Below are 57,671 nucleotides of genomic sequence, written 5' to 3'. Positions count from 1 at the left end.
GGGGTCACGGACCTGACTTGCCGTCACATCAGGATTGGCCCAGGGTCAGGTCAGGGGTACCCCCGATGGCCCAACTTTCCTTCGGGGCAGGGACGTTGACCCGTACCGGCCACCTGAATCCCCGGAGCCGCAATGTCTGGCAAACCCACCCGTCGCGCCGCCCTCACCGGTGCCCTCGCCACAGCGGCCACAGCGGCCCTCACCCCGGCCCGCCCCTTCGCCGTTACTTCCGGTACGGGCGCTGCTCCGGCCGTGCCGCCCGTCAACCCGGCCGCTCTGCGGGCCGCCATCGCGGGCCTCCCCGACGCCGAGGCCTCCGGGGCACTTGTGCGCGTCACCGGCTCCGCCGGCTCGTTCAGCGGCGTCCTGCAACTCGCCGCCGGGAGCAGGATCGGCCTCGACGACTCCGTACAGCGTCACCTGCCCGGTCTGCTGCCCGCCGACCACCCGGCGATCACCGTCCGCCGGCTGCCCCTCCGGCCCGCTCCGGCGCGAACCGCACCGGCAGCGTCCGCAGCCCCCGCATGATCAGGCCGCCGCGCCACCGCAGCTCCTCCGGCCCGGCGGCCAACCCCAGGTCCGGCAGCCTCGTCAGCAGCGTCCCCAGCGCGCACTGCGCCTCCAGCCGGGCCAGCGGCGCCCCCAGGCAGTAATGGATGCCATGCCCGTAGCCCAGGTGCTGGTTGTCCCGCCGCGCCAGGTCCAGCGTGTCCGGCCCCCCGAACCTGGCCGGGTCCCGGTCGGCCGCGGCAAGCACCACGAGGACCGGGTCGCCGGTCGCGATCTCCTGGCCCCCGATCACCAACGGCCCGGTCGCGAACCGCCAGGTCGCCAGCTCCACGGGACCGTCGTAGCGCAACAGCTCCTCCACAGCGGTCGCCAGGAGCGCCGTCTCGCCCCTGGCGAGGGACTCCTGGAGCTGTGCGCGCTGCTCCGGGTGGTGCAGCAGCGTGTGCGTGCCGTTGCCAATGAGGTTCACGGTCGTCTCAAAACCGGCGAACAGCAGGATGAAGGCCATCGCGGCGGCCTCGTTCTCCGTGAGGTGCTCGCCGTGGTCGCTCGCCCGGATCAGCCCCGAGATCAGGTCGTCGCCGAGCTCCCCGCGCTTGCGGTGGATCAGCTCCAGCAGATAGGTCCGCATCTTCTTCACCGCCCTGGCCACCCCGCCGCGCGGCCCGCCCCCGTGCCGGATCATCATCCCCGCCCAGTCCCGGAAGTCGTCCTGGTCCTCGGGCGGCACGCCCAGCAGATCGCAGATCGCATAGATAGGGAGCGGAAACGCGAACTCGTGGATCAGGTCCGCCTCGCCCTTCGCGGCGAAGCCGTCGATGAGGTGGTCGGTCAGCTGCTGCACACGCGGGGCGAACTCCGCGACACGCCGGGGCGTGAACGCTTTCGACACCAGGCGGCGAAGCCGGGTGTGGTCGGGCGGGTCAATGTTCAGCAGGTGCGTCATCAGGTCCGCACTACGCTCGCCCGGGATGCCCACCTTGCCCTTCGCGTGGGCGCCCTCGGAATGGTGCACGGGGTTCTTGCTGAGCCGCCCCTCCGCCAGCGCCTGCCGGGCATCCGCGTACCGGGTCACCAGCCACGCCTCGACCCCGCTGGGCAGCGTCGTACGGCGCACAGGCGCGTGCTCGCGCAGCCAGGCGTACGCCGGGTAGGGGTCTGCGGCGAACTCCCAGGTGAACAGTTCGGGCATCAGCGGGGCGGGCAGCTGGTCATTCACCCACCGACCGTATCCGGCCGCGGGTCAGTCCTGGATGGCCGGGTTGGCCGCCAGGATCGCTTCGGTGACCTCGGCGAGGCGGGGCAGGAAGGCGTGGACGTGCCGGGCGCGCTGCTGGAGGCCGGCGGGCGAGGTGATGCCCAGATCGGCGAGGAGTTCTCCGAAGCCGGGGGTGAAAAGCGCCTGGGTGGCCGCAGGGGCGTCGTGGGCGAGGATCTTGAGGCAGCGGGCGTAGGTGGCGACGATCCAGAAGACGGACTCGCGGTGGTGGCCGCGCTGGATGAGGTCGTGGCCGCCGTCGATGGCTATGGGTCGCGCGGCCGGTGTGATGTCGGAGGCGAAGAAGAACGGCGTTCTGGCCAGGTGGGCGGTCGCGTCGAAGACCTCGGTCAGGGCGCGGAGATGGTGCTCGACGCGTTCGCGTGTGAGGTGGGCGCAGCCGAGGAGGCCGAGCAGCTCCTCGTGGAACTCTGGACGGCCGTACTCGGTGAGGAGGTCCCGGGCAGCCAGGTAACGCAGCCGGACGGTCGGATTGCGCAGGCCCGCGGTCAGCAGGACATGGGTGGTCACGCCGGCCGGGAACATGCATGCCGTCACCTGGTCGTGGAACGGCTGCGAGGGGTCGAGGCGCGCCAGCCCGTCCGTGATCCTGCGTTCGGCGCTCTCGCAGCGCAGGCGGACCCATGGGCGCTTGGCGTATTCCTCCGCTACGGCGGAATGAAGCGCGGTCAGCCGCCCGGTGGGGTCGGCGATGACGCTATTGGCGTTCCGCCGGAAGCTCCCGGCCAGGTAGTAGGTGGCCAGCACCGCCTCGGCGGAGGGGATCTCGTCCCAGGACAGGTAGGAGGCCTCCAGGAGGACGCCGTCCTGGAGGAACTTGCCCAGTTTTGCCGGGGCCTGCGCGTCGGTTGTGACGATCATGATGTCGACGTCCGAAGAGGCGGGAAGTTCGGCGTCGCCGGGCAGCCAGGCGGACGACCCGCTGAGGAAGGCGCCGGCGAAGTCGGGGGCCCGGGCGGCGTGGTGGATTACCCACCGGGTGGCTACCGCCCGCGCGTCGCGGACCCTCATCAGGACGGGTCGAAGAGGGCGCTGACCGACTCGCCGTTGTGGATGCGCCGGACGGCCTCGGCCAGTGCCGGGGCGATCGAGAGGATCCGGAGCTTGCCGGTACGGTCCCCGGAAGGGATCGGCACGGTGTTGGTGCAGACGATCTCCAGCACATCGGGCTGGTCGGACAGCCGCTTGAGCGCGCCGGCCGCGAACAGCCCATGGGTGCAGGCGACCCGGATAGAGCGGGTTCCGAGCTCGCGCAGCCGCTCCAGGAGTTCCAGGACGGTGCTGCCCTTGGCGATCTCGTCATCGAGGACGATGACATCTCGGCCGGCGACATCGCCGATCACGGTGCTGATGGTGACCTGGTCGTCGGCGAAACGCTGCTTCGCCCCGGCGGCCACCTGGACGCCCAGCAGGCGGGCGAAGGCAGCGGCCTCCTTCGCGTTGCCGAGGTCGGGCGAGACGACGGTGGTGTTGGACAGGTCGTAGCCGCGGAAGTGCTCGGCCAGTTCGCGCAGGGCGTGCAGGTGGTCGACCGGGACGCTGAAGAATCCGTGGACCTGCGGGGAGTGCAGGGTCATGGCCAGCACTCGGCCGGCGCCCGCGGCCACCAGAAGGTCGGCGACCAGGCGGCCCCCGATCGAGATCCGCGGGGCGTCCTTCTTGTCGGAGCGGGCGTAGGCGTAATGCGGCATGACCACGGTGATACGGCCCGCCGACGCGCCACGGGCGGCGTCGCACATGAGCAGCAGCTCGACGAGATTCTCCTGCACGGGCGTCACGAGCGGCTGGATGAGGAACACGTCGCGTTCCCGGCAGTTGGCCTGCAGCTGCACTTCGAGGCAGTCGTTGGCGAACCGGTTGACCCGCACGGGGCTGAGCACGACTCCCAGGTGCGCACAGACCTCGGCCGCCAATTCGGGGTGAGCGCTGCCGCTGAACACGGCGATGTCTCGCACGAACCGCTCCTCGCCTGGTGGACTCGGCATGCCACCCGTATCCTATGGGGCCGGGGCTTGCGAGCTTCGCGAGATGTACCGGCCGGACACTCCCCGAACGCAAACAGATCCACAGGGTTGCGAATAGTTCCCAGAATACTGCTGCAGGCGTAGGGAACCCAGTACCGTACGGGCAAGGCGGCCTTCGGATATCTGTTCGGGGATCCCGAGCCGCCTCGATGCGCGGCGCTGCCCGCAGATGGGGCCGGAGATGTTCGCCGAGTACGACGCCAGGATCCGCAACGGACATGCGCTCTTCGGCCGAACGGCGCCGACGGGCAGCACACCCGCATCCACCATTGCCCGCGCCGCCTAGACCGCGTCCGGCCCGGCGACGAACCGTCCCGCCCGCCATGACGAGTGAACACCCCCACCCATCCCCCATCACCCCCTGGAATCCCCGGTGCCAACCACCCGGCTCACCGCCACCTTTCCTGACGTCCTGGGCAGTGAGCAGGAGTGTGTCCTGGCCCACCGGCACGTCCCGAACGGTCTTGGACGCACTGGTCCTCCGCCTGGTCTCACCGGTGGAGCGGGGGCCCCGCGCACCGACACCACACCTGGGGGCACCTCCCAGCCGCCAGGCTGGGGGAGCGTCCCAGATCGCACACAACACACTGCCTGCGCCCCACCGAACGTACTCACCCATCACCGGACTTATGCATACATGACACAAGACGGCGCGCCGACGTTGCGGCGAAGAACCAACGCCGACCGGCGGCGCTTACCGGGCGGGACGGGCTGATGCGGGGAGACGGACGGCCCCGGGCGCGGCCGGGCCGCGGTGAATTCCGGGTGGTGACCCACCCTGCCGGCTTTGACGACCAGCTGCGCGTGGCGCTGGAGGACTTACGCGCCGGCCGCTGGGTCGCGATGCGTGAGGTACTGCTCCGCACCGGTTCGGACTGGACGCTGCGGACATGGCGAACGCAGGTACTGGCGGCTGCCGCTGCCAGGTCGACGGTGGTGGAGACCTGGCGGGCCGAGGAACCGCGCAGCCTCGACGCACTGGTGATGTACGCCAGGGTCACGACAGAGCGGGCGCTCCGCGCCCATCGCGAGCGGCACCAGGGAGCCGAGGAGCTGGCAGGGGACGCCCGGCTGGCATGCCATACGGCCGCCGAGTCCGCGCAGTCGGATCCCGTTCCTTGGATCTGCCTCGTGGCACTGGCCGAGGCGGACGCGGGGCAGCGTTTCCCCGAGCACTGGACGCACTCCCCCGAGCGCATGCTCCCGGCCGGCCCCTGGGGCCTGCTGGACCAGGCCGGCCAGCGGGACCCGTACAACCGCGAAGCATGGCACCGCATGCTCCAGGTCCTGCGTTCACGTGGGGACGACACTCTCGGCTACGCCCGCTGGGTGGCGTCATGGGCGCCCCACGGATCGGCCCTGCTGATGCTGCCGCTGTACGTCCATGCCGAGACCTACCGGTCCCGGCGGGCGCAGGGCGCCACGGACGGGCTGTTCCTGTACTGGAGCAGCCAGCCTGTCACCTACTGCTCCGAGCGGGCCCTGCGTGGCTGGTTCGACGCCTCGGAGCCGGACACCCGCTCGCTCCTGGACCTCAACCACCTGGCCCACGCGCTGTACGCAGGCGGGTTCAAGGACGAGGCGGTGGAGGTGTTCCACGCGGTGGGGCCGTTCGCCACCCCGGCCCCCTGGAAATACGTCTCCGACAATCCCGAGCGGTGGCAGCAGCAGTTCCTGGAGGCCCGCGAGTCCTGCCTCCCGGGCGGCGCTCCCGGCGAGCCGCCGCCCGCCGGACCACACCGGTGACCGGCCGCGCCCCGGCCTGCCGGGCGCCCCCGCCGGCCACCAGCGCCCCGTCCCGCCCACGCCCCGCTCCCCTGCTCCGGAGGAACCCCCTGTGTCCAAGACCGCAAGACCCAGCCACAGTCCGAACCCGCACGACGACGAGAAGCTGAAGTCATTCGGCATCACGCCCCAGCTCGTTCGCCGAATGGGCCCGTTCGGCAACTTCGGGATCTCCTTCTCGGTGATCTCGGTCCTGTCCGGCTGCATGACCCTCTACGCCTTCGGCCTGAGCACCGGCGGCCCCGCCGTCATCATGTGGGGCTGGGCCGGGGTCGGGCTCATGGTCCTGTTCGTCGGCATGGCGCTGGCCGAGGTGACCTCCGCGTACCCGACCTCCGGCGCCCTGTACTTCATGGCCGACCGGCTCGGCGGCACCCGGTGGGGCTGGTACACCGGGTGGCTCAATCTGCTGGGGCTGCTCGGTGCCATCGCCGGTATCGACTACGGGGCAGCCCTGTTCACGGGCGCGTTCATGAGCCTGCAGTGGAGCTTCCACCCCACCCCCGGCTCGATCATGGTCATCTACGTCTGCATCCTCCTGTTGCACGCGCTGCTCAATCTGTTCGGGGTGCGATTGGTGAACACCCTGAACTCGATCAGCGTGGTGTGGCACGTGGCGGGTGTCGCCGCGATCGTCGCAGCGCTGGTCATCGTCCCCTCCCACCACCAGTCGGCGTCCTTCGTGTTCGGGCACTTCGCCAACGGAACCGGCTGGTCCAGCCCGGTCTACGTGGCGGTCATCGGGCTGCTGCTGGCGCAGTACACCTTCTCCGGGTACGACGCCTCCGCGCACCTCAGCGAGGAGACGACCGAGCCGGACCTGAACGCCGCCCGCGGCATCGTGCACTCGATCGTCTGGTCCTGGATCGCCGGATTCGTCCTGCTGGCCGGGCTCACCTTCGCCATCCAGGACTACGCCGGCACGCTGGCCACCTCCACCGGGGTGGCACCGGCCCAGATCTTCCTCGACGCCCTCGGCCTGACCGGCGCCAAGATCCTGCTTTTGGTCGTGATCGGCGCACAGTTGTTCTGCGGCAACGCCGAGGTCGCGGCGGCGTCCAGGATGGTGTTCGCGTTCTCGCGCGACGGCGCCCTGCCGGGCTGGAAGCAGTGGCGGCGGGTGAGCGACCGCACCGGCAACCCCAGCCGGGCCGTGTGGCTGTCGGTCGCGGCCGCGCTCGTGCTCGCCCTGCCGTCCCTGTACTCGGTGACGGCCTACACGGCGGTGACCGCCATCAACGTGATCGGCATCACCCCGGCCTACGCCATCCCGATCTACCTCCGGCTGCGGGCCGGCCACCGGTTCCCCGTGGGCCGTTGGAACCTGGGCCGCTGGAGCCGCCCGGTCGGCTGGGTGGCCGTGGTGTGGGTGGCGTGCATCAGCGTGGTGTTCTGCCTGCCCCAGGCCAGCCCGGTCACCGTCAGCAACTTCAACTACGCCCCGGTGGCCCTGGTCGTGATGCTGCTATTGGCCAGAATCTGGTGGGGGGTCGCACGCCGCTCGTACAACACCCCCACCTACAACAACGCCCCCCAGATGGCAGAGTTCGAGGGCGACGTCGTCTGAGGATCAGTCCTCGCGGTCCTCGCGCTCGGCCGCGATGATCGCGTCGCGGTAGCGGCGGGCGGCGGCGCGCAGAGCGGACTCCGGGTCCTGGCCGTCGCCGGCCGCCTTGACCGCCAGCGCCAGGAGTACCTCGCCGAGCTCGTCGGCAGCGTCGGGCAGCGGGACGTCAAGACCGGCGGAGCGGGCGCGGCCGGCGAGTTTGGCGGCCAGGGCCAGGGCGGGCTGGCCCAGCGGGATGCCTTCCGTGACGGAATCGCGCCGCTTCTCCACGGCCTTCGTCCGCTGCCAGTGGGCCTGGACGTCCTCGGGGGTCTCGGCGGTCTCGGTCCCGAAGACATGCGGATGGCGGTGGATGAGCTTGTCGACGATGCCGCCGGCGACATCGTCGATGGAGAACGGCTCGTCCTCGTCGTCCTGGGCGATACGGGCATGGAATACCACCTGGAGCAGGACATCGCCGAGTTCCTCACGCAGAGCGTCCCGGTCGCCGTCCTCGATCGCCTCGACGAGTTCGTAGACCTCCTCGACGCCGTACTTGGCGAGGGCCTCGCTGGTCTGCTCGCTGCTCCAGGGGCACTCGGCCCGGATCCGGTCCATGACCTGGACGAGATCCAGCAGGCGGGCCCCCGGCAGGTCGTAGGAGCCCGGGAGCAGCTCCAGATCCGGCATCCGCACCCGGCCGGAGCCCGCGAGGCGGGCCAGCTCGTCCGTCAGTGCCGGGTCATTGTCGGCGCCCGGGATGTAGACGACGGTGCGACCGCCTGCCGCGAGGTCGACCAGTTCCCGGCCGGTGGGAGCGGCGTGCCCCACGCTGACCCCCGCCTCCCGCAGATACGGAAGCTGCGGGTGCCCCGGGTCGGGGCAGATGACCTGCTCGGCGGCGCGCAGGGCCGACCAGGCGGCCCAGGAGAGCAGGCCGGGGGCGACCCGGTGGGTCGTGGTGAGGATGACGATACGGCCGGGCGAGGGGGCGTTCGTCGGATCGGTGGCGTCCACCCGACGAACGTACCTCGTCAGGCGGTGGTGCTGGTTTTGGTCACCTGTGTGATCCACGGCTCCTTGGTGCTGTCCAGGGTCAGCTTCTTGGCGTTCCAGCTCCCGTACCGCGGATTGACATCGACGCCGAGCTTGTCGGAGGTCTTCCGAAGCACATCAAGGATCTCGGCCTGGCCCGCGGCGGTCTGGACGTCGGCGCCGTAGTACTGCTCGACCTTGCGGAGGGTGAGGTCGGAGCGGATGCTCTCCTCGATGTCGGCGGGGACCATCGCATACGTCTGCAGCAGCTGTGTCCGCAGCTGGGCGGCGCCCCCCGCCTGCTGCTCGGCAGAGGCACGCGCCTGCTGGACCTCGCGCGGGCTGACGCTGACGCCGGCATCCTTGGCCGCCTGCTCGATGACCTGGTCCTGGATGAGGCTGTGCACGGTGTTGCGCTGCAGATCACTACTGGCCGCGATGAGCTGCGCGGCCTGGGGGTTCCCGTGCTGCGCGGCGCGTACGGCGTCGACCCTGGCCTGCACAGTGGATACGGTGATCTGCTTCCCGCCGACCACCGCGGCGGCCCCCGGGTGCGGCGTCCCGCACGAGGTCAGCAATGGTGTGGCGGCGAGTACGGCGGCGGCGGTGAAGGAGAGCGCAGTCCTGCGGCGGAGCATTTTGCCTCCCGGCAAGGGATCGAGCGACGGTGCACGACCTGGCGGTGATCGACGATACGGGCGGGGGCACCCCCAGATCCAGCACTCTGCGGAACGATCCTCTGCGGCGCCAGGTATCGGGGCCCCCGTTCTGCCCCCCTGCCCTGGTTGCTGCTCCTCCCCCCAGCCACCGCTGGGGGGAGGAGCAGCAACCAGGGCAGACAGAGCGGGAGGCATCCCCGGCGCGCCCGGTGCCGACAAAGCGCGCCGCAAACGGCGCAGGGCGCCAACCCCGGACCGCGGTCAGCTGTCGCAGGCCACGCCGTTACCGTCGCGGTCCAGCTTGCCGGAGTACCCGGGGTCACCCCGGTGGAGCGGGGCGGCTCCCGCCTTGCGAGCGGCGGCACAGTTCGCGTAAGCGGAGGCAGACGCAGACGCAGAGCCCGCGCCGGAGGCGGAAGGCACAACCCCCGAACCCCCGCCGGAGGCGACCGGCTTGCCGGCGGACGGCAGCTTCTCGTTGGGGCAGGTCTGCAGGACGTCCCGGATGGCGGTCTGTTCGGCGGCGGTGACCCAGAGGCCGTACTTCTTCTTGACGGCGACCTGCCGGGCCACATACGCGCAGCGGAAACCCTTGTTCGGCGGCAGCCAGGTCGCCGCGTCGGCGTCACCCTTGATGCGGTTGGCGGAGTAGTCGACGGCGAGGAGGTTGAGCGGGTCGTTGGCGAGGGACTCGCGCTTGTCCTTCGTCCACTGCTGGGCGCCCTTCTGCCAGGCGTCGGAGAGGGCGACGACATGGTCGATGTCGACGGTGCTCTTGCCACGGGTGAAGCTGATGGTGGTGCCGGTGTAGGGGTCGGCGAGCTTGCCGGAGGTGACGACGCAGTTGCCGCCGCTGTCGGCGCGGAAGGATTCCGACGTCATGTCACGTTTGAGTATGTCGTCGCGCGTGTCGCAGCTGTTGTGGTCGGTGTCGACCCATGATTTGCCGAACTGGGCGCGAGAATAGCCCGTTTTGGGCGCCCGGCCCTTTACGGTGAGGTTTTTGACGGCGGCGAGCGCGCTGCCGCTGGGTGCGTTCTTGTCGCTCGTACTGCCGGTCGTGGTGTTGGGGTTGCAGCCGGTGAGGCCTGCGGTGCCGAGGAGTACGGCGACGACCAGTGCTGTGCCCGTCCTTGATATGCCCACGTAAACACATTAGCGCTGGACTTGGCCGAGCCAGGACAGCGTGCGACGGAGCTCTTGGGGGAAGGGGTGGTGCGGGCCGTACACGCGGTCCGCGTCGTACAACAGGCGCGAGAGCACGTCGTGCGCCGAAGCGCGGTCGCCGGTGGAGAGCAGCAAGTGGCCCATGCGGCGGCGGATGTCGAGGGGGAGGGCGGGATCGGTGGCGCGGTACTGCTCGAAGTACGGGAGGAGAACGCGGTACTCGGCGAGTGCGGCGGCGGCTTCGCCGAGCTGTTCGAGGCATTGGGCGGCCTCGTAGCGGTACTGGAGGGCGGGGCGGCCGACGGGGCCGGATTCGGCGGCGTGTTCGTCGGCGAGGCGGCGGAGTTCGGGGAGGGCGCGGCGGTACTGGCCGTCTTCCATGAGGGTGGCGGCGTACTGCTTGCGGAGCATGCGTATGACGGGTGAGTGCTCGCCGTGCTTTTCGGCGGCTGCGGGGAGGACGCCGCCGAGGATGTCGACGGCCTGGGTGATGCGGCCGGCGTCGAGGAGGCGCTTGACCTCGTCGACGGCCTCGGCGATGCCGGGGGCGCCGGAGGACGCGGCGCCGGGGGCAGGGGTGGGCTGCGCGGCGCCGGGGGCTGCCGGGCGGTCGGGCCAGGGGGCGTGGGGGCGTACGAAGGGGCGGGTGGGGTCCATGGGGCCGGAGACCCGCTGGTACGCACCCGGGGCCGGGAGCAGCGCGGCGAGTTCGCGGTAGGTCTGCTGGGCGTCGGCGGGGCGGTGCTGGGGGTCCTTGGCGAGGAGCCGGAGGACGAGGGATTCGAGGGGCTCGGGGACTTCGGGGCGCACCTGGCGGAGCGGCATCGGGGCTTCGTAGAGGTGGCGGTGGAGGACGCCGAGGGCGGTGGAGCCGGCGAAGGGGACATTGCCGCTGAGGAGTTCGTGGAGGAGCACGCCGAGGGCGTAGAGGTCGGTGCGGGGGCCGACGGCGCCGCCCATGGCCTGTTCGGGGGCCATGTAGGCGGGGGTGCCTATGGGGGTGCCGGTGTGGGTGAGTCTGGTCGTATCCGTGTCGAGGACGGACGCGACGCCGAGGTCGAGGACGGTGAGGGTGCCGTCGGGGCGGACCATCACATTGCGCGGCTTGAGGTCGCGGTGGACGATGGGCACCGCGTGGACGGCGGAGAGCACGGCGCAGAGCTGGGCGGCGACGGCGGCCGCCCAGGGCCAGGGGTAGGGGTCGTGCTCGGCGAGATGGTCGGCGAGGTCGGCGCCCTCGACGTACTGCATGACGAGGTAGAGCTCGTCGGCGTCGTTGCCCGCGTCATGGACGGTGACCAGGCCCGGGTGGTCGACCTGGGCGGTGACGCGGCATTCACGGTCGAAGCGCCGGCGCAGTTCGTCGACGTTCTCGCCGCCGGCGACGCGGTCGGGGCGGAGCAGCTTGACGGCGACGCGCCGGTCCAGGCGGCGGTCGTAGGCCGTCCAGACCTGGCCCATGCCGCCCTGGCCGATGACGGTGGCCAGCTCGTAACGCCCGGCGACGAGACGTCCGTTCAATGCTCGCCCTCCTGCTTGCGGAGGAGGGCGCTGAGTTCGTCGAGCTCGGCGCGGACCTGGTCGATGCGGGGGTGGGCGGGCGGGGGCGCGGGGACCGGTGCGGGCGCGTCGCGGTAGGGGTTGTAGGCGTACGGGGAGGCCGGCTGCAAGGGCTGCGCGTACGGGTACGGGGCCGTGAGCGGGGCGGGCGGCGGCCCGGGGCGGTTCCTGGTCCCGTGGATGTCCATCACCAGGAAGTAGACGGGGGTGACCAGCCAGAAGAACACGACGCCGGCGATACCGGTGTTGGACTGCCAGCCGTTGTCGTTCTCGTCCCCGCTGATCATGGAGAAGAACCCGACGGTCAGGCCGAGCACCAGCGCGAACAGCACCCAGTGCAGCACCCGGCGGCGGACGAGCGCCAGCTGAAGCATGGAGACCCATGCCAGGAAGCCCATGCTGAGCAGCGGGATCGCCACGAAGAGCACCCGCAGGGCGATCACGCCCCTGGCGCCGCGCGGCTTCGGGCCGGGCGGCGGCGGTGGGACGAGACCGGGGGCGCTCATGACTGCTCCTGGACAGATATGCGGCTGACACCGTGAGGGTATAGGCCGCATCGGACAGTCGCTCACCCGTTCACAGACTATTCCGGCTGTACGGTCCCGTCCGTCAGCCCGTCGTACAGCCCCTGCACGAGTTGCTCGCCGAGCTGCCCGGCGAGCCGGAGGGCGTCCTCGAAGGCGGCGAGGGTGCGGAACCGCTCGCCGTAGCGGCGCTGGTCGGCGAGCGGGAGACGGGGGAGCTGGAGGCGGCGGACGTCGAGCCGGGTGGCGGTGGAGGCGTAGCTGCTGGCCTGGCGGTTGTTGGCGGTGCCGCGCAGGAAACCGGCCAGGAACCAGGGGTCGAGGGTGGCCGGGTCGGGGCGCAGGAGGTAGAGGTTGCGGCCGAGGGCGGCGCCCGCGGTGGCCTCGTCGATGACCCGGGCGGCGGAGCCGCGGCCGAGGACGGGGACGACGACGTCGCCCGCCTCGGTGAGCACGGGCTCCTCCGCGGGGCCTTCCGCGGGACCCGGGGGGAGGGCGCCGGTGGGGGCGGTGCCGACGGCGATGTCGTGTTCGGTGAGGACTGCGGTGCCGGTGCCGGTGCCGGCTGCCGTGCTGCCGGGGCCGCCCGCGCGGAGCACGAGGGCGCCGGCGCGGGCGAGTTCGCCGATGGTGGTGCTGGGCCAGCGGGCGGCCGCACCGGCCGTGGCGGTCGGCGCGAGTTCCGACGTACGGCGCAGGGTGGCGGCGAGCCGGTCCCGTACGTCGGCGAGTTGCGCGGCGCCGCCGGTGGCGGGGGGCGGGAGGTGGCGGGCGGGGGTGAGGTCCACGTCGTCGTCGAGCAGCTCGATGACGGGGAGGGCGCGGCTGACGCCGGGCCGCTCCTGCGTCGTACCGTGCTGGTCGAAGGCGCGGTAGGCGTCCAGGACGGCGGTGCGGACCGTCTGCCAGGGGGCCTTCTCGCCGCCGGGGGCCGCCAGTTCGGCGGTGTCCACCAGCAGTAGGTGCGGCGCGGGCGGCTGGGCGCTGCCGCCGCCGGGCCTGCGCAGCACCCACAGGTGCAGCGGGATGCCGTACGGGGGCGCTACGCCGGCGGGCAGCGCGATGACGGCGCGCAGCGCGCCCCGGCGCAGCAGGTCGGCACGGATGCGGCGGCCGGAGCGGCGGGAGGCGGCGGCGGGGGGCATGAGGAGGACTACGGTGCCGCCGTCGCGGACGTGCGCCAGGCAGTGCTGGACCCAGGCGAGCTCGGATTCGGTGCGGGCGGGGAAGCCGTACTCCCAGCGGGGGTCGTAGGCGAGTTCTTCATGGCCCCAGTTGCGTTCGTTGAACGGGGGGTGGGACAGCACGGCGTCGGCGCGCAGTCCCGGGAAGGCGTCGGCGCGCAGGCTGTCGCCGGGGCGGACGCGGACCTCGGTGGTGCCGTCGCTGTGCAGGGCCAGGCGCAGTGCGGTGAGCGCGGCGAGGTCGGGGTCGGTGTCCTGGCCGTACAGGGCGCCGGGGGTTTCGGCGGCCCGCAGCAGGGTGCCGGTGCCGCAGGCGGGGTCGAGGACGGTGCGTACGGGGCCGGCGAGGGCGGCCATCAGCTCGGCCGGGGCGGCGGGGGTGAGGGTGTACTGGCGGGGGTTGGCGTCGAGGTGCCGGCCGAGCAGGAATTCGTATGCCTGACGGGTGCCCAGTTCGGCGGCGAGGTCGGCGGTGCCGCGCAGTGATGGGAGCTCGACTGGGGTGTCCAGCGGGAACCGCCCGTCGAAACGGCGGGCGAGCAGCTCCTGGAGGGCGGCGGTGAGCGCGTGCGCGCTCAGGTCCCGCCAGCCGGCCGGCCGGTCCCGTACGAGCAGGAGCAGGGCGCCGGCCTGGCGCAGCGCGACCGCCGTGCCCGCCGGGTGGCCTTCGATCTGCTGCCAGACGCGTTCGCGCAGCGGCACCTCGGCGAGCTTTCCCTGGTCGCGCAGCCACTGTTCGACCTCGCCGAGCGCGAAGGTGGGGCTGGTGTCGGTGCCGCCGACGGGCCTTGGGAAGTCCCCGTGCCTGCGGCGCCAGTTGCTGACGGCGGCGCGGCCGACCCCGGCGAGCCGGGCGATCCCGGCGGCTGTCACTTCTGCTGCGTTGTCGGGCACCTGGCCCCCTCTGTGCGCTGTGACTGTGGTGGTGATCATACCCACGAATGCGACAGAGATCCCTTCACAGCGTGAACTTACCCAATTCATAGGCTCGCGTTGACTCGGTTCACACTCTCTGCTCTCATTGACCCCACCGCACCACTACACCGCCGAACCGTTGGGGCCGAACTGCTATGCGCCATCTGTCCACCGCCACCAAGTTGCTTGCCAGCGCGGCCCTGCCCCTGGCTCTCGTAGCGTGCTCGTCCGGCTCCACTTCCACGAAGGCATCCGCCTCGACGGGAGCCACATCCGCCGCGGCGAAGGACCCGAACGCGGGCCTGCTTACGGGCACACAGCTCAAGAAGGCGCTGGCACCGGCGACATTCTTCGCCGCCGGCTTCGCGAGCGACTCCAGTGCCACACGCGATACCGGGGACACCTACTCCGAGCCGTCCGTCGCCGCGGTATCCAAGCCGGACTGCACCAAGCTCGACGGCACATCGTGGATCGCCCTCACCGGCATCGACGGAGTGTCATTCGCACAAGGCGACTACATCAACAAGAGCACCTCCGCCGAGATCGCCCAGGAGATCGACGTCTATCGCGGAACCACCGCCAAAAAGGTGATCGGCGCGGTGGTCAAGCTCGCCTCCGCGTGCCCCTCCTTCACCGACTCGCAGACCAGCAGCAAAGTAAAGGTTTCCGAGCACTCCGAGGCCGGCCTCGGAGACGAGGCCTACACGATCACGCTGACTGATTCCTCCTGGCAGAGCGGCACCACGTTGACAGCGGCCCGCGTCGGAACGGCCGTAGTGTCAGTGCTCTCCAGCAGCGGCAGCGACAACGGCGCAGCCGCGGCGAAGAAGTTGACCGGGCAGATCGTTTCCGCCCTCAAGGGCAAGGCCTGACCCATCGGGCAGGGCCGCGCGCCTACGCGGCCCTGCGGTAGGGCAAGGCCGTCCGTGCCGTTCCGCACCCCCCTCTTCGAACTCACAGCAAGCTCTCGCATACTTTTTCGGGGGAGGGTGTCAACCGGACGACCGCGTCAGGCGTATCCCCCCTAGAAGAGGCCGACCACGCCAGGGGAGCGTCCTTTGACAGCCGAGAGGTCCGCCAAAAGGTCCTACGCGCACTCAGCCGACACCGACATCACCCCGGTGGTCACCACCTCCACCGCCCCGGCCGTCACCCCGGCCGCCTCCGGCGCGGAGCCGGAGGCTGTCGTCGCGTCCCGTACCGGCGTGCTCACCCGGCCCCGACTGGACCCGTACTGGCTGGCGATACTGCTCTTCGCCGCCTATGCCGCGCTCTCCATATGCCGCTTCCGGCGCATGGCCACCATGTCCTGGGACCTCGGCATATTCGAGCAGGCGGTGCGTGCCTACGCCCACCTCCAGGCGCCGATCGCCGAGATCAGGGGCCCGGGCGTCAATATCCTCGGCGACCACTTCAGCCCCATCACCGCGCTGATCGCCCCCTTCTACCGGGTCTTCCCGACCCCCATCACCCTCCTCACCGCCCAGGCCGCGCTCTTCGCCCTCTCCGCCGTCCCCGTCACCCGCGCCGCCGCCCGTCTGCTCGGCCGCAGGAGCGGGCTCGCGATCGGCATCGCGTACGGGCTGTCCTGGGGCATCCAGCGCGCCGTGGACTTCGACTTCCACGAGATCTGCTTCGCCGTGCCGCTCATCGCCTTCGCCCTCGAAGCGGTGCTGCGCGAGCGCTGGCGGACGGCGCTGCTGTGGGCCGCGCCCCTCGTCCTGGTAAAGGAGGACCTGGGCCTGACGACCGCCGCGATCAGCCTGATCGTGCTGTCGCGGGCCCGCCGCGCCGAGCCGCGCGCGGTACCTTTCGCAGTCGGGATGATCGTATTCGGGGTGGTCGCCTGCGCGATCACCTTCACCGTCGTCATCCCGGCCTTCAACGCCGGCGGCAGCTACGACTACTGGAACAAGCTCGGCGAGAACGGCGGCTCCCCGCTGAGCAGCCTCCTCACCAACCCCAACCTGAAGGTCCGCACCCTGCTGTGGATCCTGCTGCCGACCAGCGGCCTGCTCGCGCTGCGCTCCCCGCTCCTGCTGGCCGCACTCCCCACTCTCGCCTGGCGCTTCGTCTCCAACGACGACCACTACTGGGGCACCGACTGGCACTACAACGCCACCCTCATGCCCATCGCCTTCCTGGCCCTCACCGACGCCATCCCCCGAGCACACGGCCGCCTCCGCTCCTACGCCGGCCACCTCCCGGCCGCCACCCTCGCCGCCGCCCTCGCACTCAGCACAACGCTCCCGCTGGCCGACCTCACCCACACCGCCACCTACCAGCCGGGCCCGCGCGCCGCTGCCGCCGCCCGCGTCCTCGGCCGGATCCCCGACGGCGCGACGGTCGAGGGGAACGTCGGCACCGTCGCCCACCTCACCAACCGCACCCAGGTCTTCTGGGTGGGTGACGCCCCCGGCCTCACACCGTCCTTCATCGCCCTGGACCAGCTGGGCACCTCGCAGTCCGCGCTGCTCGACTACGCGAAGCAGCTGCACCCCCAGGCGACCTACACGATGCTGGCCGCCGAGGACGGGTACTGGGTCATGATGCTGGATGTGAAGAGCACCGGTTAACACACCACCCGCCCCAGCAAACTTCACCAAACCCTCATGCCGTCATCACACCATGAGAACACTCAATGTTCGCCTACCGGCCAACCAACGATGGGCGACAAAGCCACCTTTCGACCATTGAATCTCCCCCGGTGCGACGCCTTTGGCTCGCCCATCCGAGGTGGGGAGAGCAGCGACGATGGCATCTGCAGACGCGGGGTCTGGCAGACCCGGCTCGTACGGGCACGAATCGTACGACGACGACATCCCGCGCCGGCTGGGCACCGCCCGCGCCGCGGGTGACCGGATCTTCCGGTACCAACTGACCACCGCCGGGGCAGCAGTGCTGGCCATCATGGCGGCGGTCGGCCTGTTCCTGCTGCTGAGGGCCGCCCAGGCGCTGCGCGCCACCGGTTTCTCCTTCCTCACCACCGCCCAGTGGCAACCGGACGTACACCACTTCGGCATCGCCGCCGTCCTCACCGGGACCCTGCTGATCGCCGGCGTCGCCGTCGTCATCTCGCTGCCGCTGGCGCTCGGTACCGCGCTGTTCATCTCCGACGTGGCACCGCGCCGGCTGCGTCGCACGCTGATCGCGATGGTGGATCTGATGGCCGCCGTGCCGTCGGTGGTGTACGGGCTGTGGGGGCTGTTCTTCCTGCAGAAGAATGTGATCGGGCTGTCGCGCTGGCTGTCCGACTGGTTCGGCTGGATCCCCTTCCTGAAGGTGGACGGCGCCCAGCCCGGCGACCCGCTGGCCTCCGCCAGCGTCTACACCGCCTCGTCCTTCGTCGCCGGGATCGTGGTGGCGCTGATGGTGGCGCCGATCCAGTGCTCGGTGATGCGCGAGGTCTTCTCGCAGGCCCCGGCGGGCGAGCGGGAGGGCGCGTACGCCCTTGGCGCGACCCGCTGGGGCATGATCCGCGCGGTGGTCCTGCCCTACGGCAAGGGCGGGGTGATCGGCGGCACGATGCTGGGGCTCGGCCGGGCGCTCGGCGAGACCATCGCCGTGTACCTGATCATCTCGCCGGTCTTCACCATCCAGCCGCACATCCTGCAGACCGGCTCCAACTCCGTCTCCTCGCTCATCGCCCTGCACTACGGCGACGCCTCCGACTTCGGGATGTCAGCGCTGATGGCGGCGGGCCTTGCGCTCTTCCTGCTCACCCTGGCGGTCAACTTCACCGCGTCGACGATCGTGGCCCGCTCCCGGTCCGGCGCCCAGAGCGAGGCATGAGATGACGGTCGTCGAAGAGACAACGCAACCGCTCACCGAGCCGACACCCCCCGAGGGGCCTGACACGCCCGAACTCCCCGACCAGCCGCGCCATATCGGCGGCCTGAGCCGCTCCGGCGTGCTCTCCCTCTGCGGCGCCGCCGCGTCCGGGCTGTGCGTGGCGCTGCTGCTCTTCGGCAGGCTTGCCCCGCTCTCCGGGGGGCTGGGCTTCGTGGTCATCGCGTACCTCGCCTTCCTCGCCGCCTACGCGGTGCTGGTCGGCCTGGAGGAGGACGGCCCCGCCGTCCGCGACCGGGTGATGACGGTTGTCCTGTGGTCGGCCGCGTCGCTGCTCTTCGCCGCTCTCGTCCTCGTCGTCGGCTTCACCCTCTACCGGGGCCGCGACGCACTCACGCACCTGAACTTCTTCACCCAGGACATGCAGAAGGCCGGTCCGCTGGACCCGCTCAGCAACGGCGGCATAGCCCACGCGATGCTCGGCACCCTGATCATGATCGTGATCGCACTGGCCATCACCGTCCCGCTCGGGCTGGCCTGCGCGGTCTATCTCAACCAAGTGCCGGGGCGCTTCTCCCGGTTCGTACGGACCATCGTCGAGGCGATGACGGCACTGCCGTCGATCGTGGCCGGGCTGATGGTGTACGCCACCTGGATCCTCGGCCTCGGCCTGCAGAAGTCCGGGCTCGCGGCCGCGTTCGCGATCAGCGTGATGATGCTGCCGATCGTGATCCGGGCGGCCGATGTCGTCCTGCGGCTGGTCCCCGGCACACTCACCGAAGCGGCCGAGGCGCTCGGCGCGCCGCGCTGGCGCACCGTATGGCACGTAGTACTCCCCACCGCCCGCTCGGGACTGGCCACAGCGGTGATCCTCGGCACCGCGCGCGGCATCGGCGAGACCTCCCCGGTGCTGCTCACCGCGGGCTACACCGCCGCGCTCAACACCGACCCGGCGCACGGCCCGATGGTGTCGCTGCCGCTCGCGGTCTTCTCCTTCGTCAAGTCCCCCGAACCCGCCATGATCGCCCGCGGCTTCGGCGCGGCGGCGGTCCTGATGGCCCTGGTCCTCGTGCTCTTCGCGATCGCCCGGGTGATCGGCGGCCGGGGCCCCGGCCAGCAGAACAAGCGCCAGGCGCGGCGCACGCAGCGCGCCTCCCGGCGCGATTCGGAGCGATTCGCGCAGCCGCACGATCCCGAACTGCCCCCGCTCGGGTGGGAACCCGCCCCCGGTAACGGAGAGAACGCCTGATGCCCCGCCGCCTCGCTCCCCGCAGCTTTTCCTCAATCACCGGACGGGCTGGTTCCGTCCTCAATCGCCGGACGCGATCGGAGCAGCCACCGCGACAGCGGGAGGTCCGCCCGCGCCGCCCGGCGGCGTCAAGCCGGCCGCGACCCGGTGCCGTGCCGCTGCGCCGGCGCACCCTCGGCGCCCTCATGGCGCTGCTCACCGTCGTGGCGTCCGTGCTGCTCGGTCCCGACGCGGGCGCCGCCGCCGCTTCCGGCAGCTACACACCGGTCGCCGGGGCCGGGTCGACCTGGGCCGAGAACGCGGTGGACGAGTGGCGGCGCGATGTCACGCAGTACGGCATGCGGATCAGCTACTCCGGTACCGGATCGTCGGACGGCCGCCGCCAGTTCCTGAACGGCACCGTGGACTTCGCGGTCTCCGACATCCCCTTCCAGACGCACCCGACGGACGGCTCGGCGGCCGAGAGCCCGGCGTCGGGCAGTTACGCGTATATGCCGATCGTGGCAGGCGGCACGGTCTTCATGTACCACCTGACGATCGGCGGAAAGAAGGTCACCAATCTCCGGCTGTCCGGGGATGTCGTGACGAAGATCTTCACCCGCGCCATCAGCTACTGGGACGACGCCGCGATCAAGGCCGACAACCCGGGGCTCGCGCTACCGCACCGCACCATCGTGCCGGTGGTCCGCTCCGACGGCTCGGGCTCCACCGCCCAGTTCACGCTGTGGATGGCGAACCAGCACAAGGCGCTGTGGAATGCCTACTGCGGTCGTGTCGGCCGCTCGGGAGCGTGCGGTGAGACGTCGAACTACCCGACCACCTCGGGGATGATCGCGCAGTCCGGTGACCTGGGTGTGGCGGGGTACGTCGCCCAGGGCTACGGCGAGGGCGCGATCGGCTACGTCAACTACTCGTACGCGCGCAATGCGGGATACCCGGCCGCCAAGGTCCTGAACCACGCCGGGTACTACACCGAGCCGACCGCGCAGAATGTCGCGGTCTCGCTGCTCAAGGCGAAGATCAACACCAATGCGAAGTCCGCCGACTACCTCACCCAGCAGCTCGACGGCGTGTACACCGACACCGACCGGCGCAACTACCCGCTGTCCAGCTACTCGTACATGATCCTCCCGCTCAAGGTCCAGGGGACCTTCACCAAGGCCAAGGGCAGGACGCTGGGCGCCTTCTCCTACTACTTCATGTGCCAGGGCCAGCAACAAGCCCCCAAACTCGGCTATTCGCCCCTGCCGATCAACCTGGTCCAGGCCGGCTTCCAACAGATCCGCCGAATACCCGGCGTCGTGACCAAGAACATCAACATCAAGAGCTGCAACAACCCCACCTTCAGCTCCGACGGCACCAACCAACTCGCGAAGACCGCCCCCTACCCGCAGGCCTGTGACAAGCAGGGCGCGACTCCCTGCAGCACCGGAAGCGGCGGCGCCACGAGCTCCAGCAGCAGCTCGGGCGGTTCCTCCGACGGTACGACCGGCGGAACCGCCGGGACGACGGGCGGCACCAGCGGCTCCAGCGCCGGCGGCGCCGCAGGGGGCACATCGGGCGGGGCGGCCTCGGTCAACCCCGACACCGGCCAGACCATCTCCGCCTCGGGCGGGGCGACCGGCACCGGAACAGGCGGCGCCACCGCCGCCGGCACCGTCGCGCTCGCCCAGCCGGTGACCGTGGCCGGGCAGGCCGGCTGGGGCGGCGCGCAGACCCTGATGCTGCTGGCGGTGCTTGCCGTGTTCGCACTGATCCTGCTTCCCTCCGTCGTCTCCCGGGTGCTCCGCGCCCGCGAGGACGCGTCCTCGTGAGGAGCAACGACATGACACCTCGGTATGTGCGCACGGCCCTGGGCACTGTCCGGGAGCGCCTGCGCAGGGGCCCGGACACCTCGGCGTACCCGGGCCGGCCCCACGGCCGCCCGGGGCAGCACCCCGGCGCCCGGCTCCTCCTGCGCCTCACGGCGGGCGCCGCCATAGGCGCTCTGCTGGGCGGCGTGGTGGCCCAGGCCGCGCAGCCCGCGACAGCGGCGAGCGCCGACCAGAGCTCCGCCGTCACCGCCTCAGGCCGCGGCGAGTTCGCCGGCATGAAGTTCACCGTCGGCCAGACCAAGCACCTCACCAGCCAGGGCGTCAGCGTCTCCTGGACCGGCGGCACCTCCACCACCTTCGCCGGCACCCAGTTCAACACCGACTTCGTCCAGATCATGCAGTGCTGGGGTGCCGACGACGGCACTGTCCCGAGCAACCCCGGGCCACCGCGCACCCAGTGCGAGTACGGCGCTTCGCCGACCACCGGACGCAGCACCTGGCCCGGCAACGGCTACGACGACACCCGTGCCGTCATCTACAGTGCCGACCCCGCCAACTACGGCAGGGACAACCGCTACGGGGCCGGCGGTAACTTCGGCCAGGGTGAAGTGCCCTTCAAATCCGTCGACGGCACCGTGATCACCAACAGCACCCAGAACAACGCCCTCTACAGCTACAACACCACCAACGAGGTCGACTTCGCCCGCACCGGTGCCGACGGCACCGGCCAGCAGAACTTCGAGATGCAGACCGCCAACGAGGCCCCGCAGCTGGGCTGCGGCGACGCCGTCAGGACATCCGGTGTCACGAAGCCGCGCTCCTGCTGGCTGGTGATCGTTCCGCAGGGCCACCTGGACCTCGACGGCAAGCCGTACGCGGACCCCACCCAGGTCAATGCCGGCTCCCCGGTCTCCTCCACCAACTGGCAGAACCGCATCGCGATCAAGCTCGACTTCAATCTGGTCGGCAACAGCTGCGCCCTGGGGTCCAACGAACGTGCCACCACCGGCAGTGAGCTCGCCGCGGACGCCATGACCAGCTGGCAGGCGTCGCTGTGCTCCACCGGCACCGTCTTCGGCTACACCCAGCTCGGCGAACCCGACGCCCGGAACGAACTCATCTCCGACGGCAGCGCGGGCATGGTCTTCACCACCCGGGCCCTCGGCTCCGACTACGGCACCAGCGCGCCCACCGGCAAAACCAGCTATGCGCCGGTCGTCGTCGCGGGCGCCGTCATCGGCTTCACCATCGAACGAAGAGCGAAATCCACGGCCCCGGAATCGGTGCAGAAGCAGTCGGGCACCAAGGTCCAGTCCATCGACCTCACCCCGAGGCTCGTCGCCAAACTGCTCACCGAGTCCTACCGCAGCTCCACCTGGGGCTCGGTGACGACCCAGCATTCCGGCGGCACTTCCACTCAAAAAGCCGCCAAGGGCTACGCGTGGACTCTGAACAACCCCGCCGGTCTGGTCAGCGACCCCGAATTCGTGCACTACAACCCGGAGTTCGCCAACCTCGCGGTCGCCGAGAACCCCGGCACCGATACCGACCTGATCACCGCACTCGGCCGCTCCGACACCGCCCGGCAACTGTGGGCCTATGCGGAGTCCGACAAGACGGCCCGGCAGTTCCTCGCCGGTGTCCCCGACGACTGGGGCATGCGGGTCAACCCGTACTACAGCACCAACCCCGACCTGAACCCCACCGGCATCGCCTTCGACACCTCCCTCGACAGCTACCCCAAGAGCGACCCCTGGTGCACCATCCCCGCCAACAGCGGCGCCACGGACAAGCAGTGCATGACCGACTTCCACCCGTACGTGGACGACATGCACTCCGGCGCCCTGCACACGCTCCGCGCCGACACCCTGTGGAAGTCGACCTGGAACCCCCTCGTCAGCCCCCCGTCATGGCAGAGCCCCGGCCCGCAGACGGTCGGCCAGCGCTTCGTGCTCACCATCACCGACGCCGCCTCCGCCGCACGGTACGGCCTGCAGACCGCCCGGCTGCTCAACGCCTCCGGGAAATTCGTCGCACCCACCACTACGGCCCTGACCGTCGCCGCGGCGACGGCGAGCAGCACCGACAGCGGCGTCAGCCCGGTCGATCCGGCCACCCAGAAGGCCAAGAACGCCTATCCGCTCACCGAGCTGGTGTACGCCGCCACACGGCCCGCCGAGCTCAAGGCCGCGGCCCGTCAGGACTACGCGCAGCTCCTGCGGTACGCCGCCGGCGCCGGACAGACCACCGGGTCCAACCCCGGTGAACTGCCCCCCGGCTACGCCCCGCTGTCCAAGGCACTGCGCGCCAAGACCCTCAGCGCCGCCACCGTGCTGGCCGACTGGAAGACGACCTCGGACTCCTCCACCACCAGCAGCAGCGGAACCACCGCCACCGGCGGAACCACGAACACCACCACCGGAAACGGCAGCACCTCCGGAACCACCGGCGCCACCACCCCGAACGCCTCCGCCAACGCAAGCGCCGGCCCCAGCAGCACCGCCAGTTACGGGGGCGGAACGGCGGTCGAGACGACCGCCACCGGCACCACCCCCGCGGACCCGGCCAACGCCCTGCGCTACGCCGTGCCGGTGGGAGCCGCGCTCGGACTGCTCGCCGCGTTCGGCGCACCGCTGGCGGGCGGCGCCGGCCTTCGGTCACTACCGCTGCCGCTACGGCTGAATCTGCCGGGCGGCCGGACCGTCACCGTCCTGCCCCGCCTCACCCTCCCGGGCCGCCTGCGCCGGCTGCGCGTACCGGGCCGCGGTGGCAAGGACGGCACGCCGCTCGGCTGACAGCACCCACAGACGACCGTCCGCCCCGAAAGGCAGTCGGGGCGGACGGCCAGCACCACCATGCCAGACCGCGAACGCCCGAGGCGTCCGCGCGCGCCACCAGCAGTACCTCCAGCACCACCAGCGCCACGACCCGCTTTCACTACCCTTAGCAGGAGACCTTTCATGCGCATGAAGCGCTCCACGGCCGCCGCGACCGCGGCCTTCACGGTCGCCGTCGCGATCGGCAGCCTGACGCTCGCGAGCCCGGCCTCCGCCGACCCGGCGTCCGGTACCTTCCGCACGCTGGTCGGCGTAGGCTCCGACACCACCCAGGACGTGCTGAACGCCCTCGCCGGCGAGACCGTCAACGGCACCAGCTACGCGTCCACCGCCGTGACCGCGAACGGTGCCGGCATCGCCTCGTACGACGCGGTGGACCCCAGCACCGGCTCCACCACCGCCAACATCACGACCCGCCAGAACGGCACGTCGTTCCTGCGCCCCAACGGCTCGGGCCCCGGCCGCGCGGCGCTCAGCTCCTCCCTCACCGGCACCAACTTCCCGGTCAAAGACGGGACCGTCATCCCGGGCCAGGTGGACTTCGCCCGCTCCTCCGGCGGCCCGGGCGTCAGCGGCCCCGGCATCACCGCCCTCACCTATGTCCCGTTCGCCCGGGACGCGGTCGGCATGCTCGTCAAGGGCACCGCGCTCGCGAACCTCACCGCCGCGCAGCTGGCCGAGATCTACACCAGCAGCAAACCCATCACGGTCAACGGGCAGAACGTCACCCCGTACATCCCGCAGGCCGGCTCGGGCACCCGCAAGTTCTTCCTGGCCGCGATCGGTGTCCAGGACGGCAGCCTCGGCTCGATCGTGCAGCCGACGCAGGAGAACCAGGCCAACGGCGTCATCGCCAACGACGGCGACCTGATGCCGTTCTCGGCGGCCAGCTGGATCGCCCAGAACAACGGGATCGCCCCCGACCACAGCACCACCGCCAAGACCGGCGGCGCCTACCTGGCCTCGATCACGTTCTCCGGCGACACCACTGCCACCGCCCCCGTCCAGACCGCGGCGGGCGGCAAGCTCGCCCCGGTCGAGGCCTACTACAACAACGCGACCTTCGGCCGCGACGTGTACAACGTCCTCCCGACCCGTGCGATCGACCCCACCAGCATCTTCTACAACGACTCGCTGTACGACATCTTCGTCACCAGCGGCGCCGCCCACCCGGCGGCCCTGGCCTCCGCCTCCAGCGAAGCCGTCATCGCCGACTTCGGCTTCGTCAACGAGTCGTACAACGGCTCGGTCGACCCGACGAAGCACGCCAAGTTCGGCGGCCTGGAGGACGGCTCCTCCAACGTCCTGCCCGGAACCTCCACCCTCACCGCCGCCCCCGGCGCCGGCAGCCTCAAGATCTCCTGGGCCGCGCCCCTCGACCTCGGCCTCCCGGTCACCGACTACCGCGCGGTGCTGACCGGCCCCGCCGGCACCGTCGTCGCCAACAAGGACGTCACCGCCCCCACCACCTCGTACACCTTCACCGGCCTGGCCGCAGGCAGCTACAGCGTCGCCCTCTACGCCGACAACCTCGCCGGCTCCGGCGCCGCCGCCACCTGGACCGGCACGGTCTCCGCCGTCAAGACCGCCAGCACCACCAAGGCCTCCGCGCCGAACACCGCGTACGGCCAGGTCCCGAAGGTCGCCGTCACCGTTACCGGCGCGAGCGTCCCGACCGGCAAGGTGACCGTCAAGGAGGGCAAGACGACCCTCGGCACCGCCACCCTGGACAAGAACGGCAAGGCGTCGGTCGCCCTGCCCAGGACCCTCAGTGTCGCCACGCACTCCCTCACGGTGTCGTACGCCGGTGACAGCAAGCTCAACGCCTCCTCCGCCACCGCGAAGCTGACGATCACCAAGGCCACCCCGGCCGTCACCAGCACCGCGCCCGCCACCATCAGCCACACCAAGCAGGCCAAGGTCACCGTGACGGTCACCGCCACCGGCACCGTGCCCGGCGGCAAGGTGCGGATCTACGAAGGTACGAAGATCATCGCCACCGGCACCCTCAGCAAGGGCAAGGTCGTCATCACCCTGCCGAAGCTCAAGAAGGGCAAGCACGTGCTGCACGCCTTCTACACGGGCTCGACGACCGTGATCGCGAAGTCCGGCAAGAGCTTCACCATCAAGTCCACCTGATCACCGGTTCCCAACCACCGGGCGGGCTTTGACCAGGTCAAGCCCGCCCGGCCCCGCCGCACCCCACCCGTCCCAAGGAGGCCGGCCGCCGTGACGGTCGCCGTACAGATCCAGATCCCCCGGATCCCCGCCGCGCGGCAGCTCGCCCGGGGCGCGCTGCTCACCCTCGCCGCGCTGCTGCTCGGCCTCACCGCACAGCTCCTGCTGCTCAGCGGCATCCAGCAGCGCGCCGCCCAGCAGTCCGCCCACGACGCGCTGCGCGCCACCCTCGCCGAGGGCACCGCGCCCGTCGCCCAGACCAATCAGCAGGGCCAGCTGCTCGCCCCCGGCACGCCCGTGGCGCTCATCGACATCCCGGCGCTCCACCTCCACCAGGTCGTCCTGGAGGGCACCGACTCCGCCGTCCTCGCCGACGGCCCCGGCCACCGCCGCGACACCCCGCTGCCCGGACAGGCCGGCATCAGTGTGCTGATGGGCCGCGCCGCGGCATACGGCGGCCCCTTCGGCGACCTCGCCCACCTGGCCCCCGGCACCGCCTTCACCGTCACCACCGGCCAGGGCAAGGCCCGCTACCGCGTCCTGGACACCCGCCGGGCCGGTGACCCCGCTCCTGCCGCGCCCGCCGCAGGCAAGGGCCGCCTCGTCCTGGTCACCGCCACCGGCACGCCCTACCTCCCCCGGGGCATCCTGCGGGTCGACGCCGACCTCGTCTCCCCCACCGACCAAACCCCCGCCGCCACCATCCAGTCCGGCACCCTCCCGAACTCCGAGGAGCCCATGGCGAGCGGCTCCAGCGTCCCCTGGCCGCTGGTCATGTGGCTCCAGGCACTCGCCCTCGCCTCGGCCGGCGCCGTCTGGGCCTGGTACCGCTGGGGCCGCCACCAGACCTGGATCGTGTTCGCACCGCTCGTCATGGTCCTCGGCCTCCAGGTCGCAGGCCAGGCCACCCAGCTCCTCCCCAACCTCCTGTAAAGGCCGCCGCCATGACCACCGCCACCACAGCCCCCGCCGCCCCTGCCTCACCCGCCTCACCCGCCTCCCTGGACGCCCGTGCCGTCTCCGCCTGGTTCGGCACCCACAAAGTCCTCGAACGCGTCACCCTCAACATGCCCGCCGGCCAGGTCACCGCCCTCATCGGCCCCTCCGGCTGCGGCAAGTCGACGTTCCTGCGCATCCTCAACCGCATGCACGAGCTCATTCCCGCCGCCCAGCTCGCCGGCGAAGTCCTCTTCGAGGGCGAGGACATCTACGCCCCCGGCCGCCGCCTCACCGACGCCCGCCGCCACATCGGCATGGTCTTCCAGAAGCCCAACCCCTTCCCTGCCATGTCCATCTACGACAACGTCGTCGCCGGACTCCGCCTCACCGGCGTCCGCGCCAACCGCCAGACCAAGGACGACCTCGTCCAGGAGTGCCTCAGCCGCGCCGGCCTCTGGAAAGAAGTCCGCGACCGCCTCCGCCAGCCCGGCGGCGCCCTCTCCGGCGGCCAGCAGCAACGCCTCTGCATCGCCCGCGCCCTCGCCGTCCGCCCCCGCGTCCTGCTCATGGACGAGCCCTGCTCCGCCCTCGACCCCACCTCCACCCGGCGCGTCGAGGAGACCATCCAGGAATTGGCCAGCGAGGTCACCGTCGTGATCGTCACCCACAACATGCAGCAGGCCGCCCGCGTCTCCCAGCAGTGCGCGTTCTTCCTCGCGGAGCAGGGCACCCCCGGCGGCATCGTCGAACACGGCCCGACGACGGACATCTTCGGCGCCCCCAAGGACGACCGCACGGCGGATTACGTGGCGGGGCGCTTCGGCTAAGGCGCGGCGCCTGCGGCGGGCCTTTCCCCTGACCCGCCCCTTCCCGGCTGCGTCCGATTTGCGGCTGGCGCCGCGTGGGGGGCTGTGCCCCCTGGACCCGCCCCCTACGCCCTGCGGGCGTGGGGGGACCCCCAGGTCATGTGCGGGCTGTGGCCGGGATGTGCCCACCCTGCCCCAGCCTTCGGCCGGGAGGTGCCCCCAGGAGGTGCCCCCATCTCGCTTCGCTCGGCCCTGCGGCACGCCCGCCCACAGCCAGGTGGCATTTCCAGCCCGTCCGGCGTTTGAGGACTGGGGGTCCCTCCTACGCCCGCCAGGGCGTAGGAGGCGGGCCCGGGACGGAGCCCCCCACGCGGCGCCAGCCGCAAATCGGACGCAGCCGGGAAGGGGCGGGGAGAGGAAGGGCCCGCCGCAGCCGCCCCGCCACCCGCGCCCGGCGTCAGCCGCCCAGCACCACCGTCAAAAACTCCGCCGTCCACGACAGCAGCTCCCGCCCCACCACCGGCTTGCCGCCGACCCGCGCAGTCGTCGGACGCGGCACCAGCAATTGCTTCGCCGCGTTCTTGATGACCGTACGCGGATACAGCCGCCCCAGCCGCAGCTCCTGCGACTCCCGCAGCTCCACCGGCCCGAACCGCACGTTATTGCCCTGCAACGTGATGTCCGAGACCCCCACCTTCCTGGCCAGCAGCCGCAGCCCGGCCACCATCAGCAGATTCTCCACCGGCTCCGGAAGCTTGCCGTAACGGTCCACCAGCTCCTCCCGCACCGCCGCGATGTCGTCCTCCGAATTCGCCGCCGCGATCGCCCGGTACGCCTGCAGCCGCAGCCGCTCCCCCGGCGCGTAGTCGTGCGGGACATGGGCGTCCACGGGCAGCTCGATCTTGACTTCGAGCAGGGTCTCCTCCGGCTCGCCGCCACCCGTCTCCAGCGAAGCCCGGTAGTCGGCGACGGCCTCGCCGACCATCCGTACGTACAGATCGAAGCCGACCCCCGCGATATGCCCGGACTGCTCGCCGCCGAGCAGATTGCCCGCGCCACGGATCTCCAGGTCCTTCATGGCCACATACATACCTGCGCCCATTTCGGTGTGCTGGGCGATGGTCGCCAGCCGCTCGTGCGCGGTCTCGGTGAGCGGCTTCTCCGGCGGGTAGAGGAAATACGCGTAACCACGCTCACGGCCACGCCCCACACGCCCGCGTAGCTGGTGAAGCTGCGACAGCCCGAAATTGTCGCCCCGCTCGACGATCAGCGTATTCGCGTTCGAGATATCGATACCCGACTCGACGATCGTCGTCGAAACCAGCACATCGAACTTCTTCTCCCAGAAGTCGACCACGACCTGCTCCAGCGCGCTCTCCCCCATCTGCCCGTGCGCGGTGGCGATCCGCGCCTCCGGCACGATCTCCCGCAGCCGCGCCGCCGCCCGGTCGATCGACTCGACCCGGTTGTGGATGTAGAAGACCTGGCCCTCGCGCAGCAGCTCACGGCGGACCGCCGCGCCGATCTGCTTCTCCTCGTACGGGCCGACGAAGGTCAGCACCGGGTGCCGCTCCTCCGGCGGCGTGGTGATCGTCGACATCTCGCGGATGCCGGTGACCGCCATCTCCAGGGTGCGCGGGATCGGGGTGGCCGACATGGTCAGGACATCCACATTGGCACGCAGCTTCTTCAGCTGCTCCTTGTGCTCGACGCCGAAGCGCTGCTCCTCGTCGACGATCACCAGGCCCAGGTCCTTGAACTTCGTCTCCGACGAGAAGAGCCGGTGGGTGCCGATCACAAGATCGACCGACCCCTCGCGCAGCCCCTCCAGCACCGCCTTCGCCTCGCTGTCGCTCTGGAAGCGCGACAGCGCCTTCACCATCACCGGGAACTGCGCGTACCGCTCCGAGAAGGTGGAGAAGTGCTGCTGGACGAGGAGCGTGGTCGGCACCAGGACAGCGACCTGCTTACCGTCCTGCACCGCCTTGAAGGCGGCGCGGACCGCGATCTCGGTCTTGCCGTAGCCGACGTCGCCGCAGATCAGCCGGTCCATCGGGACCGACTTCTCCATGTCCTCCTTCACCTCGGCGATGGTGGTGAGCTGGTCCGGCGTCTCCACGTACGGGAACGCGTCCTCCAGCTCCCGCTGCCAGGGTGTGTCCGGCCCGAAGGTGTAGCCCGGCGCCGCCATCCGCGCCGAATACAGCCGGATGAGGTCGGCGGCGATCTCCTTGACCGCCTTCTTCGCCCGCGCCTTGGTCTTGGTCCAGTCCGCGCCGCCGAGCCGGTGCATCGACGGAGCCTCGCCGCCGACGTACTTGGTGACCTGCTCCAGCTGGTCCGTCGGCACGAACAGCCGGTCTCCGGGCTGGCCCTTCTTCGCCGCCGCGTACTCCACCAGCAGATACTCGCGGGTCGCGCCCTGGACGGTGCGCTGCACCATCTCCACGTAACGGCCGACGCCGTGCTGCTCGTGCACGATGTAGTCGCCGGCCTGCAGGGTGAGCGGGTCGATCGTCTTACGCCGCCGCGACGGCATCCGGCCCATGTCCTTGGTCGCGGACTTCTGCCCGGACAGGTCGGTCTCGGTCAGCACCGCGAGCTTCAGACCGGCGTCGACGAACCCGGTCTCGATCGAACCCGTCGCCACATGCACGACCGACGGCTGGATCTCTGCCGACAGGTCCAGGTCCAGCCGGGCCGCGATGCCCTCATTGCCCAGCACCTCGACGATCCGGGCCGCCGGGCCATGACCCTCCGTGACGTACACCGTGCGCCAGCCCTCGGCCAGCCAGCCCTTCGTGTCGGCCAGGGCCCGCGCGGTGTCGCCCCGGTACACCTCGGGCGCGTGCATCCCGAGCAGCAGCGTGTCCTCGTCCAGCTCCTCCGCCGGCGCGTCGGCTGATGTCGCAGCAGCGGCGAACGAGCTGATCGACCACCACGGCATCCCCAGCTCGCGGGCATGGTCCCGTACGTCGGCGATCGACCACAGCGACGCCGCGCCCAGGTCGATCGGCGCCTCGCCACCCCCGGCCGTCGCCGCCCACGACGCCTCCAGGAACTCCCGGCTCGTCGCCACCAGATCCGCCGCCCTCGTCCGCACCCGCTCCGGGTCACAGGCCACCGCCATGCTGCCGGCCGGCAGCACGTCCATCAGCAGCTCCATGTCATCGACCAGGACCGGGGCCAGCGATTCCATGCCCTCGACCGCGATACCCTCGGCGATCTTGTCCAGCAGCTCATTGAGCTCCGGGTGCCGCAGCGCCAGCTCCGCCGCCCGGCCCCTCACTTCCTCCGTGAGCAGCAGCTCACGGCACGGCGGCGCCCACAGCCCGTGCTCGGCGACTTCAAGGGACCGCTGATCGGCAACCTTGAAGTACCGGATCTCCTCAACGTCGTCCCCCCAGAACTCCACCCGCAGCGGATGCTCCTCCGTCGGCGGGAACACATCCAGGATCCCGCCCCGTACGGCGAACTCGCCGCGCTTCTCCACCAGCTCCACCCGCGCGTACGCGGCCGCCGCCAGCCCGTCCACGATCTCGTTCAGATCCGCGCTCTGCCCGCTGCGCAGGCTCACCGGCACCAGGTCCCCCAGCCCCTTGACCTGCGGCTGCAACACAGACCTGACCGGCGCCACGACCACCCTCACCCGCCCCGCCGTCGGGTCGTCCGCACTTGGGTGCGCCAGCCTCCGCAGCACCGCCAGGCGCCGCCCCACCGTGTCCGACCTCGGCGACAACCGCTCATGCGGCAGCGTCTCCCACGCCGGATACTCCGCGACCGCGTCCGGCGGCAACAGCGACCGGAGGGCCCCCGTCAGGTCCTCCGCCTCCCGCCCGGTCGCGGTCACCGCCAGCACCGTCCGCCCCGTCCGCGCCGCCAGCGCCGCGATCGCGAAGGGCCGCGCCGCCGGCGGCCCCACCAGGTCGATACTCGGGCGGTTGCCGTCACCGGCGGCCTTGACCGCCTCGGCAAGTGCGGGGTCGCTGACGACAACGTCGAGCAGGCCGTTCAAGCTCATGAAGGCTTTCCGTCCCAATACGTGATGCGTGATACGTGATACTGCGTGATTCGTGCGGGCCCGTGGCCGGCGTGACATGACCGAACAACGCGAACCGCCCGACACGTCGAACGGGCCGGGGTGTCCCAGCGTACTTCGCCGCACCGACAGCCGCCGCCGAAGGACGTGGGAATGAGGTGATTACACGATCGAGTACGGTGCGGGTAGTTCCGCGTACGGACGGTAGCCGCCGCCTAGAAACGGTTGCCCGGCAACCCGGGTCCGGGTCCGCACAACGAGTGCGCCATACGTCACGCTCCGCGAACAATCGAACGCAGGCAGTCCATCCGCCTGGGCGAGGAGCAGTTACAGCAACAACGAGGGCGAGTCCTGCGTCGCCGCGACCCCCACCACCGCCGTCCACGTCCGCGACTCCAAGGACCCGGATGGCAGCCCCATACTCACCTTCACGCCGAACGCCTGGGCCGACTTCATAAAGTCGACCCAGGCGTCCTGAGGCTGAGGCCGGGGCCAACCCCCCGCCGCCGCGTTAGCTACTCCGTAGCGATCGCGTTCAGCACATTCAGCCGCCCCGCCCGGAAGGCCGGGAAGAGGGCCGCGGCGAGCCCCACAAAGGCGGAGCCGATGAACACGGTCACGATCGTCGACCAGGGGATCTCCAGCACCCCGAGACCTTGCAGGGCCAGCAGCTTCTGGGCGGTCGCGCCCCAGCCCATGCCGAGCCCCAATCCCAGCACCGCACCGAACAGTGCGATGACGATGGATTCGAGGCGGATCATGCGGCGCAGTTGGCGGCGGGACATCCCAATGGCGCGCATGAGGCCGATCTCGCGGGTGCGTTCGACGACCGAGAGGGCGAGGGTGTTCACGACGCCGAGGATGGCGACGATGATGGCGAGCGCCAGGAGGCCGTAGATCAGGTTCAGCAGCTGGCCGATCTGGTCCTTGAGGACCTGCTTGTAATCGGCCTGGTTGCGGACCGTGATCTGGGGGAAGCGGCTGAGCTGCTGTTTAAGGGACTGGTACGCGGCGTCCTGCTGTCCGCTCTTGGCGGCGGCGAACATCATGTAGTTCATTGGCATCTTGTCGGCGGGGACGTAGCGAGCCGCCGTCGTGATGTTGGTGTACATGGCGCCCTGGTCGAAGACGGTGTCCTTCGAGGTGATGGCGTTGATGGTGAGTTTGGCGGTGGTGCCGCCCTTGAAGGCGACGGTGAGTTGGTCACCGAGCTTGATGTGGTTCTTGGTGGCGTAGCCCTCGCCGACCGACATGGCGCCGGGGTTGTAGGCGTCGGGCAGCTTGCCGGCGATGGTCTTGACCTGGAGGTCCTGGGCGTACGTGGGGTTGGCGGCGGTGATCGACGTGTTCTCCGTCGAGCCGTCCGGGGCGGTGAGCTTGACGTCGAGGAACTTGTTCTCGGTGACGTGGGCCAGGTAGGAGGCGGATTTCACCGCCTTGGCGATCTCGGGGGTGACGGGCTGGCCGCCGGAGGGCTCGATGATGAAGTCGGCGCCGACTGACTTGTCGAGCTGGTCGCTCGCGCTGGCGACCATGGAGGACCCGACCACTGACAGGCCCGCGACCAGGGCGAGGCCGATCATCAGGGCGGCTGCGGTGGCACCGGTACGACGGGGGTTGCGGAGGGCGTTGCGCTCGGCGAGGCGCCCGACGGGGCCGAAGACGCGGAGGAGGCCGGCGCTGATGACCCGTACGACGACCCCGGCGAGCAGCGGGCCGACGACGACGAAGCCGAGCAGCGACAGGACGACACCGAGGCCGAGGAGGCTCGCGCCGGTCGAGGTCTTGGTGGCCTGGCTCGCGCCGACGAGGGCGGCGGCGCCTATCCCCGTGAGCAGGATGCCGATGGCGGCGCGGATCTTGCCGGCGCGGCCGTCGGCGGGGGTGCCGGCGTCGCGGAGGGCGGCCATGGGGGAGACCTTGCCGGCCCGGCGAGCGGGCAGGTAGGCGGCGAGGACGGTGACGATGACGCCGATGGCCAGGCCGATGACGGGGGTGGTGGCCTTGATGGTGAGTTCGGAGGTGTCGAGCTTCATGCCGGTGCTGCCCATGAACTTCATCAGGCCGATGGCGAGGCCGACGCCGCCGCCGATCCCCAGCAGGGAGCCGATGATGCCGAGGAACAGTGCCTCGACGAGCACGGACCGGTTGACCTGGCCGCGGCTGGCGCCGAGGGCGCGCATGAGGCCGATTTCCCGGGTGCGTTGCGCGACGAGCATGGAGAAGGTGTTGACGATGAGGAAGATGCCGACGAGGACGGCGATTCCGGCGAAGCCGAGCATCGCGGTTTTGATGACGCCGAGGAAGGAGTCGATGCCGTTCTTGTTGTCGGCGGTGGACTCGGCCTTCGTCTGAATCTTGTAGCCGGTGCCGGTGCCGAGGTCTGCGGCGACGGCCTTCTTCAGCTGGTCGTTGCTGACGCCCTTGTCGGCGGTGAGCATGATTTTCGAGAAGACGTTGGCCGAGCCGAGGAGCTTGGTCTGGGCGGTCGCGGTGTCGAAGTAGAAGACGGCCGCGCCGGGGTTGGTGGTCTTGAAGGTGGTGATGCCGGTGATCTTCGCCTTGAAGTCGCCGGGGACCGCGATGACCCGCAGTTCGTCGCCGATCTTGAGGTGGTGCTTGTCGGCGGTGTCGGAGTCGACCATCAGCTCGGTGGGGCCGCGCGGGGCGTGGCCGGAGGTGAGTGCCACGGACCGCAGCTCGGTCGGGTCCCAGTTGGTGCCGATGGTGGGGGCGCCGGAGGTGGGGCTGAGGTTCTTGTTGGCGGCGGTGACGACGGTGAGGGACTGGCTGTCGGCCTTGCCGATGGCGGATTTGACGCCGTTGACCTTCTTCAGCTCGCCCACGACGGAGGCGGGCAGGGTGACGGCCTTGGTGGTCGTCTGCTGGTCGGCGCCGCTGGGGGCGCCCTTGGGGCTGACGGTGACGTCGGCGGCCGTGGCGGCGAAGAGCTTGTCGAAGGTCGCCGTCATGGTGTCGGTGAAGACGAGGGTGCCGCAGACGAACCCGACGGACAGCAGCACGGCGATGGCGGAGAGCGCCATACGGCCCTTGTGCGCGAAGAAGTTGCGCATCGAGGTTTTGAGGACGGTCATGACGTCCTCCCGCGCGCGTCGAAGGCGGGGGCCTGGGGGGTTCCCCCAGAAAGATTCAGCATGCGCTCAAGGACGGTGTCTGCGGTGGGGCTGGTCATCTCGTCAACGATCCGGCCGTCGGCCAGGTAGAGGACGCGGTCGGCGTACGAGGCCGCGACCGGGTCATGGGTGACCATGACGATCGTCTGGCCGAGTTCGTCCACGGACTTGCGCAGGAAGCCGAGGACTTCGGCGCCCGCCCGGGAGTCGAGGTTTCCGGTGGGCTCGTCGCCGAAGATGATGTCGGGGCGTGCGGCGAGCGCGCGGGCGACGGCGACGCGTTGCTGCTGGCCGCCGGAGAGCTGGTTGGGGCGGTGCTTGAGCCGGTCGGCGAGGCCGACGGTCCCGATGACCTTGTCCAGCCACTCCCGGTCGGGCTTGCGGCCGGCGATGTCCATGGGCAGCGTGATGTTTTCCGCCGCATTGAGTGTCGGCAGGAGATTGAACGCCTGGAATATGAACCCGATGTGATCCCGGCGCAGTTGGGTGAGCTTCTTGTCCTTCAGCTTGGTGATCTCGGTGCCGCCGACCCAGATCTGCCCGCTGGTGACGGTGTCGAGTCCGGCCAGGCAGTGCATCAGGGTGGACTTGCCGGACCCGGAGGGGCCCATGATGGCGGTGAAGCGGCCACCGGCGATGTCGACATCGACGGCGTCGAGCGCGACGACGCGGGTCTCCCCGGCACCGTACGCCTTGGTGACCTGGCGGCCGCTGGCGGCAACAGCCGTACTTCCTCCGCTGCCCCCGGACTTGGGAATGGTTACTGCCGTTGTCACTGTTTTCTCCCGGATTTTCATGAGCGTTGCGTGCGTCATCAGCTTGTCGCTGCGGTGGGGGGTGGGGCGATGGTGCGAAGCCCCGTATCCCCAGGGGGGCTAGCCCCACCAGAACTCTAGGGAGCCCCGGGGGGCCGCACCTCCTTCGCCGGAACGAATCGGGGGTAGGAGAAAGCACGCCGGATCCCCTAGGGGACTGCGACTTTCGGCGGACCTGGCCCGGCCCGACCTGACCCCGACCTCGCGGTCCGGATTCGCGGTTCGGAGCCGAGTGTGCGGCTTCCAGTGGCGGGAGACTCAAGCCCGGACGACCGGCACGCAACGTGGCCGGCGCGGAAACCCACTACCGGACTCCAGGTTCCACCTGGAAGGGTGTGGCATACACATACCATGGGAGGGCACACCCAATGCCGCAGCATCAGCAGGCCGTACTGGCCGGAACGGGCGCCTCCCCTCCTCGGGGGCGCGGGCCGGTGGTCGCCGCGCTGATGCTCGCGATGGCGCTCGCGGCGATGGACTCCACGATCATCTCGACCGTCGTCCCGCAGATCGTCGGCGATCTCGGCGGCTTCTCGGTCTTCTCGTGGCTCTTCTCCGGCTATCTGCTGGCGGTCACGGTGACTCTGCCGGTGTACGGCAAGCTCGCCGACATGTTCGGCCGCAAGCCGGTGCTCATCTCCGGTATCGCGCTCTTTCTGCTCGGCTCGCTGCTGTGCGCCGGGGCGTGGGACATGGCGAGCCTCATCGCCTTCCGCGTCATCCAGGGCCTGGGCGGCGGCGCGATCCAGGGCACGGTGCAAACGGTCGCGGCGGACCTGTACGCGCTGAGGGAACGGGCGAAGATACAGGCCGCCATCTCCACCGTGTGGGCGGTCTCGGCCATCGCCGGGCCACTGGCGGGCGGCCTTCTCGCCGAGTACGCCGACTGGCGGTGGATCTTTCTGGTCAATGTGCCGATCGGCTTGATGGCGCTGCTGCTCATAGTCCGCCACCTGCGCGAATCGGGGTCCTCCGCCGGTACACAGACCCGGCGCAGTGTCGACTGGCCCGGCGCGCTCGGGCTTTTCGTGTCGGGCGGGGTGGTGCTCTTCGCCCTCGTCCAGGGCGGGGTGGCCTGGGGCTGGCTGTCCTGGCAGTCGCTGATTCTGTTCGGCGCGGGTGCGGCCGGTGCGGTCGTCACCGTATGGATCGAACGGCACGCGGCCGAGCCGATCATCCCCGGGTGGGTGTGGCGGCGGCGCGTCATCGCCTCGGTGAATCTGGCGCTGGGCGCGCTCGGGGTGGTGATCATCGCGCCGACCGTCTTCATGCCGATATACGGGCAGACCGTGCTCGGCCTCGGTCCCGTCCAGGCCGGCTTCGTCCTGTCCGTCATGTCGCTGAGCTGGCCGATGTCGGCCGCCTTCAGCAACCGCGTCTATATGCGGATCGGGTTCCGCGACACCGCGCTCATCGGCATCACCGCCGGTACCGCGATCCTTTTGGCCCTTACGTTGCTGCCCAACGGCGGCCCGGCGTGGCAGCCGGCGCTGGTCATGCTGCTGCTCGGCGGCGCCCTGGGGCTGTTCCAGCTGCCGCTGATCGTCGGGGTGCAGTCGACTGTGCGGTGGGCCGAACGTGGTACGGCGACTTCGTCCATCCTGTTCTGCCGGCAGGTCGGGCAGAGCGTGGGCGCTGCCGTTTTCGGCGCCGTCGCCAATGCGGCGCTTTCCGGTACGCCCGGGGGTGTCGCCGGGCTGCGTGGGCTCAACGGTGCGTCGGAAGCGGTGCGGAGGGCCGTCGGGGCGGCCGTCAATCATGTGTATGTGGGGGCCGTGCTGGCGGCGGGGGTGGCGGTGCTGGTGCTGGTCTTTGTCATGCCGCGCCGCTTTCCCGTCCTCGCGGAGGGGGACGAGGGCTAGGGCCTGTCCGGCCGATCTCCGCGGCGTCGCGTGCCCTGGCACCAGCGCTCGCGGCGTTGTCGTCAGTCGACGACGCTCCGCGTCGCCTCCCTCCTCCGCCTTGCGGCCGCCAGACGCAAACGCCCGCTCAGGCGTCCGGGGTGTCCGGGGCTTCCGGGGCGTCCGGTCTGTCCCGGGGGTCCCGGCCGGAGAGGGTGGCGAGGGATTCGCGGATGTGGGTGAGGTGCGCGCGGATCTCGTCCTGGCGGACCTCTTGTTCGCGGAGCGAACGCTCGGCCTGCCGGCGGATCCGGTCCTCACGGACCCGGGCCTGGGCGAGAAGCTCGGCGGCTTCGGCCTCTGCGGCGTCCTGGCGGCGGCGGGCGGCGTCCTCTTCCGCGTGGAGCACCTGGGAGGCCTCGCGGAGCTGTGCCTCGGCGTAGGCGGCGAGTTCGGAGATGCGGCTTTCGAGGCCGGCGGCACGTTCGGCGAGGTCGTGCTCCAGGGTTTCGAGCTGCTCACGGCGCTCATCGCTCAGCCCGTTGAGGGTGCGGGTGGCATCCTCCCTGACGGCGTTGAGCACCTGTTGGGCCTCGTCCAGGGTGGCGGCGGCCTCGCGCTCGGCCTCGCGGCGCAGCTCGGCGACGTGGGCGCCGGCTCCGTCGAGGACGCGGCGTTCGTGCTCCTCGATGGCGGCGCGGCGGGCCTGGGCAGCGGCGTGGGCCTGGTCGAGGAGGGCCTGGCGGGCGGTCTCGGCGGCGGCGCGGGCATTGCGCGCCTCGACCGAGGCGCGTTCCCGTACGGCCGCGGCCTCGGTCTCGGCGAGGCGGAGGAGTTCTTGCGCACCGGCGCTGAGGGCTGCGTAGGAGGGCGGGCCGAGGGCTTCGACCTGGGCTCGGAGGGCGGCGCATTCGGCCTCCATGTCATTGGCGAGGACGGTGAGCCGGGCGGCGCGCTCCCAGGCCGCGTCGCGGTCCTCGGAGAGCTCCTCCAGAAAGCGGTCGACCTGCTCGGGGTGGTAGCCCCGGACCCGGGCGGCGCTGAAGCCGTAGGGTGATGCGGTGCTGGTCATGGAAGGCCCCTTTCATCCCTCGCCATACAGCAACCACTTTTGTATATTTGCACGAAATGTCCACGTACCGACACACGAAAGAGGCACGCCCCGCCGTTTCTGACGGAGCGCGCCTCTCTTGCGGCTGTTCCCGCGGGTTTCCCGCAGGGCCGGACCTGACGGATCCCTGCTAGGGCCCGTCCGGCCGCTACGGCGGACGGGCCCTAGAGCAGGCCGTCCCACATCTGCTCGATCAGCACCGCCCACCAGTGCTCCGGCGAGGCGATCGCCGCCGGGTCGAGGGCGGCCAGCTGGGCCTGGAAGTCAACCGTCCAGCGACCCGCCTGATCGGGCGTCAGCCCGAGTCGGAGCCGCCACATCCGCCCCAGCAGCGCCAGGCACCGCGCGAACTCCGGCAGGCTCGAATTCACGAACTGCGGCACGCTCGACTCCCCGCCGGGGGCGGCTTCCAGCGGTACGGCGACGACGTGCGCCGTACCGTACTGGACACACATCTGGCGGCCGAAGTCACTGCCCATGACCAGGTAGGAGCCCGCGTCCGGAGCCGGCCGGACCCGGCGCTCCGCCGCCAGCTCGGCCAGTGTGGGCACCGGGCGGCCCGGCTGGGCCTGGGCCCAGAAGAACGGGCCGAAGTCCACCGGCAGGCCGACCCAGGTCAGCGTCTGCGCGACGATGTCCGGCACCCCCTGGCGGGCCGCCGCCCGCTGGTCGAACCGGAAGATTCCCTGCGGTCCGAACGCCTGCACCAGCTCGTGCCCGATCCCCTCGATGGGGATGAACGGCGCCCGCTGCACCTGGTTCGGGTCCGGCATCGGCACCCGCTGCGGCTGCGGACGGGCCGGGCCACCGGCCACCTGGTGCAGCTCGCCCTGGTGCGTCAGCAGATGCTGCACGCCGTGCCGACGGCCCGCGTGGTCCTTCCCGTACGGGGCGGTGTGGCTGACCCGCACCTGCGGCCACGTCTCGCGGACCATACGGGCGCAGTAGCCGCCGGGCAGCTCGCACGACTCCAGCTCGGTGTGCAGCTCCAGCACCTGCTGCGGCGGCACGCCGAGCGCCCGCAGCTCATGCAGGATCTGCCACTCCGGGTGCGGGGTGCCCGGCGCCGAGCGCCGGATGATCTGCTGCTCCGAGCCGTCCGCCGCGCGGTACCGCAGCACGGCCATATAGCCGGGGCCCACCGTCGGCACCCCGGCGGGCGGTGGCGGGGGCACGTACCCTCCGGCGGGTGCGCCGGGCACCGGCGGTGCGGGGGCGGGTGTGGCGTTGAGGTCCACTGCCGGGGCAACCCGCGTCGGGACGTAGCCGCCCCCGGGCACCCCACCGGGCACCCCACCGGGCGCCCTCGGCGGCGGAGGAGGCGGCGGCACGGTCCCGCGCCCGGCCTTCGCCGTCGGCGCCGCCGCGATGTCCCCGGCGCCGGGGGGACGGCCCGGCGGCGCACCCGGGTATCCGTACCCCGGGGCGGCAGGGGGCGGCGGAGGCGCAGCCGGTGCACTCCGCGCAGCCGGGTAGCCGTAACCACTCGCACCCGGGACCGCCGTCGGCGGAGGCGGCGGAGGCGGAGGCGGCACACCCGGACCACCCATGGCCGGGGCCGCGAGGGCGGCCGGCGGGGGCAGTGGAACGGCGGGGCCGGACGGCGGGGGAAGCGGGGCGCCCGGGAAGGGGGGGACATGGGGCCGCTGATCGGGGTCGGCCGTCGGGGGCGCGAAGACCGTGGCAGGCGGCGCGACCGACTCGGCGTCGTCGGCGCTGTTCGCGTTGGTCCACGGTGTGGCCGATACCGGCGGCGGCGTACGTTCCGAGGTGGACCCACTGGCCGAAGCGCCAGAAGCGCCGGAAGCACTGGAAACGGACGGGCGGTGCGCTGCGGACCCCGGGCCCGGGACACCCGCGCCGCCACCGCCACCCGTCGCCCGGCCGGCATCCGTAGCAGCCGCCGGACCGCCACCCAGGACAACCGTTTCGCCGGAATCGGCCCCCTGAAAGGAGCCGGAGCGACGGCGGTCGGGGATGCCCATCTTGTCGGCGGCGTCCTGGAGCCATTGCGGGGGGCTCAGCAGGAACGACGTGGCCTCCAGATCGATCCGCTGGGGCGGCCCGGGGACCGCGTCCGCGAGATGGGCGCCGTATTCCTCCTCATAGCGGCGGATGACCTCGCCCACGGGGAGTCCGGGCCACAGCGATGCCTCGCCGCTGTCGCGGGCGATGACAAGCCGGATCCGGGCGTCGTCGCTGCCTGCGGAGGGTACGCCCTCGCGCGGCTCGGACCAGGCCACGAAGCCGAGTTCGAACTCGCGGACCCGCACTTCACGAGCCTCGTACGCCGGAACGTCACCATTGATCCACCGTTCGGCGCGCTCCTGCGCCTGTGCGAAAGTGACCACGACCGGATCTATCCCTCCACCGGGACGGCGCTGGCGAAGCCGCCCTCGACCATCAGGTTCGCAACGGTGCCGAGCTCCGGCGGGTTGCCGGCCAGCCGCAGCAGGAAGTCGTCGAAGTTCGCACCGCAGGATTGCAGGAGGGCGGCCACCCGCTCCTGCGGGGATTCCCATTCCACGTCACCGCCGTCGCGCACGTCGTCGTACGCGCAGAACCAGACCGAGCCAAGCTCCTCGCCCCGGACCTTGATCGCGACCACTCCGCCCTGGACGTAGCAGATCCCGAGATAGTCCTTGGTGAGGTGGTCGCGCAGGCATTTGTTCACGTAGACGAGGTCGTTGACGGCGGCCTCGTCGCGGAGCGTGAAAAACGGCTGGTCGACGAGGAGTCCAAGACCGGGGTCGAGGGCCACGCCGACGGGCGCGCAGCCGCCGGCCGCCTTGAGGAAGGTGCGGTAGCCGCCGGGGAGCCGGTAGCCGAGCTCCTCCTCTGCGTCGCGGATCTGGTCCTCGGTGACGGCGACCGGGTCGGTAGGCAGACCGAAATGGACCGGACGGGCGTCCTGGAGGGGGCGGGTGCCGTGCTTGGTCCGGTCGGTGGCGGAGGCGGCGAGGCCGCCGTGGTGCCGGAGCAGCGCCTTGACCTCGACAGGGATCAGCTCGAGCCGCCGGGTGCCGACGACATGGTGCCAGGTCCAGCCGTGCGGGGTGGCGACGGTCGGGAGGCTCGCCCACAGTTCGTGACCGGCCGCGTGGTGGGCGGCGTTGGCCGATACGTAGTCGGTGAGCCGGAGCTCGTCGATGCCGAAGCCGTCGGGCGGCTCGGCGATCTCGGCCGCCGCGCGGGCGTACGGGGTGAAGTCCGGGTAGCCGTCGTCGTCCACCCATACGCCCTTCGGGTGGCGCGTGGCGCGCACCGGGTCCGGGAAGCGTACGAACTGCCCGGCGTAGGCGGCGTTGGGTGGCACGGTCTGCTGCCCGAGCCGACCACCTGTCGTCATTGCGGATGCCCCCTGCTGAATCTGGCTGTTGGCGACAGCCTAGGGGGTCCGGCGAGCGTAAGCCCGGGGCAGGGCCGTACCCCGGCCGTAGCCCGGCCGCACTCCGGGCGCCGTGACATATCGCACACGGCTATGTCCGATCCCAGTACCTGACTTCCGTACCACCAGGCACATTTGGCAGGCTGGGGCACGCAAGGGGGCGTCCTCTTCGGAGGGCGGACAGGAGGAACACGCACAGATGCACATGACGGATGCCGATGCCGCCGCCGCGAACGCGGCAACCGCCGCCGCTGATCCGCGGCTCAATTGGGGCCCTGCGGACGACGATCCGCCGCCGCCCGTGCTGCGGCACCGACGTGACGGGATCCTGCCTGCGGTGGCCGCCGCTCTCTCCGTCCGCGACGAGATACTGACCTGCACGGGCAGCAAGGCCGAGCAGCCGCCGCCGCTTCATCCGCTGGTCCAGGACGTCCTCGACACTCTCCCCGCCGCCCAGCGCGAGCGGTTCGCCGGACGGTGCCCGGAGCCGGTACTCCTGTCCCGCTTCCTCACCGCCGCCGACGCCGGGCGCAGCAAGCGCGCTTCGCGCCGGCCCCTCACCAGGAACGAGGCCCGCAAGGCCCTGAAAGGCGCGAAACTCACGGCCCGCCGGATCCGCGAGGACGGCGACCCCACGCACGGCTCCTACGCGCCCCCGTGCCGTTCATGCGCGCCCCTACTGGCGCACTTCGGCGTACGGGCGGTTGACCCGGGGGCGGACGGCGCGTGAAGCACAGCACGGAGACTCGCTTCCCCGCGGGCGTAAGCGATGCCCTGCGGTCCGCCGGCTGGCAGCCCGGCCGCTGGGACATACGGCAGGCCGAGCTCTGGGCCGACACGCTACGCGCGTACGCCTCCCCCGCCGGGCACCAGCACACCGTCTTCCCCGCCGCCGTCGAGGCCTGGGCCGAATTCGGCGGCCTCACCCTCCCGGCCGCCACCGGGCCCCTTCGCGGGGCCGTCGCCCCGACCCCCGCGCTGATCGACCCCATGCGTGGGCTGTACCTCGCCCGTACCCTCGGCGACCTCAGCCGCGCCCTCGAAACCGAGGTGTGCCCCCTCGGTGAGGAGCTCAGCGGCCAGGCGCACCTCGCCATCGACGCGCAGGGGCGCGTCTACGCCATCGATCACACCGGGGACTATTACCTCGGGCCCACGATCGACCGGGCGCTCACCACCCTCCTCACCGGCAGCCCCCCGGTCCGGCTCGCCCTCTAGGCCCGCGTCGGGGCGCCTGCGACGGGCCTCCCCACCGCGCCCCTCCCCGGCTGCGTCCGACATGCGGCTGGCGCCGCGTGGGGGGCTCCGCCCCCAGACCCGTCCCCTACGCCCTGGCGGGCGTGGGAGGCCTCGCCTACGCGCTCCTCATCAACCGCGTCGACCGCATGGCCCTCGCCGGGCCGGCCGAGGCGACGCCGGGTCCCCCCGGTGCGGGGCTGTCCTGACACCGGACGGGCTGGGTTTGCCTTGCTGGGCCAGCGCAGTTCCGCCCCCTCTGCCGGGGCTGCCGGTTCCTCCCCCAGCTACCTCCCCCGGCCTTCGGCCGGGAGGTGCCCCCAGGAGGTGCCCCCACAAACGCCGGACGGGCTGGGTTGTCGTGCGTGCCGCCACGCGATATCCGTTGTGGGGGTCGGGGCCGCTGTGGGGTGATCTCCTCGGGGCTCGCACGTGCGGGTCCGCAGTGAAGGCGCCCGGGGTGCATGTGCTCGTCCCCTGCGGGGACACCCCGGCGCGTCCCCTCCCGGCCGGATGGGCGCGTGACGGTCTCGCCGTGGTGGGAGACCGTGAAACCAACGCACCGCGTGCCGGGCAAGGACGTGTCTGGGCCGCAAGGGAGACGCACCGCAAGGCGCTGTGGCGGCCGGAGGGGGCGGTGCAGGGGTGTCCCCGCAGACTGTGTCGCCCAAGTGCCGGTGGCGATGGCGCAAAGAACGCCGGGTCCTGGCACACAGTCGTGGGGGCACCTCCCGGCCGAAGGCTGGGGGAGAGTCACCCCGGAGGCGACCCCGACCCGACCACCGGACAAAGCGCACCCCACCCCCGGCGCAGGGCGCCAAAACCCAGCCCGTCCGGCGTGCGGCCGAAGGTTGGGGGAGAGAGTCACCCCGGAGGCGCCACCGACCCAACCACCGAACAAAGCGCACCCCGCGCAACGGCGCAGGGCGCCAAATTCAGCCCGCCAAGGCCGGAAGCATCGCGGACACGCGGAAACCGCCCTCGGCCGTGGGGCCGGAGGCGAAACCGCCGCCCAGCGCGGTGACGCGCTCACGCATGCCGAGCAGGCCGTTGCCGCCGCTGGGCAACCGTACGTCGGAGCCGCCCGCCGGAGGGCCGTTGCGGACGAGGACGGCCACTTCCGTGTCGCGGTAGGCGAGGATCACCTGCGCAGCGGCACCGGACGCGTGCTTGTGCACATTCGTGAGGGCTTCCTGGACGACCCGGTAGACCACCGTCTCCACCCGGGCCGCCAGGGAACGTTCCGCGCCCTGCACGACCAGCTCCACGCACATACCGGCCGCGCGGGACTCCTCGACCAGGCCGTCGAGCTGCGCCAGACACGGCCCGTCGTCGTCGGGATCCGGCTGGCTGCTGACGGGCAGGGCCAGGACCGTGACCGGGCTCCCAGTCAGGTCCGGGGAGGCGTCCCGAGCCACGGCAGAGCCAGATGCGGGAGAAGTGGAATCCGTCCGAAGGACACCCAACATCTCGCGCAGTTCGTTCAGCGCCTGGCGCCCCATATCCCCCAGCAGCTCCGCACTCGCGGACGCCTTGCGGGGGTCCTTCAGTGCCACCGCCTGCAAAGCCGCCGCATGCACCACCATGAGGCTCACCCGGTGGGCCACCACATCGTGCATCTCCCGGGCGATCCGCGTGCGCTCGTCCAGCCGGGCGCGCTCGGCCCGCTCCGACGCCTTCTCCGCCAGGAGCGTCAGCTCCCGCTCCAGCCCGTCCGCCCGCTCCCGCAAGCTCTCCACCAGCCGCCGCCGCGCCCCCACGTACAGGCCCAGCAGCACCGGCGGCGCGGTCATCCCCACCGCCGACAGCACCGCCGTCAGCGCCACGGCGGCGAACGGCGCACCGTAACCGCCGCCGTGCAGCCCAAGGACAGTGACGATCAGCGTGCCGACCACCGACATGCCTGCCAGCACGCCCGTGATACGACGCGGCACCTCCGAGGCGGCAAGCGTGTAAAGCCCGACCAGGCTCAGCACAATCCCCATCTGCGCCGGCGTCACCGCGATGGACAACAGCACCACGGCAACCGGCCAGCGCCGGCGTAACACCAGCGCCGCCCCCACCAGCAGCCCGAAAACGCTCGCCAGCACCGGCGAAATATCCGCCCGCTGCGCGAACGCGACCCCCTCCACCAGACACTCCACCGCCGATACGGCTGCCAACACCGCATCCAGCACCAGGCTGCGCCGCCTCGGCCACCAGTAGGCGCCCCCGGCAGCGGGCACAGCGGCCGCGGCGGGTACGTACTCCCCCGTCGTACTCATGTCCCCCAGCGTAGGCGTCCCCCTATGGCCTCAGGCGCCGGGCGGCAGCAAAAGAGTCCGCCTGACGGGCGCACCAGGTGTCCGGAAGACCATCGACCTATCCTGGTGCCGTCGGACAGCGCGGTCCGCACTCCGCCCAAAGCCGCACATCAAGCAGCCGCCACCCCACATTGCCACCCCACACTGCAATAGGAGCCGCACCTGTGAGCAGCGCCGACAACACCCCCGAGAGCGCACCCCTGCGCGCGGACATCCGCCGCCTGGGCGATCTGCTCGGCGGAACGCTCGTACGGCAGGAGGGCCAGGAACTCCTTGACCTCGTCGAAAAGGTCCGGGCCCTGACCCGTACCGACGGCGAAGCCGCCGCCGCACTGCTCGGCGACACCGACCTGCAGACCGCAGCCAAGCTGGTGCGCGCCTTCTCCACCTACTTCCACCTGGCCAATGTCACCGAACAGGTACACCGCGGCCGTGAGTTGCGCGCCCGCCGCGCCGCCGACGGCAGCCTCCTCGCCCGGACCGCCGACCGGCTCAAGGACGCCGACCCCCAGCACCTGCGCGAGACCGTCGAGCACCTCAACGTCAGGCCGGTCTTCACCGCCCACCCCACCGAAGCCGCCCGCCGCAGCGTCCTGACCAAGCTGCGCCGCGTCGCCGAACTCCTCGACACCCCCGCCGATCACGCCGCCGGCGCCGACAGCGGTGACCGCCGCCGCGCCGACCTGCGGCTGGCCGAGAACATCGACCTGCTCTGGCAGACCGACGAGCTCCGGGTCGTCCGGCCCGAGCCCGCCGACGAGGCCCGCAACGCCATTTACTACCTGGACGAGCTGCACGCCGGCGCGGTCGGCGACGTACTCGAGGACCTCGCGGCCGAGCTGGAGCGCGTGGGCGTGCCACTGCCGCCCGAGACGCGCCCGCTGACCTTCGGCACCTGGATCGGCGGCGACCGTGACGGCAACCCGAATGTGACCCCCGAGGTCACCTGGGATGTGCTGATCCTCCAGCACGAGCACGGCATCAATGACGCGCTCGCCCTGATCGACGGCCTGCGCGCCGCGCTGTCCAGCTCCATCCGCAACTCCGGCGCCAGCGAAGAACTCCTCGCCTCCCTCGACAGCGACCTGGCCCTCCTCCCCCAAATCAGCCCCCGCTACAAGCGCCTCAACGCCGAAGAGCCCTACCGCCTCAAGGCCACCTGCATCCGCCAGAAACTCGTCAACACCCGCGAGCGGCTTGCCAAGGGCACCCCCCACGAGCCCGGCCGCGACTACCTGGGCACCGCCGCGCTCCTCGCCGACCTGCGCCTGCTGCAGGACTCGCTGCGCGCCAACCGCGGCGAGCTCATCGCCGACGGTCGCCTGGACCGCACGATCCGCACCCTGGCCGCCTTCGGCCTGCAGCTCGCCACCATGGACCTACGCGAGCACGCCGATGCCCATCACCACGCCCTCGGCCAGCTCTTCGACCGCCTCGGCGAGGAATCCTGGCGGTACGCCGACATGCCGCGCGACTACCGCCGCAAGCTCCTCGCCAAGGAGTTGCGCTCGCGCCGCCCCCTCGCCGGCACCCCCGCGCCGCTGGACGCCGAAGGCGCCAAGACCCTCGGCGTCTTCCACACCATCCGCGAGGCCTTCGAACGCTTCGGACCGGGGGTCGTGGAGTCGTACATCATCTCGATGTGCCTCGGCTCCGACGATGTGTTCGCCGCCGCCGTCCTGGCCCGCGAGGCCGGGCTCATCGACCTCCACGCCGGAGTCGCCAAGATCGGCATCGTGCCGCTGCTGGAGACCACGGACGAGCTGAAGGTCGCCGACAAGCTCCTGGAGGAAATGCTGTCGGACCCGTCCTACCGGCGCCTGGTCTCACTGCGCGGCGATGTCCAGGAAGTCATGCTCGGCTACTCGGACTCCTCGAAGTTCGGCGGCATCACCACCTCCCAGTGGGAGATCCACCGCGCCCAGCGCCGCCTCCGCGACGTCGCCCACCGCCACGGCGTACGGCTGCGGCTCTTCCACGGCCGCGGCGGCACCGTCGGCCGCGGCGGCGGCCCCTCCCACGACGCGATCCTCGCCCAGCCCTGGGGCACCCTCGAAGGCGAGATCAAGGTCACCGAACAGGGCGAGGTCATCTCCGACAAGTACCTCATCCCGTCCCTGGCCCGGGAAAACCTGGAACTCACCGTCGCCGCCACCCTCCAGGCCTCGGCGCTGCACACCGCCCCCCGGCAGTCCGACGAGGACCTGTCCCGCTGGGACGCGGCCATGGACACCGTCTCCGACGCGGCGCACAACACGTACCGGCTCCTGGTCGAAGACCCCGACCTCCCCGCGTACTTCTTCGCCTCCACCCCGGTGGACCAGCTCGCCGAACTCCACCTCGGCTCCCGCCCCTCCCGCCGTCCCGACAGCGGCGCCGGACTGGACGGCCTGCGCGCCATCCCCTGGGTCTTCGGCTGGACCCAGTCCCGGCAGATCGTCCCCGGCTGGTTCGGCGTCGGCTCCGGCCTCAAGGCCGCCCGCGAGGCCGGCCTCGCCGATGTGATCGCCGAAGCCCACGAACAGTGGCACTTCTTCCGCAACTTCCTGTCCAACGTAGAGATGACTCTCGCCAAGACCGACCTGAGGATCGCCCAGCACTACGTCGACACCCTGGTCCCCGACCACCTCAAGCGGATCTTCGACATCATCAGGGCCGAACACGCCCTCACCGTCGAGGAAGTCCTCCGCATCACCGGCGAAGATGCGCTGCTCGACGCCAGCCCCGTCCTCTCCCAGACCTTCCACATCCGCGACCAGTACCTCGACCCGATCTCCTACCTCCAGGTCAGCCTCCTCCACCGGCAGCGGGAAGCCGCCGCACGGGGCGAGGAACCGGATCCCCTGCTGGCCCGCGCCCTGCTTCTCACCGTGAACGGTGTGGCGGCAGGCCTGCGCAACACCGGCTGACACTCCTGGGAACCCGTGGACGGGCCCACCCCGGGCCCGTCCACGCCCCCGTCGGCACGCCGGCGCTGCCTGCTGGGCGCCGGGGGAGGAAGCGGTGCGGGAGCCGAGGGCGCACCGACGGCGCAGGATCACCAGAACCGGGCACTGCGGCCTACCGGAAAACGCTCGGCGTCAGTTGTTGTACGTGGACTGCGCCCGCTCCAGCCCCTCCACGATCAGCGCCTCCACCGCATCGGCCGACCGGTCCACAAACCAGTCCAGCTCCTTGCGTTCCGACGCCGAGAAGTCCTTCAGCACGAACGCCGCCACATCCATCCGCCCCGGCGGCCGCCCGATCCCGCACCGCACCCGCAGATAATCCGGCCCCAGCGACTTCGTGATGGACTTCAAGCCGTTGTGCCCGTTGTCACCACCGCCGCGCTTCAACCGCAGCGTCGGATAGTCGATGTCCAGCTCATCATGTACGGCAATGATGTTGCCGACCGGCACCTTGAAGAAGTCGCGCAACGCCGTCACCGGCCCCCCCGACAGGTTCATGTAGGTCATCGGCTTGGCCAGCACCACCCGCCGGCCACTGATCCGCCCCTCGACCACCTGGGCCCGGCTCTTGTGGGTCTTGAAACGCCCGCCGATGCGCTCAGCGAGCAGATCGGCCACCATGAAGCCGATGTTGTGCCGGTTCCCGGCGTACTCGGGCCCAGGATTGCCCAACCCCGCCACCAGCCAGGGCCCGTCGGGGGCGGATTCCGTGGGCTGCGCGGGCTGCGCTGCGCTCATGCTCATACGGTCCATTCAACAGGAACCGCCGTCCCGCTCCGGAGAGCGGGACGGCGGTCGGACGGGACGGGGAGGCCCGATCAGGCCTCGGCGGCCTCAGTGCCCTCGGCACCCTCGCCCGCCTCGGCGACCTCGGCCTGCGCGGAGAGGACCTGGAGGACAACCGCGTCCTCCTCGATCGCCAGGGTCGTGCCCTGGGGCAGCGGGATGTCCCTCGCCAGGATCTGCGCGCCGGCCTCCAGGCCCTCGACGGAGACCGTGACGGACTCGGGGATGTGCGTGGCCTCGGTCTCGACCGGCAGCGCGTTCAGCACGTGCTCCAGCAGGTTGCCGCCGGGGGCCAGCTCGCCCTCGGTGAGCACCTGGACCTCGACGGTGACCTTCTCGCCGCGGACGACGGTGAGCAGGTCGGCGTGCTTGATGAAGCCCTTGAGCACGTGACGCTGCACGTCCTTGGGGATGACCAGCTCGGTCGTGCCCTCGACATCCAGGCTGATCAGCACGTTCTTGGTGCGGAGCGCGAGCAGCAGCTCGTGGCCCGGCAGGGTCACGTGCTTCGTCTCGGCACCGTGACCGTAGATGACGGCGGGGACCAGGCCCGCCCGGCGGGCGCGGCGGGCGGCGCCCTTGCCGAACTCGGTACGGATGGATGCGGCGATCTTGATCTCGGCCATGGGGCTCACTCCTCGTAGGACGACTGGTGCAGTCACGGTCGCCCGGCCCACGACGGGCCGTTCCACTTACGAGGAGCGCGTCGATAACGGAGGACGGAAAAGCCTCCCTCGCCGAGCAACTCCATGAGCTTACCCGGTGGGGAGGCCTCCCCAGAAATCGATCAGTCTCAGTCCTCGAAGAGGCTCGTGACCGAACCGTCCTCGAACACCTCACGCACCGCGTTCGCGAGCGTCGGCGCGATCGACAGCACCGTGATCTTGTCCAGCGCCAGCTCACCCGGCGTCGGCAGCGTGTCCGTGAACACGAACTCGCTCACCCTCGAGTTCTTCAGCCGGTCCGCCGCCGGACCGGACAGCACACCATGGGTCGCCGTGACTATGACGTCCTCGGCTCCATTCGCGAACAGCGCGTCCGCCGCGGCGCAGATCGTGCCACCCGTGTCGATCATGTCGTCCACCAGCACACACACCCGGCCCTCGACATCACCCACGACCTCATGGACCGTGACCTGGTTCGCGACGTCCTTGTCCCGGCGCTTGTGCACGATCGCCAGCGGCGCACCCAGCCGGTCACACCAGCGGTCCGCCACCCGGACCCGGCCGGCATCCGGCGAGACGACGGTCAGCTTGCTGCGGTCCACCTTCGCGCCCACGTAGTCCGCGAGGATCGGCAGCGCGAACAGATGATCCACCGGACCGTCGAAGAAGCCCTGGATCTGGTCCGTGTGAAGGTCGACCGTGAGGATACGGTCCGCACCGGCCGTCTTCAGCATGTCCGCTATCAGCCGGGCCGAGATCGGCTCGCGGCCACGGTGCTTCTTGTCCTGGCGCGCATAGCCGTAGAACGGCACGACCACCGTGATGCGCTTCGCGGACGCCCGCTTCAGAGCGTCGATCATGATCAACTGCTCCATGATCCACTTATTGATCGGAGCCGTGTGGCTCTGGATCACAAAAGCGTCGGAGCCACGAGCGGACTCCTCGAACCGGACATAGATCTCACCGTTCGCGAAGTCGAACGCCTTCGTCGGGACCAGCTTCACGCCCAGCTGACGTGCCACCTCCTCCGCGAGCTCGGGGTATGCGCGGCCGGAGAAGAGCATCAACTTCTTCTCACCGGTCGTCTTGAACCCGGTCACGGCACCGTCTCCTCGATGTTCGACGCAGCTTCGCCCAGATGACGACGAGCTGGCGGAATTGTGTGCACCTCACACGGTACGCGCTGTTCAAACCCTCCGCGCACGTGGGGACCACACCTGAAGCTCCCTTTACCGGCCCTGTTCCGCGCCCGCCGCCCGCTCCGCCGCCTGCGCCGCCGCACTCCCGGGACGCTTCCGGGCCACCCAGCCCTCGATGTTGCGCTGTTGGCCACGGGCCACGGCCAACGCCCCCGCAGGCACATCCTTCGTGATCACCGAACCCGCCGCGGTGTACGCACCGTCCCCGACTGTGACAGGCGCCACGAACATATTGTCCGAGCCCGTCTTGCAGTAGCTCCCGACCGTCGTGTGGTGCTTCGTCTCACCGTCGTAGTTCACGAAGACGCTCGCCGCGCCGATATTCGTGTACTCCCCGATCGTCGCGTCCCCGACGTACGACAGATGCGGCACCTTCGTACCCTCGCCGATCGTCGAGTTCTTCACCTCGACGTACGTACCCGCCTTCGACTTCGGCCCGAGCTTCGCACCAGGGCGCAGATACGCGTACGGGCCCACGCTCGCCGCCTCGCCGATCTCCGCGCTGTCCGCCACCGTGTTGGACACCCGCGCCCCCGCACCGACCACGGTGTCCGTCAGGGTGCAGTTGGGGCCCACCTCGGCGCCCGCGGCGAGCGTCGTCGCCCCGTACAGCTGGGTGTTCGGCAGCACGACCGAGTCCGGCTCGAACTCCACCGTCACGTCGACCCAGGTGGACGCCGGGTCGATGATCGTCGCGCCGGCGAGCATCGCCCGCTCCAGCAGCCGGTCGTTGAGGATCCGGCGCGCCTCCGCGAGCTGTACGCGGTTGTTGATGCCCGCGATCTCGCGGTGGTCGGCGGCGATGGCGGCGCCCACTCGGTGGCCCGTCTCGCGGAGGATGGCGAGGGTGTCGGTGAGGTACTCCTCGCCCTGGGCATTGTCGGTCGTGACCTTGCCGAGGGCGTCGTTGAGCAGCTTCGCGTCGAACGCGAACACCCCGGAGTTGATCTCCGCGATCACCCGCTGCTCGTCGGTCGCGTCCTTCTGCTCGACGATCGCGAGGACCGTGCCGTCGCTCGTGTCCCGCACGATCCGCCCGTAGCCGGTCGGGTCCGGCACCGCTGCCGACAGTACGGTGACGGCGTTCCCGTCCGCCTGGTGCGTCGCGACCAGGTCGCACAGGGTGTCCGCGGTCAGCAGCGGGGTGTCACCGCAGGTGATCACAACGGTCCCGTCCAGGGCGACGCCCTGGGCCGCCAGCTCCTCCAGACCCATCCGGACCGCGTGACCGGTGCCGTTCTGCTGGTGCTGCACTGCGGTACGGGCATCCGGGTCGATCCCGGCGATGTGGGCGGCGACTTGTTCGCGCGCGTGGCCGACCACGATCACGAGGTGCTCGGGGTCCAGCCCGCGGGCCGCGGCGACGGCGTGGCCGACGAGGCTCCGGCCACTGAGCGTGTGCAGGACCTTCGGGGTGGCCGACTTCATGCGGGTGCCCTCACCCGCGGCGAGGACAACAACGGCAGCCGGGCGATGGGGGCTCACGGGAGGGGCTCCTCGGCTTGGGGGATGGACACCCGCAGGATACCGGCGTGTATTGATCCAGAAATGGGAACGGCCCCGACCTGAAAGTCGGGGCCAACGCGTTACGCTCCGCTGCCAGGACTCGAACCCGGACAAGAGGCACCAAAAGCCCCTGTGCTGCCAATTACACCACAGCGGACAGCAAACAACTCACATCGGACCTCGAACTGAGCCGAGCTCCGATTGAGCTGCCACTACTATGCCGCACCACCAGCCCTCGATGCGACGATATAGGTCCGCACTCCGGTTGACGACCACCCTCAGGCAGCCGCGACAGCCGTCACCCACGTTTCTCCGCGTCGCGGCCCAGAGCTGCTCGGCCTCCGCGTCCATACGCGCAGCTTCACGCGTAGAACGGGCCCCCACCTGGTGGTTTGGCCCACGATCACCGGCACGAGCGAAGACGGACGCGCAGCCTGGCCAAAACCTGGGTATTAGTACAAGAGAGCAGTAACGAGCCGTACGGTCGGCCGACATTTGCACCCCGCCCTGCGGCAACTGAGGACTGCCACACTTACCCCGCCGTAGGTTACGGTTGCGTAGCACGGTCAAGCCATGGCAAACCCCCACACAACACCCTGGCGAGGGACCCCCATGACCACACAGTCAGACGTGATCACCGAGTCCCGGGAACCCGGGCGCGAGGAACAAGAGCAGCTGCCGCTGGCGACACTCAGCGGCGACAAGAAGGGGTCGATCGAGCAGATCACGCTCGGCCTGTTCATCAGCGTCCCGTTCATCGCGCTTCTCTGCGCGGTCCCGCTGGCCTGGGGGTGGGGGCTGAGCTGGCTGGATCTGGGCCTGATGGTGGGGATGTACTTCCTGGGCTGCCACGGGGTGACGATCGGCTACCACCGCTATTTCACGCACGGCAGTTTCAAGGCGAACCGCCCGTTGCGCGTCGCGCTGGCGGTCGCCGGCTCGATGGCGGTCGAGGGGCCGGTGGTGCGCTGGGTGGCGGACCACCGTAAGCACCACAAGTTCTCGGACGCGGAGGGTGACCCGCACAGCCCGTGGCGGTACGGGGAGACGCTGCCGGCCCTGATGAAGGGGCTGTGGTGGGCGCACATGGGGTGGATGTTCGACGAGGAGCGCACGCCGCAGCAGAAGTACGCGCCGGATCTGATCAGGGACCCGGCGATCCGCCGGATCTCGCGGGACTTCTGGCTGTGGACGCTGGTCTCGCTGGCGCTGCCGCCGCTGGTGGGCGGGCTGGTCACCATGAGCTGGACGGGCGCGCTGAGCGCGTTCTTCTGGGGCTCGCTGGTGCGGGTGGCGCTGCTGCATCACGTGACGTGGTCGATCAACTCGATCTGTCACGCGGTGGGGAAGCGGCCGTTCAAGTCGCGGGACCGCTCGGGCAATGTGTGGTGGCTCGCGGTGCTGTCCTGCGGGGAGTCGTGGCACAACCTGCACCACGCGGACCCGACGTCGGCTCGGCACGGGGTGCTGCGGGGGCAGATCGACTCGAGCGCGCGCATCATCCGCTGGTGCGAGCTGCTGGGGTGGGCGACGGACGTACGGTGGCCGACCGCCGACCGTATCTCTGCCCGGCGTAAAGAAAGCGTCAGTGAAGCGGCATGATTAACGCGTGAGCGACGGCAGCAGTACGAGCGGTGAGGACGGTACGGCCTCCCCCTCCCGGCGGGCGCGGCGCGTGCGGATGACGGGCAAGGAGCGGCGGGAGCAGCTTCTCGACATCGGCCGCACGCTGTTCGCGGAGCGCGGTTTCGAGGGAACGTCGGTGGAGGAGATCGCGCACAAGGCGGGGGTCTCGAAGCCGGTGGTGTATGAGCATTTCGGTGGTAAGGAGGGGCTGTACGCAGTTGTGGTGGACCGCGAGATGCGGCGGTTGCTGGATATGGTGACCAGCGCGCTGACGGGCGGGCATCCGCGGGAGCTGTTGGAGCAGGCCGCGTTCGCACTGCTGGACTACATCGAGCAGTACACGAACGGGTTTCGGATCTTGGTGCGGGATTCGCCGGTGGCGCAGTCGACGGGGACGTTCGCTTCGTTGATCAGCGATATCGCGACGCAGGTGGAGGACATCCTGGGGATGGAGTTCAAGCGGCGTGGTTTTGATCCGAAGCTGGCGCCCATGTACGCGCAGGCGTTGGTGGGGATGGTCGCCTTGACGGGGCAGTGGTGGCTGGAGACGCAAAAGCCGGAGAAGGCGGAGGTGGCGGCGCATCTGGTGAACCTGTCGTGGAACGGGCTTTCCGGGTTGGAGCCCAGGCCACGTCTGGTGGGGCGCCGCAAGAACTGAGGTTCTGTTGTGCCGGTTGTTCGAAGTGCCCCCGGGCCCTGGTCCGGGGGCACTGTGCTGTGTTCAGGGCCGCATCGCGACGGGTTGCAGGAATTCCAGGCGGTTGCCGACGGGGTCTTCGGAGAAGAACCGTTCGTGGCCGGGGAGGTCGTAGTCCCAGACGACTTTGGCGCCGCGCTCGGTGAGGCGCTTGGCGAAGGGGTGGACGTTGTCGACGCGGATGCCGGGGTGGGCCTTTTTAGCGGGGCGGAAGTCGTCATCGATGCCGATGTGGAGTTGTGCGGCGCCGGAGGCGAACCAGCAGCCGCCGCGGGCGGCGAGGACTGGGGGCTTGCGGAGTTCGGTCATGCCGAGGATTTCGACGTAGTAGGAGCGGAGGAGGGGTTCGCTGCCGGGTGGGGCGGCGAGCTGGATGTGCTCCAGGGCGGCGATCATGCGGGGGATTGGGCCTTTCGGGCGATGACGAAGAGGCGGCGGAAGGGGAAGACGGTGCCGTGGGGGGTCGGGGGGTAGGCCTTGCGAAGGAGGTCACGGTATTGGGTGAGGAATTCGTCCCTCGCGGCGGGGTCGTCGGCGAGGGCGGTGAGGGCGGGGCGGAGGGCGGTGCCTTTGGTCCATTCGAGGACGGGGTCGTCGCCGTGGAGGAGCTGCATGTAGGTGGTTTCCCAGGCGTCGACGTGGAGGCCAAGGCCGGTGAGGCGTTCGAGGTAGGCCTCGGGTTCGAGGACCGATGCGGGACGGCTTGCGGGGTCGGCGAGGCGGTCGCGCCATTGGGGGGCGTCGCAGAGGTCGCGGAGGAGGGTGTGGCTGGGGGCGGTGAAGTTGCCGGGGACCTGGAAGGCGAGGGTGCCGCCGGGGGTGAGGTGGTCGGTCCAGTCGGGGAAGCGGTCGGCGTGGCCCGGGACCCAGTGAAGGGCGGCGTTGGAGACGATGAGGTCGTAGGAGTGGTGGGGGTGCCAATGGGCGGCGTCGGCGTGCTGGAAATCGAGGGTGCCGCCGCCCGGGGTCGAACCTGCGTAGGCCTGGGCGGAGTCGAGCATTTCCCGGGAGTTGTCGTAGCCGGTGATGTGGGCGTCGGGCCAGCGGTGGGTGAGGAGGAGGGTGACGTTTCCGGGGCCGCAGCCGATGTCGGCGATGCGTGGGGGTGTGGTGGGGAGTTCGGGGATGCGGGCGATCAGGTCGAGGAAGGGGCGGGTGCGGTGGGTGGCGTGACGGAGGTACTGGTCGGGGTCCCAGGTGGGTTTCTGTGTTGCCATGGTCGACACCGTCCCTCATCTAATATCTTGATGTCAAGAGACTTCACGTCAAGAGACTTCATGTCGACAGAACCACTACACTGACCTCCATGGAGGACGAGGTCGACCGGCTGGTCGCTGCGTGGCGCCGAGAGCGCCCCGACCTCGACGTTGAGCCACTTGAGGTACTGAGCCGGGTCAGCAGACTCGCGCGGCATCTGGACCGGGCGCGGCGCCTGGCGTTCTCCGAGCACAGCCTGGAGCCATGGGAGTTCGACGTCCTCACCTCACTACGCCGTGCGGGTGACCCCTACCAGCTCTCACCGGGGCAACTGCTGACCCAGACACTGGTCACCTCCGGCACCATGACCAACCGAATCGACCGCCTGGCAAAAAAGAGCCTGGTCGAGCGGCTTCCCGACCCCTCGGACCGGCGTGGGGTGCTGGTTCGACTGACCGGCGAGGGGCGGAACCGGGCCGACCAGGCACTGGCGGGGCTCCTGAAACAGGAGCGGGCGCTCCTGGGTGAGCTCTCGACGCAGCAGCGCGACGAACTGGCGGGGCTGCTACGGCGGTTGACGGCGCCGTTCGACAATGTGCCGGACTGACTGCGGCGGTTACAGAGAGCTACATGTTGCGCACGGAGAGGTGCGTACTTAGCGTGGGCAATGCGAACGCCGCATAAAGGCCCAAAGGGTCCTATTACCGCGGCTGCCGACATGGAAGCACCGACCGCCATTACAGGCGGCCGGGTCCCGTCGGCTTCCAATCCCCGGACCCTCGCAGGGTCCCGCTCCACTTGGAGATGCAGATGACTCTGCAGTCCCGTTACAACAGGGCCGCCGTCGCGACGGCGACCAGCATCCTGGCCACATCTCTCGCCCTCGCGGGCACGGCGGGTACCGCCCTTGCCGATAACCGCAGCAACGACATCAAGCAGTCCGCCTCCGGCCGGCTCGGAGCAACCGAGGACCTCTCGCCGAGCGAGCTCGCCACACTGCCGGATCTCAGTGCCAAGTTCAGTGGCCCCAGCAGTGACGACAACGGTGACGACAACGGTGGCGACAACGGCGATCCCAGCGACGAGGGTGATCCCGGCGACAATGGTGATCACGGCAACGAGAACCTTGATCACGGCCGCGATAACGGTGATCACGACGATAACGGTGGCGACCACGGCGGCCACAAGGGCAACCACAAGGGCAACCACGGCAGAGACAACTGCTACCACTATGGTGGCGGCCACGGCGGCGGTGGCGGTGGCCACGGTGGCGGCGGCGGCGGCGGTGGCGGCGGCGGCGGCGGTGGCCACAACGGCGGCGGCGGCGGCGGTGGCCACAACGGCGGCGGCGGCGGCGGTGGCCACAACGGCGGCGGCGGC

The 57,671-nt window shown here is 70.6% G+C and carries 41 protein-coding genes, 1 tRNA gene and 2 pseudogenes; 21 read left to right on the top strand and 23 right to left on the bottom strand.

The genetic code is table 11. The features are described from left to right. Window positions 1–132 precede the first annotated feature (132 nt). On the top strand, window positions 133–528 hold the full coding sequence (locus FCI23_RS58315; protein ID WP_211265397.1) for a hypothetical protein: 396 nt from the start codon (window positions 133–135) through the stop codon (window positions 526–528). Here FCI23_RS58315 and FCI23_RS19075 read toward each other — a convergent pair. From FCI23_RS19075 to FCI23_RS19065, 3 genes are read right to left on the bottom strand one after another with little or no spacing between them, the layout of a single operon-like run. After that, the gene (locus tag FCI23_RS19075) at window positions 455–1,702 is read right to left on the bottom strand and encodes a cytochrome P450 family protein (protein WP_136725195.1); all 1,248 of its coding nucleotides are present in this window, start codon (window positions 1,700–1,702) and stop codon (window positions 455–457) included. The genes FCI23_RS58315 and FCI23_RS19075 overlap by 74 nt on opposite strands. Before the next feature lie 51 nt (window positions 1,703–1,753). Further along, window positions 1,754–2,800, bottom strand: coding sequence for a hypothetical protein (locus tag FCI23_RS19070; protein ID WP_136725116.1), 1,047 nt, complete (start codon window positions 2,798–2,800; stop codon window positions 1,754–1,756). Next, complete coding sequence (locus FCI23_RS19065) at window positions 2,800–3,744, bottom strand: ribose-phosphate diphosphokinase (RefSeq protein WP_136725115.1); 945 nt, start codon at window positions 3,742–3,744, stop codon at window positions 2,800–2,802. Before FCI23_RS19065 ends, FCI23_RS19070 begins: the two co-directional genes overlap by 1 nt. A gap of 837 nt (window positions 3,745–4,581) precedes the next feature. On the opposite strand from FCI23_RS19065, the gene FCI23_RS59830 reads away from it, so the two are divergent. Together FCI23_RS59830 and FCI23_RS19060 are read left to right on the top strand one after the other, a co-directional pair. Next, window positions 4,582–5,559, top strand: coding sequence for a hypothetical protein (locus tag FCI23_RS59830; protein WP_246143829.1), 978 nt, complete (start codon window positions 4,582–4,584; stop codon window positions 5,557–5,559). Window positions 5,560–5,704: 145 nt separating this feature from the next. Continuing rightward, window positions 5,705–7,165 (top strand): amino acid permease, encoded by a 1,461-nt coding sequence (locus FCI23_RS19060; RefSeq protein WP_407645992.1) that lies wholly within the window; start codon window positions 5,705–5,707, stop codon window positions 7,163–7,165. A gap of 3 nt (window positions 7,166–7,168) precedes the next feature. Here FCI23_RS19060 and FCI23_RS19055 read toward each other — a convergent pair whose 3' ends face one another. The 6 genes from FCI23_RS19055 to FCI23_RS19030 all read right to left on the bottom strand — a co-directional run bounded on the left by FCI23_RS19055 (window position 7,169) and on the right by FCI23_RS19030 (window position 14,206). Beyond that, window positions 7,169–8,161: a nucleoside triphosphate pyrophosphohydrolase gene (locus FCI23_RS19055; RefSeq protein ID WP_136725113.1), complete on the bottom strand. Its 993-nt coding sequence runs from the start codon at window positions 8,159–8,161 to the stop codon at window positions 7,169–7,171. 17 nt (window positions 8,162–8,178) lie between these two features. Further along, window positions 8,179–8,817 carry a SurA N-terminal domain-containing protein gene (locus FCI23_RS19050; protein WP_136725112.1) on the bottom strand — a complete coding sequence of 213 codons (639 nt, stop codon included), beginning with the start codon at window positions 8,815–8,817 and terminating at the stop codon, window positions 8,179–8,181. 282 nt (window positions 8,818–9,099) lie between these two features. Next, a complete protein-coding gene (locus tag FCI23_RS19045; protein WP_136725111.1) occupies window positions 9,100–9,984 on the bottom strand; it encodes a GmrSD restriction endonuclease domain-containing protein in 885 nt (294 codons plus the stop codon). Between the two features lie 9 nt (window positions 9,985–9,993). Beyond that, window positions 9,994–11,526, bottom strand: a complete 1,533-nt coding sequence (locus tag FCI23_RS19040) for a serine/threonine-protein kinase (protein ID WP_136725110.1) — start codon at window positions 11,524–11,526, stop codon at window positions 9,994–9,996. After that, a complete protein-coding gene (locus FCI23_RS19035; RefSeq protein WP_136725109.1) occupies window positions 11,523–12,071 on the bottom strand; it encodes a hypothetical protein in 549 nt (182 codons plus the stop codon). The genes FCI23_RS19040 and FCI23_RS19035 overlap by 4 nt, the downstream gene beginning before the upstream one ends. A 77-nt stretch (window positions 12,072–12,148) precedes the next feature. Further along, a complete protein-coding gene (locus FCI23_RS19030; protein WP_246143827.1) occupies window positions 12,149–14,206 on the bottom strand; it encodes an N-6 DNA methylase in 2,058 nt (685 codons plus the stop codon). A 137-nt stretch (window positions 14,207–14,343) separates the two neighbouring features. Between FCI23_RS19030 and FCI23_RS19025 the strand changes: the two genes are divergently transcribed. The 9 genes from FCI23_RS19025 (at window position 14,344) to FCI23_RS18985 (ending at window position 27,821) form a co-directional block, all read left to right on the top strand. Then, window positions 14,344–15,060: a hypothetical protein gene (locus tag FCI23_RS19025; RefSeq protein WP_136725108.1), complete on the top strand. Its 717-nt coding sequence runs from the start codon at window positions 14,344–14,346 to the stop codon at window positions 15,058–15,060. Between the two features lie 423 nt (window positions 15,061–15,483). Next, a complete protein-coding gene (locus tag FCI23_RS19020; RefSeq protein WP_136725193.1) occupies window positions 15,484–16,764 on the top strand; it encodes a DUF2079 domain-containing protein in 1,281 nt (426 codons plus the stop codon). A gap of 178 nt (window positions 16,765–16,942) precedes the next feature. Then, window positions 16,943–17,980, top strand: a complete 1,038-nt coding sequence (pstC, locus tag FCI23_RS19015) for a phosphate ABC transporter permease subunit PstC (RefSeq protein WP_136725107.1) — start codon at window positions 16,943–16,945, stop codon at window positions 17,978–17,980. A gap of 1 nt (window position 17,981) precedes the next feature. Then, entirely contained in the window at window positions 17,982–19,226 is a 1,245-nt protein-coding gene (gene pstA, locus FCI23_RS19010; protein ID WP_136725106.1) for a phosphate ABC transporter permease PstA, read from the top strand. A 152-nt stretch (window positions 19,227–19,378) separates the two neighbouring features. Beyond that, entirely contained in the window at window positions 19,379–21,040 is a 1,662-nt protein-coding gene (locus FCI23_RS19005) for a phosphate ABC transporter substrate-binding protein PstS (protein WP_246143826.1), read from the top strand. An 11-nt stretch (window positions 21,041–21,051) separates the two neighbouring features. Continuing rightward, complete coding sequence (locus tag FCI23_RS19000) at window positions 21,052–23,835, top strand: hypothetical protein (RefSeq protein ID WP_136725105.1); 2,784 nt, start codon at window positions 21,052–21,054, stop codon at window positions 23,833–23,835. 165 nt (window positions 23,836–24,000) lie between these two features. Next, complete coding sequence (locus FCI23_RS18995; RefSeq protein ID WP_136725104.1) at window positions 24,001–26,016, top strand: Ig-like domain repeat protein; 2,016 nt, start codon at window positions 24,001–24,003, stop codon at window positions 26,014–26,016. 90 nt (window positions 26,017–26,106) lie between these two features. After that, window positions 26,107–26,988 carry a sortase gene (locus FCI23_RS18990; protein ID WP_136725103.1) on the top strand — a complete coding sequence of 294 codons (882 nt, stop codon included), beginning with the start codon at window positions 26,107–26,109 and terminating at the stop codon, window positions 26,986–26,988. 11 nt (window positions 26,989–26,999) lie between these two features. Next, a complete protein-coding gene (locus FCI23_RS18985; RefSeq protein WP_136725102.1) occupies window positions 27,000–27,821 on the top strand; it encodes a phosphate ABC transporter ATP-binding protein in 822 nt (273 codons plus the stop codon). Between the two features lie 436 nt (window positions 27,822–28,257). On the opposite strand, the gene mfd is transcribed toward FCI23_RS18985, so the two are convergent. Then, on the bottom strand, window positions 28,258–31,821 hold the full coding sequence (gene mfd, locus FCI23_RS18980; protein ID WP_136725101.1) for a transcription-repair coupling factor: 3,564 nt from the start codon (window positions 31,819–31,821) through the stop codon (window positions 28,258–28,260). Between the two features lie 340 nt (window positions 31,822–32,161). Here mfd and FCI23_RS18975 point away from each other — a divergent pair. Beyond that, window positions 32,162–32,317 (top strand): annotated as a pseudogene (locus FCI23_RS18975) (DUF397 domain-containing protein); the annotation flags it as partial. Between the two features lie 37 nt (window positions 32,318–32,354). Here the strand turns inward: FCI23_RS18975 and FCI23_RS18970 are convergent. Together FCI23_RS18970 and FCI23_RS18965 are read right to left on the bottom strand one after the other, a co-directional pair. After that, the gene (locus tag FCI23_RS18970) at window positions 32,355–34,934 is read right to left on the bottom strand and encodes an ABC transporter permease (protein WP_136725100.1); all 2,580 of its coding nucleotides are present in this window, start codon (window positions 34,932–34,934) and stop codon (window positions 32,355–32,357) included. Beyond that, complete coding sequence (locus tag FCI23_RS18965) at window positions 34,931–35,749, bottom strand: ABC transporter ATP-binding protein (RefSeq protein WP_136725099.1); 819 nt, start codon at window positions 35,747–35,749, stop codon at window positions 34,931–34,933. The genes FCI23_RS18970 and FCI23_RS18965 overlap by 4 nt, the downstream gene beginning before the upstream one ends. A gap of 407 nt (window positions 35,750–36,156) precedes the next feature. Here FCI23_RS18965 and FCI23_RS18960 point away from each other — a divergent pair, with 407 nt between their 5' ends. Continuing rightward, complete coding sequence (locus FCI23_RS18960; RefSeq protein WP_136725098.1) at window positions 36,157–37,650, top strand: MFS transporter; 1,494 nt, start codon at window positions 36,157–36,159, stop codon at window positions 37,648–37,650. Between the two features lie 127 nt (window positions 37,651–37,777). Here the strand turns inward: FCI23_RS18960 and FCI23_RS18955 are convergent, their stop codons facing one another. The 3 genes from FCI23_RS18955 to FCI23_RS18945 all read right to left on the bottom strand — a co-directional run bounded on the left by FCI23_RS18955 (window position 37,778) and on the right by FCI23_RS18945 (window position 42,089). Next, window positions 37,778–38,701 (bottom strand): DivIVA domain-containing protein, encoded by a 924-nt coding sequence (locus FCI23_RS18955; RefSeq protein ID WP_136725097.1) that lies wholly within the window; start codon window positions 38,699–38,701, stop codon window positions 37,778–37,780. A gap of 203 nt (window positions 38,702–38,904) precedes the next feature. Further along, a complete protein-coding gene (locus tag FCI23_RS18950; RefSeq protein WP_136725096.1) occupies window positions 38,905–41,091 on the bottom strand; it encodes an SUKH-4 family immunity protein in 2,187 nt (728 codons plus the stop codon). A gap of 8 nt (window positions 41,092–41,099) precedes the next feature. Beyond that, complete coding sequence (locus tag FCI23_RS18945; RefSeq protein WP_136725095.1) at window positions 41,100–42,089, bottom strand: SMI1/KNR4 family protein; 990 nt, start codon at window positions 42,087–42,089, stop codon at window positions 41,100–41,102. Between the two features lie 238 nt (window positions 42,090–42,327). Between FCI23_RS18945 and FCI23_RS18940 the strand changes: the two genes are divergently transcribed. Together FCI23_RS18940 and FCI23_RS18935 are read left to right on the top strand one after the other, a co-directional pair. Beyond that, window positions 42,328–42,858, top strand: coding sequence for a YwqJ-related putative deaminase (locus FCI23_RS18940; RefSeq protein ID WP_136725094.1), 531 nt, complete (start codon window positions 42,328–42,330; stop codon window positions 42,856–42,858). Then, window positions 42,855–43,346 (top strand): SUKH-3 domain-containing protein, encoded by a 492-nt coding sequence (locus FCI23_RS18935; protein WP_136725093.1) that lies wholly within the window; start codon window positions 42,855–42,857, stop codon window positions 43,344–43,346. Before FCI23_RS18940 ends, FCI23_RS18935 begins: the two co-directional genes overlap by 4 nt. A 953-nt stretch (window positions 43,347–44,299) precedes the next feature. Here FCI23_RS18935 and FCI23_RS18930 read toward each other — a convergent pair. Then, on the bottom strand, window positions 44,300–45,628 hold the full coding sequence (locus tag FCI23_RS18930; protein ID WP_136725092.1) for a sensor histidine kinase: 1,329 nt from the start codon (window positions 45,626–45,628) through the stop codon (window positions 44,300–44,302). 203 nt (window positions 45,629–45,831) lie between these two features. Here FCI23_RS18930 and ppc point away from each other — a divergent pair, with 203 nt between their 5' ends. Continuing rightward, on the top strand, window positions 45,832–48,576 hold the full coding sequence (gene ppc, locus FCI23_RS18925; RefSeq protein WP_136725091.1) for a phosphoenolpyruvate carboxylase: 2,745 nt from the start codon (window positions 45,832–45,834) through the stop codon (window positions 48,574–48,576). A gap of 171 nt (window positions 48,577–48,747) precedes the next feature. Here ppc and pth read toward each other — a convergent pair whose 3' ends face one another. From pth to FCI23_RS18900, 5 genes are all read right to left on the bottom strand, one after another. Further along, the gene (gene pth, locus FCI23_RS18920) at window positions 48,748–49,353 is read right to left on the bottom strand and encodes an aminoacyl-tRNA hydrolase (protein WP_136725090.1); all 606 of its coding nucleotides are present in this window, start codon (window positions 49,351–49,353) and stop codon (window positions 48,748–48,750) included. Between the two features lie 80 nt (window positions 49,354–49,433). Continuing rightward, window positions 49,434–50,027, bottom strand: a complete 594-nt coding sequence (locus tag FCI23_RS18915) for a 50S ribosomal protein L25/general stress protein Ctc (protein ID WP_136725089.1) — start codon at window positions 50,025–50,027, stop codon at window positions 49,434–49,436. A gap of 167 nt (window positions 50,028–50,194) precedes the next feature. Then, a complete protein-coding gene (locus tag FCI23_RS18910) occupies window positions 50,195–51,166 on the bottom strand; it encodes a ribose-phosphate diphosphokinase (protein WP_136725088.1) in 972 nt (323 codons plus the stop codon). A gap of 129 nt (window positions 51,167–51,295) precedes the next feature. Beyond that, window positions 51,296–52,750, bottom strand: a complete 1,455-nt coding sequence (gene glmU / locus FCI23_RS18905) for a bifunctional UDP-N-acetylglucosamine diphosphorylase/glucosamine-1-phosphate N-acetyltransferase GlmU (RefSeq protein ID WP_136725087.1) — start codon at window positions 52,748–52,750, stop codon at window positions 51,296–51,298. Window positions 52,751–52,856: 106 nt separating this feature from the next. Further along, window positions 52,857–52,928 (bottom strand) — tRNA-Gln (locus FCI23_RS18900). 455 nt (window positions 52,929–53,383) lie between these two features. On the opposite strand from FCI23_RS18900, the gene FCI23_RS18890 reads away from it, so the two are divergent. Together FCI23_RS18890 and FCI23_RS18885 are read left to right on the top strand one after the other, a co-directional pair. Further along, on the top strand, window positions 53,384–54,373 hold the full coding sequence (locus tag FCI23_RS18890) for an acyl-CoA desaturase (protein ID WP_136725085.1): 990 nt from the start codon (window positions 53,384–53,386) through the stop codon (window positions 54,371–54,373). Between the two features lie 79 nt (window positions 54,374–54,452). Further along, on the top strand, window positions 54,453–55,055 hold the full coding sequence (locus FCI23_RS18885; protein ID WP_136725191.1) for a TetR/AcrR family transcriptional regulator: 603 nt from the start codon (window positions 54,453–54,455) through the stop codon (window positions 55,053–55,055). Between the two features lie 63 nt (window positions 55,056–55,118). Here FCI23_RS18885 and FCI23_RS18880 read toward each other — a convergent pair whose 3' ends face one another. Both FCI23_RS18880 and FCI23_RS18875 read right to left on the bottom strand, forming a co-directional pair. Continuing rightward, the gene (locus FCI23_RS18880; RefSeq protein ID WP_136725084.1) at window positions 55,119–55,490 is read right to left on the bottom strand and encodes a VOC family protein; all 372 of its coding nucleotides are present in this window, start codon (window positions 55,488–55,490) and stop codon (window positions 55,119–55,121) included. Further along, window positions 55,487–56,311 carry a trans-aconitate 2-methyltransferase gene (locus tag FCI23_RS18875; protein ID WP_136725083.1) on the bottom strand — a complete coding sequence of 275 codons (825 nt, stop codon included), beginning with the start codon at window positions 56,309–56,311 and terminating at the stop codon, window positions 55,487–55,489. Before FCI23_RS18875 ends, FCI23_RS18880 begins: the two co-directional genes overlap by 4 nt. Window positions 56,312–56,400: 89 nt before the next feature. Between FCI23_RS18875 and FCI23_RS18870 the strand changes: the two genes are divergently transcribed. Then, window positions 56,401–56,898, top strand: coding sequence for a MarR family winged helix-turn-helix transcriptional regulator (locus FCI23_RS18870; protein WP_136725082.1), 498 nt, complete (start codon window positions 56,401–56,403; stop codon window positions 56,896–56,898). Window positions 56,899–57,101: 203 nt separating this feature from the next. Further along, window positions 57,102–57,671, top strand: a pseudogene (locus FCI23_RS56475) (hypothetical protein); the annotation flags it as partial.

It is taken from the genome of Actinacidiphila oryziradicis (assembly GCF_005047355.1).
Classification (GTDB): Bacteria; Actinomycetota; Actinomycetes; order Streptomycetales; family Streptomycetaceae; genus Actinacidiphila; species Actinacidiphila oryziradicis.
This window is presented reverse-complemented; position numbering and strand designations above follow the sequence as displayed.

Excerpts from the sequence above, each read along its gene's own strand:
- FCI23_RS19000 (WP_136725105.1), top strand. The coding sequence starts at position 21,052 with ATGACACCTCGGTATGTGCGCACGGCCCTGGGCACTGTCCGGGAGCGC.
- mfd (WP_136725101.1), bottom strand. The coding sequence starts at position 31,821 with ATGAGCTTGAACGGCCTGCTCGACGTTGTCGTCAGCGACCCCGCACTT.
- FCI23_RS19050 (WP_136725112.1), bottom strand. The coding sequence starts at position 8,817 with ATGCTCCGCCGCAGGACTGCGCTCTCCTTCACCGCCGCCGCCGTACTC.
- FCI23_RS18970 (WP_136725100.1), bottom strand. The coding sequence starts at position 34,934 with ATGACCGTCCTCAAAACCTCGATGCGCAACTTCTTCGCGCACAAGGGC.
- FCI23_RS18945 (WP_136725095.1), bottom strand. The coding sequence starts at position 42,089 with ATGACGACAGGTGGTCGGCTCGGGCAGCAGACCGTGCCACCCAACGCC.
- pth (WP_136725090.1), bottom strand. The coding sequence starts at position 49,353 with ATGAGCGCAGCGCAGCCCGCGCAGCCCACGGAATCCGCCCCCGACGGG.
- FCI23_RS18960 (WP_136725098.1), top strand. The coding sequence starts at position 36,157 with ATGCCGCAGCATCAGCAGGCCGTACTGGCCGGAACGGGCGCCTCCCCT.
- FCI23_RS19020 (WP_136725193.1), top strand. The coding sequence starts at position 15,484 with ATGGCCACCATGTCCTGGGACCTCGGCATATTCGAGCAGGCGGTGCGT.
- FCI23_RS18940 (WP_136725094.1), top strand. The coding sequence starts at position 42,328 with ATGCACATGACGGATGCCGATGCCGCCGCCGCGAACGCGGCAACCGCC.
- FCI23_RS18995 (WP_136725104.1), top strand. The coding sequence starts at position 24,001 with ATGCGCATGAAGCGCTCCACGGCCGCCGCGACCGCGGCCTTCACGGTC.
- FCI23_RS19025 (WP_136725108.1), top strand. The coding sequence starts at position 14,344 with ATGCGCCATCTGTCCACCGCCACCAAGTTGCTTGCCAGCGCGGCCCTG.
- FCI23_RS18880 (WP_136725084.1), bottom strand. The coding sequence starts at position 55,490 with ATGATCGCCGCCCTGGAGCACATCCAGCTCGCCGCCCCACCCGGCAGC.
- FCI23_RS19030 (WP_246143827.1), bottom strand. The coding sequence starts at position 14,206 with ATGATCACCACCACAGTCACAGCGCACAGAGGGGGCCAGGTGCCCGAC.
- FCI23_RS18985 (WP_136725102.1), top strand. The coding sequence starts at position 27,000 with ATGACCACCGCCACCACAGCCCCCGCCGCCCCTGCCTCACCCGCCTCA.
- FCI23_RS18955 (WP_136725097.1), bottom strand. The coding sequence starts at position 38,701 with ATGACCAGCACCGCATCACCCTACGGCTTCAGCGCCGCCCGGGTCCGG.
- FCI23_RS18875 (WP_136725083.1), bottom strand. The coding sequence starts at position 56,311 with ATGGCAACACAGAAACCCACCTGGGACCCCGACCAGTACCTCCGTCAC.
- FCI23_RS58315 (WP_211265397.1), top strand. The coding sequence starts at position 133 with ATGTCTGGCAAACCCACCCGTCGCGCCGCCCTCACCGGTGCCCTCGCC.
- FCI23_RS18870 (WP_136725082.1), top strand. The coding sequence starts at position 56,401 with ATGGAGGACGAGGTCGACCGGCTGGTCGCTGCGTGGCGCCGAGAGCGC.
- FCI23_RS19070 (WP_136725116.1), bottom strand. The coding sequence starts at position 2,800 with ATGAGGGTCCGCGACGCGCGGGCGGTAGCCACCCGGTGGGTAATCCAC.
- FCI23_RS18930 (WP_136725092.1), bottom strand. The coding sequence starts at position 45,628 with ATGAGTACGACGGGGGAGTACGTACCCGCCGCGGCCGCTGTGCCCGCT.
- FCI23_RS19035 (WP_136725109.1), bottom strand. The coding sequence starts at position 12,071 with ATGAGCGCCCCCGGTCTCGTCCCACCGCCGCCGCCCGGCCCGAAGCCG.
- FCI23_RS18915 (WP_136725089.1), bottom strand. The coding sequence starts at position 50,027 with ATGGCCGAGATCAAGATCGCCGCATCCATCCGTACCGAGTTCGGCAAG.
- FCI23_RS18890 (WP_136725085.1), top strand. The coding sequence starts at position 53,384 with ATGACCACACAGTCAGACGTGATCACCGAGTCCCGGGAACCCGGGCGC.
- pstC (WP_136725107.1), top strand. The coding sequence starts at position 16,943 with ATGGCATCTGCAGACGCGGGGTCTGGCAGACCCGGCTCGTACGGGCAC.
- pstA (WP_136725106.1), top strand. The coding sequence starts at position 17,982 with ATGACGGTCGTCGAAGAGACAACGCAACCGCTCACCGAGCCGACACCC.
- FCI23_RS18885 (WP_136725191.1), top strand. The coding sequence starts at position 54,453 with ATGACGGGCAAGGAGCGGCGGGAGCAGCTTCTCGACATCGGCCGCACG.
- FCI23_RS19075 (WP_136725195.1), bottom strand. The coding sequence starts at position 1,702 with ATGCCCGAACTGTTCACCTGGGAGTTCGCCGCAGACCCCTACCCGGCG.